At 64.5% G+C, this 56,190-nt stretch carries 53 protein-coding genes (1 of these 53 only partly in view); 25 read left to right on the forward strand and 28 right to left on the reverse strand.

Going from position 1 to position 56,190, the window contains the following annotated elements; all coding sequences use genetic code 11:
- Positions 1-150 carry the 5' end (the start) of a hypothetical protein gene (locus tag P9217_RS03730; protein ID WP_278086627.1) on the reverse strand. The gene continues 243 nt to the left of window position 1, outside the view, so the window shows 150 of its 393 coding nt (coding positions 1-150); the start codon lies at positions 148-150; its stop codon lies beyond the left edge, outside the window.
- Positions 151-394: 244 nt separating this feature from the next.
- Here P9217_RS03730 and P9217_RS03735 point away from each other — a divergent pair, with 244 nt between their 5' ends.
- From P9217_RS03735 to P9217_RS03750, 4 genes are all read left to right on the forward strand, one after another.
- Positions 395-2,002, forward strand: a complete 1,608-nt coding sequence (locus tag P9217_RS03735; RefSeq protein ID WP_278086626.1) for a carboxyl transferase domain-containing protein — start codon at positions 395-397, stop codon at positions 2,000-2,002.
- 2 nt (positions 2,003-2,004) lie between these two features.
- Entirely contained in the window at positions 2,005-2,532 is a 528-nt protein-coding gene (locus P9217_RS03740) for an O-acetyl-ADP-ribose deacetylase (protein WP_278086625.1), read from the forward strand.
- Positions 2,533-2,652: 120 nt separating this feature from the next.
- The gene (locus P9217_RS03745) at positions 2,653-3,027 is read left to right on the forward strand and encodes a hypothetical protein (protein ID WP_067321032.1); all 375 of its coding nucleotides are present in this window, start codon (positions 2,653-2,655) and stop codon (positions 3,025-3,027) included.
- Positions 3,028-3,076: 49 nt separating this feature from the next.
- Complete coding sequence (locus tag P9217_RS03750) at positions 3,077-5,038, forward strand: acetyl/propionyl/methylcrotonyl-CoA carboxylase subunit alpha (RefSeq protein WP_278086624.1); 1,962 nt, start codon at positions 3,077-3,079, stop codon at positions 5,036-5,038.
- Positions 5,039-5,200: 162 nt separating this feature from the next.
- Here the strand turns inward: P9217_RS03750 and P9217_RS03755 are convergent, their stop codons facing one another.
- Positions 5,201-6,322: an ABC transporter substrate-binding protein gene (locus P9217_RS03755; RefSeq protein WP_067321025.1), complete on the reverse strand. Its 1,122-nt coding sequence runs from the start codon at positions 6,320-6,322 to the stop codon at positions 5,201-5,203.
- A gap of 375 nt (positions 6,323-6,697) precedes the next feature.
- A complete protein-coding gene (locus P9217_RS03760; RefSeq protein ID WP_066997543.1) occupies positions 6,698-6,964 on the reverse strand; it encodes a sel1 repeat family protein in 267 nt (88 codons plus the stop codon).
- Positions 6,965-7,399: 435 nt separating this feature from the next.
- On the opposite strand from P9217_RS03760, the gene P9217_RS03765 reads away from it, so the two are divergent.
- The 5 genes from P9217_RS03765 (at position 7,400) to P9217_RS03785 (ending at position 11,065) form a co-directional block, all read left to right on the forward strand.
- Complete coding sequence (locus tag P9217_RS03765; RefSeq protein ID WP_066997546.1) at positions 7,400-7,741, forward strand: DUF2147 domain-containing protein; 342 nt, start codon at positions 7,400-7,402, stop codon at positions 7,739-7,741.
- A 207-nt stretch (positions 7,742-7,948) separates the two neighbouring features.
- On the forward strand, positions 7,949-8,101 hold the full coding sequence (locus P9217_RS03770) for a hypothetical protein (RefSeq protein WP_164747131.1): 153 nt from the start codon (positions 7,949-7,951) through the stop codon (positions 8,099-8,101).
- Between the two features lie 31 nt (positions 8,102-8,132).
- Positions 8,133-8,327: a hypothetical protein gene (locus tag P9217_RS03775; protein WP_067321018.1), complete on the forward strand. Its 195-nt coding sequence runs from the start codon at positions 8,133-8,135 to the stop codon at positions 8,325-8,327.
- Positions 8,328-8,454: 127 nt separating this feature from the next.
- Positions 8,455-9,915 (forward strand): AMP nucleosidase, encoded by a 1,461-nt coding sequence (locus P9217_RS03780; RefSeq protein WP_245299647.1) that lies wholly within the window; start codon positions 8,455-8,457, stop codon positions 9,913-9,915.
- Between the two features lie 112 nt (positions 9,916-10,027).
- The gene (locus P9217_RS03785) at positions 10,028-11,065 is read left to right on the forward strand and encodes an endonuclease/exonuclease/phosphatase family protein (RefSeq protein WP_278086623.1); all 1,038 of its coding nucleotides are present in this window, start codon (positions 10,028-10,030) and stop codon (positions 11,063-11,065) included.
- A gap of 44 nt (positions 11,066-11,109) precedes the next feature.
- On the opposite strand, the gene P9217_RS03790 is transcribed toward P9217_RS03785, so the two are convergent.
- Positions 11,110-11,703 carry a DUF922 domain-containing protein gene (locus tag P9217_RS03790; protein WP_066997555.1) on the reverse strand — a complete coding sequence of 198 codons (594 nt, stop codon included), beginning with the start codon at positions 11,701-11,703 and terminating at the stop codon, positions 11,110-11,112.
- Between the two features lie 168 nt (positions 11,704-11,871).
- Entirely contained in the window at positions 11,872-13,551 is a 1,680-nt protein-coding gene (locus P9217_RS03795) for an electron transfer flavoprotein-ubiquinone oxidoreductase (protein WP_095823701.1), read from the reverse strand.
- A 251-nt stretch (positions 13,552-13,802) separates the two neighbouring features.
- Between P9217_RS03795 and P9217_RS03800 the strand changes: the two genes are divergently transcribed.
- The 3 genes from P9217_RS03800 to P9217_RS03810 all read left to right on the forward strand — a co-directional run bounded on the left by P9217_RS03800 (position 13,803) and on the right by P9217_RS03810 (position 16,337).
- Entirely contained in the window at positions 13,803-14,441 is a 639-nt protein-coding gene (locus tag P9217_RS03800) for a hypothetical protein (RefSeq protein ID WP_067321008.1), read from the forward strand.
- Positions 14,442-14,509: 68 nt separating this feature from the next.
- Positions 14,510-15,433 (forward strand): uracil-DNA glycosylase, encoded by a 924-nt coding sequence (locus P9217_RS03805; protein ID WP_095823702.1) that lies wholly within the window; start codon positions 14,510-14,512, stop codon positions 15,431-15,433.
- A gap of 91 nt (positions 15,434-15,524) precedes the next feature.
- Positions 15,525-16,337, forward strand: a complete 813-nt coding sequence (locus P9217_RS03810; RefSeq protein WP_095800144.1) for a helix-turn-helix transcriptional regulator — start codon at positions 15,525-15,527, stop codon at positions 16,335-16,337.
- 2 nt (positions 16,338-16,339) lie between these two features.
- Here P9217_RS03810 and P9217_RS03815 read toward each other — a convergent pair whose 3' ends face one another.
- Positions 16,340-17,287, reverse strand: a complete 948-nt coding sequence (locus tag P9217_RS03815; RefSeq protein ID WP_278086622.1) for a DMT family transporter — start codon at positions 17,285-17,287, stop codon at positions 16,340-16,342.
- A 152-nt stretch (positions 17,288-17,439) separates the two neighbouring features.
- Between P9217_RS03815 and pepN the strand changes: the two genes are divergently transcribed.
- Complete coding sequence (gene pepN, locus P9217_RS03820) at positions 17,440-20,085, forward strand: aminopeptidase N (protein ID WP_278086621.1); 2,646 nt, start codon at positions 17,440-17,442, stop codon at positions 20,083-20,085.
- A gap of 173 nt (positions 20,086-20,258) precedes the next feature.
- Entirely contained in the window at positions 20,259-22,580 is a 2,322-nt protein-coding gene (locus P9217_RS03825) for a PAS domain-containing sensor histidine kinase (RefSeq protein ID WP_278086620.1), read from the forward strand.
- A gap of 48 nt (positions 22,581-22,628) precedes the next feature.
- Here the strand turns inward: P9217_RS03825 and P9217_RS03830 are convergent, their stop codons facing one another.
- From P9217_RS03830 to P9217_RS03890, 13 genes are all read right to left on the reverse strand, one after another.
- Complete coding sequence (locus tag P9217_RS03830) at positions 22,629-25,607, reverse strand: bifunctional [glutamine synthetase] adenylyltransferase/[glutamine synthetase]-adenylyl-L-tyrosine phosphorylase (RefSeq protein ID WP_189413603.1); 2,979 nt, start codon at positions 25,605-25,607, stop codon at positions 22,629-22,631.
- Positions 25,607-27,082: a HAMP domain-containing sensor histidine kinase gene (locus tag P9217_RS03835; protein ID WP_067320986.1), complete on the reverse strand. Its 1,476-nt coding sequence runs from the start codon at positions 27,080-27,082 to the stop codon at positions 25,607-25,609. Before P9217_RS03835 ends, P9217_RS03830 begins: the two co-directional genes overlap by 1 nt.
- 96 nt (positions 27,083-27,178) lie before the next feature.
- On the reverse strand, positions 27,179-27,853 hold the full coding sequence (locus tag P9217_RS03840; protein ID WP_066997584.1) for a response regulator transcription factor: 675 nt from the start codon (positions 27,851-27,853) through the stop codon (positions 27,179-27,181).
- Positions 27,854-28,209: 356 nt separating this feature from the next.
- Positions 28,210-29,754 (reverse strand): Do family serine endopeptidase, encoded by a 1,545-nt coding sequence (locus P9217_RS03845; RefSeq protein ID WP_095823709.1) that lies wholly within the window; start codon positions 29,752-29,754, stop codon positions 28,210-28,212.
- Positions 29,755-29,874: 120 nt separating this feature from the next.
- On the reverse strand, positions 29,875-30,336 hold the full coding sequence (locus tag P9217_RS03850) for a cytochrome c-type biogenesis protein (RefSeq protein WP_127216812.1): 462 nt from the start codon (positions 30,334-30,336) through the stop codon (positions 29,875-29,877).
- Positions 30,333-32,324 (reverse strand): heme lyase CcmF/NrfE family subunit, encoded by a 1,992-nt coding sequence (locus P9217_RS03855; RefSeq protein WP_278086619.1) that lies wholly within the window; start codon positions 32,322-32,324, stop codon positions 30,333-30,335. Before P9217_RS03855 ends, P9217_RS03850 begins: the two co-directional genes overlap by 4 nt.
- The gene (gene ccmE, locus P9217_RS03860) at positions 32,324-32,767 is read right to left on the reverse strand and encodes a cytochrome c maturation protein CcmE (protein ID WP_066997599.1); all 444 of its coding nucleotides are present in this window, start codon (positions 32,765-32,767) and stop codon (positions 32,324-32,326) included. Before ccmE ends, P9217_RS03855 begins: the two co-directional genes overlap by 1 nt.
- Before the next feature lie 3 nt (positions 32,768-32,770).
- Positions 32,771-33,907, reverse strand: coding sequence for a c-type cytochrome biogenesis protein CcmI (gene ccmI, locus P9217_RS03865; RefSeq protein WP_127241378.1), 1,137 nt, complete (start codon positions 33,905-33,907; stop codon positions 32,771-32,773).
- Positions 33,908-34,023: 116 nt separating this feature from the next.
- Positions 34,024-34,461 carry a hypothetical protein gene (locus P9217_RS03870; RefSeq protein ID WP_278086618.1) on the reverse strand — a complete coding sequence of 146 codons (438 nt, stop codon included), beginning with the start codon at positions 34,459-34,461 and terminating at the stop codon, positions 34,024-34,026.
- Positions 34,458-34,625 carry a hypothetical protein gene (locus tag P9217_RS03875; RefSeq protein WP_179293607.1) on the reverse strand — a complete coding sequence of 56 codons (168 nt, stop codon included), beginning with the start codon at positions 34,623-34,625 and terminating at the stop codon, positions 34,458-34,460. Before P9217_RS03875 ends, P9217_RS03870 begins: the two co-directional genes overlap by 4 nt.
- Positions 34,625-36,013 carry an ATP-binding protein gene (locus P9217_RS03880; RefSeq protein ID WP_067320967.1) on the reverse strand — a complete coding sequence of 463 codons (1,389 nt, stop codon included), beginning with the start codon at positions 36,011-36,013 and terminating at the stop codon, positions 34,625-34,627. Before P9217_RS03880 ends, P9217_RS03875 begins: the two co-directional genes overlap by 1 nt.
- Before the next feature lie 22 nt (positions 36,014-36,035).
- Positions 36,036-36,701 carry a response regulator transcription factor gene (locus P9217_RS03885; protein WP_067320964.1) on the reverse strand — a complete coding sequence of 222 codons (666 nt, stop codon included), beginning with the start codon at positions 36,699-36,701 and terminating at the stop codon, positions 36,036-36,038.
- Between the two features lie 81 nt (positions 36,702-36,782).
- Entirely contained in the window at positions 36,783-37,082 is a 300-nt protein-coding gene (locus tag P9217_RS03890; RefSeq protein WP_095800155.1) for a hypothetical protein, read from the reverse strand.
- 232 nt (positions 37,083-37,314) lie between these two features.
- Between P9217_RS03890 and P9217_RS03895 the strand changes: the two genes are divergently transcribed.
- Positions 37,315-37,701, forward strand: coding sequence for an ester cyclase (locus P9217_RS03895; RefSeq protein ID WP_067320956.1), 387 nt, complete (start codon positions 37,315-37,317; stop codon positions 37,699-37,701).
- Between the two features lie 115 nt (positions 37,702-37,816).
- On the opposite strand, the gene P9217_RS03900 is transcribed toward P9217_RS03895, so the two are convergent.
- A complete protein-coding gene (locus P9217_RS03900; protein WP_067320953.1) occupies positions 37,817-38,224 on the reverse strand; it encodes a DUF3168 domain-containing protein in 408 nt (135 codons plus the stop codon).
- 243 nt (positions 38,225-38,467) lie between these two features.
- Here P9217_RS03900 and P9217_RS03905 point away from each other — a divergent pair, with 243 nt between their 5' ends.
- A complete protein-coding gene (locus P9217_RS03905) occupies positions 38,468-39,310 on the forward strand; it encodes an NAD(P)H-binding protein (RefSeq protein ID WP_127241375.1) in 843 nt (280 codons plus the stop codon).
- A gap of 2 nt (positions 39,311-39,312) precedes the next feature.
- On the opposite strand, the gene P9217_RS03910 is transcribed toward P9217_RS03905, so the two are convergent.
- Both P9217_RS03910 and P9217_RS03915 read right to left on the reverse strand, forming a co-directional pair.
- Entirely contained in the window at positions 39,313-40,866 is a 1,554-nt protein-coding gene (locus P9217_RS03910; RefSeq protein ID WP_067320950.1) for a trimethylamine methyltransferase family protein, read from the reverse strand.
- 12 nt (positions 40,867-40,878) lie between these two features.
- A complete protein-coding gene (locus P9217_RS03915) occupies positions 40,879-43,290 on the reverse strand; it encodes an FAD-dependent oxidoreductase (protein WP_278086617.1) in 2,412 nt (803 codons plus the stop codon).
- 113 nt (positions 43,291-43,403) lie between these two features.
- On the opposite strand from P9217_RS03915, the gene P9217_RS03920 reads away from it, so the two are divergent.
- Positions 43,404-44,042, forward strand: a complete 639-nt coding sequence (locus P9217_RS03920) for a TetR/AcrR family transcriptional regulator (protein WP_067320941.1) — start codon at positions 43,404-43,406, stop codon at positions 44,040-44,042.
- Positions 44,043-44,210: 168 nt separating this feature from the next.
- Positions 44,211-46,367, forward strand: coding sequence for a penicillin-binding protein 1A (locus P9217_RS03925; protein ID WP_095800162.1), 2,157 nt, complete (start codon positions 44,211-44,213; stop codon positions 46,365-46,367).
- A gap of 57 nt (positions 46,368-46,424) precedes the next feature.
- Here P9217_RS03925 and P9217_RS03930 read toward each other — a convergent pair whose 3' ends face one another.
- Positions 46,425-47,618: a DUF930 domain-containing protein gene (locus tag P9217_RS03930; protein ID WP_278086956.1), complete on the reverse strand. Its 1,194-nt coding sequence runs from the start codon at positions 47,616-47,618 to the stop codon at positions 46,425-46,427.
- 272 nt (positions 47,619-47,890) lie between these two features.
- On the opposite strand from P9217_RS03930, the gene P9217_RS03935 reads away from it, so the two are divergent.
- Positions 47,891-48,475, forward strand: coding sequence for a DUF1214 domain-containing protein (locus P9217_RS03935; protein ID WP_278086616.1), 585 nt, complete (start codon positions 47,891-47,893; stop codon positions 48,473-48,475).
- Positions 48,468-49,016, forward strand: coding sequence for a DUF1254 domain-containing protein (locus P9217_RS03940; RefSeq protein ID WP_095827182.1), 549 nt, complete (start codon positions 48,468-48,470; stop codon positions 49,014-49,016). Before P9217_RS03935 ends, P9217_RS03940 begins: the two co-directional genes overlap by 8 nt.
- Positions 49,017-49,025: 9 nt before the next feature.
- On the opposite strand, the gene P9217_RS03945 is transcribed toward P9217_RS03940, so the two are convergent.
- Positions 49,026-49,214: a hypothetical protein gene (locus tag P9217_RS03945; protein ID WP_082953733.1), complete on the reverse strand. Its 189-nt coding sequence runs from the start codon at positions 49,212-49,214 to the stop codon at positions 49,026-49,028.
- 187 nt (positions 49,215-49,401) lie between these two features.
- Between P9217_RS03945 and P9217_RS03950 the strand changes: the two genes are divergently transcribed.
- The gene (locus P9217_RS03950) at positions 49,402-50,397 is read left to right on the forward strand and encodes a DUF2336 domain-containing protein (RefSeq protein WP_278086615.1); all 996 of its coding nucleotides are present in this window, start codon (positions 49,402-49,404) and stop codon (positions 50,395-50,397) included.
- A gap of 63 nt (positions 50,398-50,460) precedes the next feature.
- Here P9217_RS03950 and P9217_RS03955 read toward each other — a convergent pair whose 3' ends face one another.
- Complete coding sequence (locus P9217_RS03955) at positions 50,461-50,808, reverse strand: DUF1491 family protein (protein ID WP_067320924.1); 348 nt, start codon at positions 50,806-50,808, stop codon at positions 50,461-50,463.
- A 151-nt stretch (positions 50,809-50,959) separates the two neighbouring features.
- Here P9217_RS03955 and P9217_RS03960 point away from each other — a divergent pair, with 151 nt between their 5' ends.
- Together P9217_RS03960 and P9217_RS03965 are read left to right on the forward strand one after the other, a co-directional pair.
- On the forward strand, positions 50,960-51,220 hold the full coding sequence (locus P9217_RS03960) for a type II toxin-antitoxin system ParD family antitoxin (protein WP_176477604.1): 261 nt from the start codon (positions 50,960-50,962) through the stop codon (positions 51,218-51,220).
- On the forward strand, positions 51,213-51,503 hold the full coding sequence (locus tag P9217_RS03965; RefSeq protein WP_095800167.1) for a type II toxin-antitoxin system RelE/ParE family toxin: 291 nt from the start codon (positions 51,213-51,215) through the stop codon (positions 51,501-51,503). Before P9217_RS03960 ends, P9217_RS03965 begins: the two co-directional genes overlap by 8 nt.
- Positions 51,504-51,528: 25 nt before the next feature.
- Here P9217_RS03965 and P9217_RS03970 read toward each other — a convergent pair whose 3' ends face one another.
- Complete coding sequence (locus tag P9217_RS03970) at positions 51,529-52,311, reverse strand: peptidoglycan-binding protein (protein ID WP_278086614.1); 783 nt, start codon at positions 52,309-52,311, stop codon at positions 51,529-51,531.
- Positions 52,286-54,028, reverse strand: coding sequence for a PAS domain-containing sensor histidine kinase (locus tag P9217_RS03975; protein ID WP_278086613.1), 1,743 nt, complete (start codon positions 54,026-54,028; stop codon positions 52,286-52,288). Before P9217_RS03975 ends, P9217_RS03970 begins: the two co-directional genes overlap by 26 nt.
- 532 nt (positions 54,029-54,560) lie before the next feature.
- Between P9217_RS03975 and P9217_RS03980 the strand changes: the two genes are divergently transcribed.
- Together P9217_RS03980 and P9217_RS03985 are read left to right on the forward strand one after the other, a co-directional pair.
- Positions 54,561-54,953 (forward strand): DUF5330 domain-containing protein, encoded by a 393-nt coding sequence (locus tag P9217_RS03980; RefSeq protein WP_278086955.1) that lies wholly within the window; start codon positions 54,561-54,563, stop codon positions 54,951-54,953.
- A gap of 111 nt (positions 54,954-55,064) precedes the next feature.
- Positions 55,065-55,493: a SufE family protein gene (locus P9217_RS03985; protein ID WP_066997661.1), complete on the forward strand. Its 429-nt coding sequence runs from the start codon at positions 55,065-55,067 to the stop codon at positions 55,491-55,493.
- A gap of 131 nt (positions 55,494-55,624) precedes the next feature.
- Here the strand turns inward: P9217_RS03985 and P9217_RS03990 are convergent, their stop codons facing one another.
- The gene (locus P9217_RS03990; RefSeq protein WP_067320912.1) at positions 55,625-56,053 is read right to left on the reverse strand and encodes a MucR family transcriptional regulator; all 429 of its coding nucleotides are present in this window, start codon (positions 56,051-56,053) and stop codon (positions 55,625-55,627) included.
- Positions 56,054-56,190: the final 137 nt, after the last annotated feature.

Genomic DNA, 56,190 nt, shown 5'->3' on the forward strand with positions numbered 1-56,190 from the left:
ATGCCGATTGAACCAGGCGAACTGATCCTCCAGTTCGCCATGGATCCAGTCCGGGCAGCCATTCCGGTACAAGTACCAGGACGCATGGAAAAAGCCGCTCTCTACCCGGCTCTTCGGATGGATCAGCGGCGTTACAAACCGCACATACATAGTGACACCCACAGCGCTTGCAGGCGCCGTGTTCCTTTTGCTCAAATCCGGGACGTGGAAAGCCGCCCTTCGGCGGCGTCAGGCCATGGCCGAGGGGAGACATTTGGTGAAACGCATATCGATGCCTTTCATCGTCGCCTCCTGAGGTGTCATTCGTACAAAAGATGCCGCGCTGCGCACGCAGCATCCGGGTGCGGGCTGTTACACTGGTTGCGTTGCGGCATCAAGAGGTGTGAGGAATAACGTGGCCACACTCCAAACCCAAATCTCCCCCTCCTCGGAAAGCTTCCGCGCCAATGCCGAGCGCATGCGGGCGCTGGTCGACGATATCGCCGAGAAGGCGGCGGGCATCGAGCGCGGCGGCTCGGACGAGGCGCGCGAGCGCCACCAAAGCCGCGGCAAGCTGCTGCCGCGCGAAAGATTGGCGCAACTGCTCGACACCGGCTCGCCTTTTCTCGAGGTCGGCCAGTTCGCGGCATGGTCGATGTATGGCGAGGATATTCCGTCGGCCGGCATCATCACCGGCATCGGCCGTGTCGAAGGCCGGGAGGTGATGGTCGTCGTCAACGACGCGACGGTGAAAGGCGGCACCTATTATCCGGTGACGGTGAAGAAGCATCTGCGCGCGCAGGAGATCGCGCTGCAGAACAAGCTGCCTTGCGTCTACCTGGTCGACAGCGGCGGCGCCAACCTGCCCAACCAGGACGAGGTCTTCCCCGACCGTGAGCATTTCGGCCGCATCTTCTACAACCAGGCCAACATGTCGGCAGCCGGCATCCCGCAGATCGCTTGCGTCATGGGCTCCTGCACGGCGGGCGGGGCCTATGTGCCGGCGATGTCGGACGAAACGATCATGGTGCGCAACCAGGCGACCATTTTTCTTGGCGGCCCGCCGCTGGTGAAGGCTGCCACCGGCGAGGACGTCAGCGCCGAGGAGCTCGGCGGCGCCGAGGTCCACACCAGGCTTTCCGGCGTCGCCGACCACTATGCCATGGATGACGAGCACGCGCTGGCCATTTGCCGACGCATCGTCAAGAACCTGAATCGGAACAAGGCCGTAAGCCTGAACTTACAGAAACCAGTATCACCGCTTCACGATCCGCATGAACTCTACGGCATCGTGCCGACTGATTTGCGCCAGCCCTATGACGTTCGCGAGGTGATCGCGCGTCTGGTCGACAGTTCCGAGTTCGACGAGTTCAAGCAGAATTACGGCACCACCTTGGTCACCGGTTTTGCGCATCTGCACGGCATGCCGGTCGGCATCCTCGGCAACAATGGGGTGCTGTTCTCGGAAAGCGCGCTGAAGGGCGCGCATTTCATCGAGCTCTGCTGCCAGCGCGGCATTCCGCTGATCTTCCTGCAGAACATCACCGGCTTCATGGTCGGGCGAAAGTATGAGGCCGGCGGCATCGCCAAGGACGGCGCCAAGCTGGTCACGGCGGTCGCCACGGCACGCGTGCCGAAGCTTACGGTGATCATCGGCGGTTCGTTCGGCGCCGGCAATTACGGCATGTGCGGCCGCGCCTATTCGCCCCGCTTCCTGTGGATGTGGCCGAATGCGCGCATTTCGGTGATGGGCGGCGAGCAGGCGGCGACGGTGCTCGCCATGGTCAAGCGCGAGGGCATCGAGCGCAAGGGCGGTGAGTGGAGCGCCGAAGAGGAAGCGAAATTCAGGAAGCCGATCCTGATGAAATACGAGCATGAGGGTCACCCGCTCTATTCTTCGGCAAGGCTTTGGGACGACGGCATCATCGATCCGGCCAGGACGCGCGAGGTGCTGGCGCTCAGCCTCTCGGCGGCGCTCAATACCGGGGTCGAGGAAACGAAGTTCGGCGTGTTCAGGATGTGACGATGAGCGGCGTCAGCGATAGGATCCGCGTGCATACCGGCGACATCACCAGGCTTAAGGTCGATGCCATCGTCAATGCCGCCAATTCCTCGCTGCTCGGCGGCGGTGGTGTCGACGGCGCTATCCACCGCGCCGCCGGGCCGGAGCTGGTCGCCGAATGCCGCACGCTGAACGGCTGCAGGACCGGGGATGCCAAACTGACGAAAGGCTACCGGCTGCCGGCGCGCTATGTCATTCACACTGTCGGCCCGGTCTGGCACGGCGGGGGCGAGGCCGAGGCGGAGTTGCTCGCCTCCTGCTATCGGCGCTCGCTGGAGATTGCCACCGGTAAGGACTGTCGAACGATAGCATTTCCGGCGATCTCGACCGGCATCTACGGCTATCCGAAAGATCAGGCTACCGAAGTAGCCGTCGGCACGGTTGCTGTTTTTCTAGGCGAAAACACCCCCAAGACGGTCACTTTCTGCTGCTTCGACGATCTGACTGCCAGACTATACAGCTCAGCCGTTGCTGCAATTGGGGGAGCCTGAACTTTATGACAAAGACGTTCCACCCGTTCACGAGATCGAGATTCTTGAGTGACCATCTAGCGACGCCGGCAAATATTCGATATTGCTCATCCTGCATTGTCTCATGGGGATGGGGTAAAAATGATACGAGAATATCTGCGGAAAGCATCCGCGTCGATACTTGCAGGAATGCTTATATGCGCCTCGTGCGGCGCTGTCGTCGCCGGGTCGCTGGCTGGAAGCGAGGGGGACAAGCGCTTTCCACCCTACATCCCACGCAATCCCAAGGATCCGTGCAACAGGGCATACAAGGCCTATCTGGCGGCGAGCGGCCATTCAGCCTACGCGACCACGCCTTATGCCCGGATCATGTCGTCTTACATCATCTGTGGTGGACACCTGAATGCGCCGTCCCAAAAGGTTGCGGAAGAGCTGGCGATGAAATCCTGCCTGGCCACGCGCGCGCACTACAAGGTGACTACGGGCGGCGCCTGCGAGATCGCCGCATCGAAGTAGGCCCGCGCCTGCCGAATTGGCGCTGCCCGTCGCAAACTCGGGATGCTCCATGTTCGGCAAGATCCTGATCGCCAATCGCGGCGAGATCGCTTGCCGCGTCATCCGCACCGCGCGCAAGCTCGGCGTGCGAACAGTCGCCGTCTATTCGGATGCCGACGTGCGAGCGCTGCATGTCGAGATGGCCGACGAGGCGGTGCATATCGGCCCCTCGCCGGTCGGTGACAGCTATCTGCGCGGCGACAGGATCATTGCCGCGGCGCTTGCCACAGGCGCCGAGGCAATCCACCCCGGCTACGGCTTCCTGTCGGAGAACCCCGACTTCGTCGACCAGGTGACGGCGGCGGGCCTCATCTTCATCGGCCCGTCCGCCGCCTCGATCCGCGCCATGGGGCTGAAGGATGCCGCCAAGCGGTTGATGGAAAAGGCCGGCGTTCCGGTGGTGCCCGGCTATCACGGCGAAGCGCAGGAGATTGTGCTGCTTGCCACAAAAGCGCGCGAGATCGGCTACCCGGTGCTGATCAAGGCGCGCGCCGGCGGCGGCGGCAAGGGCATGCGGCGCGTCGACCATCCGGACGACTTCTCCGAGGCGCTGTCCGGAGCGCGGCGCGAGGCCAAGGCTGCCTTCGGCGACGACCGCGTTCTGGTCGAAAAATATGTCGACAAGCCGCGACACATCGAAGTCCAGGTGTTCGGCGACAATTTCGGCAATGTCGTGCATCTTTTCGAGCGCGACTGCTCGGCGCAGCGCCGCCACCAGAAGGTGATCGAGGAGGCGCCCGCCCCCGGCATGACGCCGGCGCTGCGCAAGGCGATGACGGAAGCGGCGGTGAAGGCCGCCAAGGCAATCAGCTATTCGGGCGCCGGCACGATCGAATTCATCGTCGATGCTTCCGAGGCCCTCAAAGCCGACCGCTTCTGGTTCATGGAGATGAACACACGGCTGCAGGTCGAGCATCCCGTCACCGAGATGGTCACCGGCGTCGATCTGGTCGAATGGCAGCTTCGTGTCGCCGCCGGCGAAAAACTGCCGAAGGCGCAGAACGAGATCGCCCTTGCCGGACATGCCTTCGAGGCGCGCATCTACGCCGAGGACGCGGCCAAGGGATTCCTGCCGGCGACGGGCACGCTTTATCATCTCAAATTCCCCGACACACCGCCGGAGGATGCCGCCATGCGCATCGAGACCGGCGTGCGGTCCGGCGATGCGATCTCGCCCTTCTACGATCCGATGATCGCCAAGCTGGTGGTGCAGGCTAGGGACAGAACCACCGCGCTTGGCGCGCTGCGCAAGGCGCTGGCCCGAACCGAAGTTGCCGGCTCGACGGTCAACACCGCCTTCCTTGCAGCACTCGCCGCCGACGCCGATTTCGCGGCGGGCGATATCGACACCGGCCTGATCGGCCGGCATCAGGATGCTCTCGTCGCTGTTCCCCCGCCAAGCGATGAAGCGATCGCCGCGGCGGCGCTGGCAGCGACCGACGCAAGCACGGCGGGTCCGGCCGCCGATCCGTGGTCCTCGCTCGCCGGCTATGCGCATTTCCGTACGCTGGCGCGCCGCACCCGGTTGCGTTACGGCGAGGAGAACATCCTGGCCCGGGTATCGGCGCGGCCTGACGGCCGCTTCCAGGTGGCGCTGGAGGCGCCGCATGACGCAATCAACGCGCACGACCTCAGGAGCATGCCGCGCAGCGCGCGCTGGCCGGGCCATGTCACGGTGTTCGTAGGAGCGGTCGGATATACATTCACGGTGCCGGATCCGCTGGCCAAGGCGGATGAGGCCGCGGCCGCGTCGGACAGCCTGCGCGCGCCGATGCCGGGATTGGTCAAGCTGGTGCGCGCGGCAGCGGGCGATACCGTTATCAAGGGCCAGCCGCTCCTAATCCTCGAAGCGATGAAGATGGAGCACACGATCGCCGCACCCCATGATGGGGTGATTGCCGAGATCGCGGCCGAAGGCGCGCAAGTGAGCGACGGCACGGTGCTGGTGCGGTTCGAGGACGCACGGGGCTGAGCTGCCGGTCGCCTTGGATCGGCAACGGGACAAACTGGCTGGGGCGGCAGGACTCCAGGGGGGCGCCGTAGAGCGCCGAACTGGCCTCCAAATCAGTGCCAAGGCACATACGAAAACGGCCGGGACAAATCCCGGCCATTTCCAATCGATCTGCAGAACGAATTACGGCTTGATCGGCGCGTATTTGCCGTCGTGCCACTGGTTGATGTCGTAGCTGGCGTTCTTCAGGTCGCCCTTCTCGTCGAAGATCACGTCGCCGACCACGGTGCTGATCGGCTTGCCGTCCTTCAGCGCCTCGGCGACCTTGGCCGGGTCGTCGGTGCCGGCGCGCTTGACGCCTTCGGCCACCGCCTGGATCACTGCATAGGAGAACAGCGTGAAACCTTCCGGTGTGAAGCCGCCTTGCTTGATCTTGGCCACGGCCTCCTTCGCTTCCGGCTTCGACTGCGGATCCGAGGGGAAGACGAACATTGTGCCTTCACCGGCCGGGCCGGCGATCTGCCAGAATTCCGGCGAGGCGATCGAGTCCGGCATGATCAGCTGGAACTTGACGTTCTGCTCCGCTGCCTGGCGCAGGATCAAGCCGGCCTCCGGATGGTAGCCGCCGAAATAGACGACGTCGGCCTTGAGCTCTTTCAGCTTGGTGACCAAAGCCGAATAGTCCTTCTCGCCGGCATTGATGCCTTCATAGTCGACCTCCTTGAGGCCGCCGGCATTCATGGTCGCCTTGACAGCATCGGCAACGCCCTGACCGTAGGCGCTCTTGTCGTGCAGGACGACGACGTTCTTGCCGGCATATTTCTTGGCGATCCATGGACCGATGAAAGCGCCCTGCGCATCGTCACGCGTGTAGAGTCGCATGATCGTCGGCCAGCCGGCCTTGGCCGCGGCGTCGGTCAGTTCCGGATTCGACGAGGCCGGGCTCATCATCAGGGTGCCGGCTTCGGCGTAGACGGCGGAAGCGGGAATGCTCGAGCCCGAGCAGGCATGGCCGTCGACGAACTTGACGCCGTTGGCAACGATACGGTTGGCGACCGACACGGCCTGCTTCGGATCGCATTGGTCGTCCTGGATGTCGATCTTGATCTTGTTGCCGTTGACACCTCCGGCGGCATTGATGGCATCCGCCGCGGCCTGCGCGCCCTGCTTGAACTGGTCGCCGATGTTGGCGAGCTGCCCGGTCATCGGGCCGACCACCGAAATCGTGATGTCGTCGGCGAAGGCAACCGATGCGCTCATCGTCAGGCCCAATGCGGCCGCGCTCAAAATACCCAATCTTTTCATGACAATAGAACTCCTCCACTTGCGCGCGGCCGTTCCGGCCACGCTTCTTCCAGAGAGCCGGGACAATTTCACCCTTCGCCGGAACTGTCGAGAGCACAATGTATCGGGATTTGGTTCATTCCGACGGGGAGTTCTTGGGCCAAGCCGCCGTTCCCATACAGCCGGAGACTGCGCAAATGCAAAAGCCGCGCCGGCCTTGTCCCGGCCGGTCGCGGCTTTTGCAGTCGAGCTTCCCGGCGCCCCGCGCACCTGAACCCGCTCGCTTCCCTGTATTGTCGCACGGCTTGAGTTCGTTGACCTGCCGCGTTCTTGGTCTGGTTAACCGGCCTTCTGCGGCCTTGTCCCTTAAGAGCTTCCGGCCCTTACCCCGCAAGATCAGTGCATCGTCATCCATTCGCGCGCTTCGCGCAGCGCCTTGGCGATCTCGGCCTTCGACATCGATGCCGACAATTCCGAGCGCAGCTCGGCGGCGCGGAGCGATCCCTTGATCGCGGCGATGTTGAACCATTTGTGGGCGGCAATGACGTCGGTCTCGCAATCGCGGCCGGTCGCATACATCATGCCCAGTTCGAAAAGAATGTCGGCCTGGGCAGTTGCCCCCATGGCGCCGAAGCCGGCTTCAAGCATTTCAAAGCGTGCCATTTCAATCCCCTGTCTGCTCCCGAGAGCTGCCTCCTTCTGTCCCTGGAATTCCCCTGGGCGGGCCGCTCTTTCGATGCTTTCGAGGATGACGGCTCGCCTTGAATCCGTCGTTAAATGGCTTGCTTAATTTGAAGAAAACAAAGCTAAAACAAGAGGTAAACGCGAAGAACCGTTAAGCATAGGAATCCAGCAATTCAGCCGATCTGCGCCAAATTCGTCGAAAATTTGAGGCGCGGGAATCAAGACTTCGCTAACCACGGAAACCGAAGCCTTTTTCGCCATCCGTTCATTTCCAGCGACCGACGCGGCCGAAATCCTTACAAGCTTCCGTCGCGGCACCGCTTTCGTTTTGGCGATGGCTGGATTAGCTTTACGTTTGCGTAAGGGACAGAGAGGCGGAACGAGGCCCGCCGGAACCCTAAAGGGAGGACAAGCATGTTTCGAAAAGTCAGCCTGGCCCTGGCGGCCACCTTGATGATGGCAGGCGCCGCGTCGGCCGACCCGATCGAGGGCAATTGGAAGACGCAGGCCGGATCGACGGCGGCGATCGCCGGCGGCGGGGCGTTTTCCATCACGCTCAAGTCCGGCAAATATGCCGGCAAGACGATCGGCTCCTTCAAGGCGGCCGGCGACAACAAGTACACCGGCACCATAACGGACCCCGAAACCGACAAGACCTATTCCGGCAAGGCGACGCTTTCCGGCACCTCGCTAAAGATGAGCGGCTGCGTTCTGGGCGGACTGATCTGCAAGACCCAGACCTGGCACAAGCTCTGACAGTCGAACGGATGACGATACAAAAACGGGGCCCGGCGCCCCGTTTTCTTTTTGAGCGCCGTTTCTGAGCGCAACGCTGGACAAGGCATTTCGCAGGCCTTGGCCGGGTCATGACCCCATCAGCCAATTTGAACCGCAGATGAATACCGGTCTCAGAACCGGTTCAGAGGCGTTCGGGCATTCTCCTCGCCATTGAAGGAGAGACCAATGCTTGTCCGCCGCTTCACCATCGTCTGCCTGCTGATGAGCCTGTTCGGCATGTTCTTCGCCATCCTCGTGGCCGAAGCCGGCCGTCCGGCGCGCTCACCGCGAATGGCCGATACCTGCCGGCTGGACTGCATGAACCATTTCGGCCGCTGAAACGACCAATACTCGAAACCGGAACGACACCATGAACCGCATCGCTGCCTCCACCCTCAAAGCTCTTCGGCTCCTGCCGCGGGCGATGCTCATCCTGATGGTGCTTGCCGCTCCTGTGCTGGCGGTGCCGATGATGCGCGCCGACGCCGGTTCGGTCATCGAGGCGCCAACGCCGAAGAAGGCAGGCATCGGCTTCGTGCTGCTGGTCAGCCTGCAGCGTGGCTGACACGGCCAGAGAAAAATACTCCGCAAGGCGGGCTTCGCGCCCGCCTCCCCCTCCCAAGCGCTCTTCCAAATCCCTATATTGGGCCATGGAAAAGCGAATCTACCCCCAAGCCATCGAATCGGTCGTCATGCCGGAGCCTTTCGGCAGGCAGAGTTTTGACGACGCCAAGAAGGCGGTCGCGGCGCTGGAGGCGCTCTACGACCGCAACACCAAATTCCTGCGCGATTCCTTCGCCAAGCTCGCCGCCGGCGGCGACGAGAGCAGGCGCTACCGGGCCTTCTATCCGCAGATCGGCGTCACCACCACCTCGTTCACGCAGATCGACTCGCGCCAGGCCTACGGCCATATGCCGACGCCCGGGCATTTTGCCACCACCATCACCCAGCCAAAGCTGTTCGAGAACTATCTCGTCGAGCAGCTTCGGCTCATCATGCGCAATCACGGCGTCCAGGTCACGGTGTCGGAATCGACGACGCCGATCCCGCTGCATTTCGCCTTCCTGGAGGGCACCTATGTCGATGGCACGGCTGCCGAGCGGATCAGGCGGCCGATCCGCGACCTGTTCGACGTGCCGGATCTCGACGGCACGGACGACCAGATCGCCAACGGCACTTTCGAGGTGGCGTTCGGCGAGCCGAGGCCGCTGGCGCCGTTCACGGCCCAGCGCATCGACTATTCGCTGCACCGCATGACGCACTACACGGCGACCAGCCCGCAGCATTTCCAGAATTTCGTGCTGTTCACCAATTACCAGTTTTACATCGACGAGTTCGTGGCGCGGGCCCGCGAGCTGATGGAGAGCGGCGGCGGCGGTTACAGCGAATTCGTCGAGCCGGGCAACCTCGTGACTAAGGCCGGGGCCGGCGCGGCGAGCGAAGGCACCCCGCCACAGCGCCTGCCGCAAATGCCGGCCTACCACCTGAAGAAGTCGGGCCATGGCGGCATCACCATGGTCAATATCGGCGTCGGCCCGTCCAACGCCAAGACCATCACCGACCATATCGCGGTGCTTCGGCCACATGCCTGGGTGATGCTCGGCCACTGCGCCGGCCTGCGCAATACGCAGGCACTGGGCGACTATGTGCTGGCCCATGCTTATGTGCGCGAGGATCATGTGCTCGACGACGACCTGCCGGTCTGGGTGCCGATCCCGCCGCTGGCCGAGATCCAGGTGGCGCTGCAGGAAGCGGTCGCCGAGGTAACGGGACTTTCCGGCTACGATCTCAAGCGCATTATGCGCACCGGCACCGTCGCCACCATCGACAACCGCAACTGGGAACTGCGTGACCAGCGCGGACCGGTGCAGCGCCTTTCGCAGTCGCGCGCCATTGCGCTCGACATGGAATCGGCGACGATCGCCGCCAACGGCTTCCGCTTCCGCGTGCCCTACGGCACGCTGCTGTGCGTCTCCGACAAGCCTTTGCATGGCGAACTGAAACTGCCCGGCATGGCGACGGAATTCTACAAGCGGCAGGTGGCGCAGCACCTCACCATCGGCATCAGGGCGATGGAGAAGCTGGCCGAAATGCCGATGGAGCGGCTGCATTCGCGCAAGTTGAGAAGCTTCTCCGAGACTGCTTTCCAGTAGCCGAGGCAACTCATCGTCTTGCCCGGGCCGCAATTTTGCCGATAAGCAGGCCTGAGCGAGAGTATGTCGCTGCAAAAAGATGCCGGCGACATTCGGCAGAACACGACTGACCATGACAACAGGCGGCGCGCGCTCAAACATGACGGCTGGGGTGGCATTCCTGGCGATGACGGCACTCACGGCCGCGCTGCTGGCCGGATTCCTCGGCGCGCTGCATCCGGCCCTCGATTCGTTCTCGCATTTTCGTATTCATCTGAGCGTGCTCACGGCGCTGCTGGCGGTGGCGCTGCTTGCCAGTTCCTACCGGCTGCAGGCGGCAGCAGCGCTGCTCTTCGCCCTCGCCTGCCTCGCCACGACGGCCAGCGCGCTGCCCAGGTTGTGGCCGCAGCAGGCGGTCGCCAAACCTGCCGACCGTATCGTCTACAGCCTGCTGCAGATCAATCTTCGCTTCGACAATCCGACGCCCAAGAAGGTGCTGTCGCTGATCGGCCGCACCAACCCTGATGTGATCACCCTCGACGAGGTGTCGGGAATGTGGACGAGAGAGCTCGGCTATATCACCGGCGCCTATCCGTACCGCATCCTCTGCCCCTACCCCAACGGCGTGTTCGGCGTCGCGCTGCTCTCGCGACGGCCTTTTGCCGCCGGCACGGCGCCGCATTGCGAGCCGCGCGGCGCGATGGCTACCGCCACGGTCGATTTCGGCGGCACCGGCGTCGATGTCGCGGCAATCCATTTGAGCTGGCCGTGGCCGCGCGAGCAGTACTGGCAGATCGGCGAGCTGGCGGGGCCGCTTGCCGCGCTCGGCGAAACCGCCATCATGGCCGGCGACTGCAACGCCGTGCCGTGGAGCGCTGCGGTGCGTCGTGTCGCCTCGCTCGGCGGACTGAGCGTTATGCCGTCGGCCGGGCCGACCTGGATCCATCGGAAGCTACCGGATTTCATCCGGCGCTTCGCCGGCCTGCCGATCGACCAGGTGTTCAGCAAGGGCGCCGTGACCATCCACTCGGCGACGCGGCTGGAAGACGCCGGTTCCGACCACTTGCCGGTGCTGATCGAGTTCTCGTTGCGGTCCGACGGCCGACAGCCCGAGGACGAGCATCAGTCGGCGCTGGCGGCAAACGCACAACTTGGCAACACGGGCGGTTAGCGTCGCATTGCTTCCCGCCGCATCGCCGGTTTCTGCTTGTGCCGCTAAGGCCTGATCAAAGCAGCGACGAGGTGCTCGACATGACCGCCTTCGCGGTGCTCGCGGGCATCGAAGGCATTTTGCCTGGCCTCGTATTCGGCATAGACGGCCTGGATGCGCCGGCGCGCCTCGCTGCGCGCCTTGTAGCAATAAGGGTCGTTAGCGACCCTAAGACCGGTGATCGAGCGATCGGTGACGCGCATCATTTCCCGGGCAATGCGGCCATGGGTTCCCTCGTGGGCGCGCACGCCGGCGAAGAACCGGTTCCAGCGCTTCTTCAATGCAGGCGTGGCTGGCGACGCCAAGCGGGGGAAAGTGTAAAAGAGACTGAGCGTTCCGTTTGCCTGCCGTATCCGGCACGAGCCCTTGTCCTGGATAACGCCAAGCTCCCAGTCGGCCGTATAGGCGGTCTGGGCGATGGCATGCGTCATGAAGCCGTGCTTGGGACCTTTGCTGCCCATCGCCTCGATGAGCGCCGCGCCCGAATTGCCGGCAATGTCATAGGTGCGCGTCTGGACCAGCACCCTGGTGCCGGCCGAAGCCTGCGGCGCGCAGAGCGCGCCGAGAGCGACAAGGCATGTCAGAACCGCCATGCGCATAACCGTCTCCTCCCTATCCTTAGGGAAAGGGAACACAAGCAGGCAGCGGATTCAACAGCCTTGAGGTTGCGCCGTCGCAACCGGTATTGCTCGTAGGTGCCGCCTGTTACCCGGCTCTCGCCAGCCGCAGGATGGCGGCTGGCGAGCCGGTGCGGCCAGACGTGGGGCTCACATGCCTTGGTAGACCGGCCCCTCTCCGCCTTGCGGGGGCACCCAATTGATGTTCCGGTTCGGGTCCTTGATGTCGCAAGTCTTGCAGTGGACGCAGTTCTGCGCGTTGATGACGAAGCGCACGTCCTTGGCGGACGGGTCGGCAGCGGCATTGCCGTCCTTGTCCACCCACTCATAGACGCCGGCCGGGCAGTAGCGGGTCGATGGCCCGGCGAACACGTCGTGCTCGGAACGCTGCTGCAGCGCCATGTCGCCGACGATGAGGTGCACGGGCTCATTTTCCTCATGGTTGGTGTTGGACAAAAACACCGAGGAGAGCCGGTCGAAGGTCAAGACGCCATCCGCCTTCGGATAAGCGATTTTCTGGTGCTTGGAGGCGGGCTCGAGCGTCGCATAGTCGGCCTTGCCGTGCTTCAGCGTGCCGAAGGGCGAGAAGCCGAACAGCGTGTTCAGCCACATGTCGAGACCACCGATGCCGACACCGACGATGGTGCCGAAGCGCGACCACAGCGGCTTGACGTTGCGCACCTTCTTCAGGTCCCTGCCGATGTCGCTGCCGCGCCAGGCGTCTTCATAGGAGGCGAGCTCGTCATTGGCCCGGCCGGCGGCAATGGCGTCCGCGACATGCTCGGCCGCCAGCATGCCCGACAGCACCGCATTGTGCGAGCCCTTGATGCGGGGCACGTTGACGAAGCCGGCCGCGCAGCCCATCAGCACGCCGCCCGGGAATGAAAGCTTCGGCACCGATTGCCAGCCCCCCTCGGTGATGGCGCGAGCGCCATAGCCGATCCGCTTGGCGCCCTCGAAGGTGCCTCTGATCGCCGGATGAGTCTTGAAGCGCTGGAATTCCTCGAAGGGCGAGAGCCAGGGGTTCTTATAGTTCAGATGGACGACGAAGCCGACCGCCACCTGGTTGTCTTCGAGATGGTAGAGGAAGGAGCCGCCGCCGGTTTTCATGTCGAGCGGCCAGCCGAAGGAGTGCTGCACCAGCCCCGGCTTGTGGTTCTCAGGCTTGACCTGCCAGAGTTCCTTGAGACCGATGCCGAACTTGGCGGGCTCGCGGCCGTCGGCAAGCTGGTATTTGTCGATCAGTTGCTTGGCCAAAGAGCCGCGCGCGCCCTCGCCGATCAGCACGTATTTGCCCATCAGCGCCATGCCCGGAGCGTAGGCCGGGCCATGCGTGCCGTCCTTCTCGACGCCCATGTCGCCAGTGATCACGCCGGTCACGGCGCCGGCTTCGTTGTAGACAAGGCTCGCCGCGGCAAAGCCCGGATAAATCTCGACGCCGAGCGCCTCGGCCTTGGTCGCCAGCCAGCGGCAGACATTGCCGAGCGAGACGATGTAGTTGCCGTGATTGTTCATCAGTGGCGGCATCAGGAAGTTGGGCAGGCGGAAGGACCCGGCGGGGCCGAGCACCAGGAAATGATCGTCGGTGACAGGCGTCTTGAAAGGGTGCCCTTCCTCCTCGCGCCAGCCCGGCAAAAGGCGGTCGATGCCGATCGGGTCGACGACGGCGCCGGATAGGATATGGGCGCCGACCTCGCCGCCCTTTTCCAGCACGACGACGGAAAGGTCGGGGTTGAGCTGCTTCAGACGGATCGCCGCGGCAAGGCCGGCCGGACCGGCGCCGACGATGACCACGTCGAATTCCATGCTCTCGCGTTCGATTTCGCTCATCTGCCCCTCGCTGGCTTGCCCTATTCTCGCATTTTGCTGGCTCACGCGCTGCATAGCGCATCAATTCGCGACGCGAAACCGGCGCTGACGTGACAAAGCCGATTTCGACAAAAAGTCGCGGTGTTCCATGCGAAACGGCCATCGGACAGGCGACGGCGAAGCATAGGCCAGGGCCATGCAGTTGGAAGGCCAGGCCTGTCCGGCACGTTTTTAATTGTTCGACGGCTTGCTTATCGGCAATACTTGGCCCCATGCGCACTCCCGAGCCAATCGGCTTTTCATTGAAGCGCTTACTCTTCACGCTCGGCGTGCTCTGCCGCGCGGTTCTTCCGCTCCTCTTTTCGCTCGGCGCCGCCCAGGCCGATCCGCAGAAAGTCTGGGCGGCCGGCGCCTACTCCTTTTCCGACGAGCTCGGCGGCTTCCGCATCACCGGCGCTTCCGGAATTGGCACCAAGGATGACCCGCTGGTCATCACCGAGGAGCTGAATTCGGCGACGCCAGTGACGCTGACCATCCGCGCGATCCGGCCGATCGAAGCCTTCGGCAGGGCCGGCAACGTGGCCAATGGGGTTATGTACATGCGCATCGACGTGCTCAACAACAGCTCCCTGCCCTGGGTCGAGTTCCAGTTCGAGCTGCAGGAAATCCTCGACCAGCCGAGCGTGTTCGGCGACGGTCTCTCCTTCGACCAGCGCAACAAGAATCCCGACAACATCGTCTCGAGCAACTTCGCCGATTTCGACCGCCAGTTCGAACCCTATGACCGGCTCTTGTTCAAGAACGGCAAGGTCGACCCGCTGAAGACGGCGACGTTCGAGTTCCTGATCACCGACTACACGCCGCGCTGGACATTCTTCCTGGTGCAGGATCCGCGCATACCGACGGGCTGACAGACATTGCGCTGAATGGCGAATTCCCGGCGGTTGCAAATCTTTGCCGCGCGGACGATGGTGGCGCCATGACTGCCGCCTCCCCCAACAACCCGATCGATATCGCAGAGCTGCTGGCCTTCTATGCCAGCGCCGGCGTTGACGAGGCGCTGGAAGACACGCCTGTCAACCGCTTCGCCGAGGCCAAGCCGAAGCAAGCCGAGCGCGCGCCGGCGCAGGCGGCGACCGCGCGTGAAAGCATGCCCCTGGAGCGGCCGGCATCGGAGCCCGGATTGGAGGCAGGCCGGGCGGCGGAACGGCCGGCGGCATCGACGGGACTTGACGCAAGCCAAGTGCCCGATGCGCCGCGGCGCCCGACGCTCACCACCGCCACGGTCCCCGACGAGGGGCAGATCAAGCTCGCGCGGCAGCTGGCGGCGAGCGCCTCGACGCTTGACGAACTGCGCCAGCAGATGGCGGCGTTCGACGGCTGCAATCTCAAATTCACCGCCAAGAACCTGGTCTTCGCCGACGGCAACCCGAATGCCGACCTGATGCTCGTCGGCGAGGCGCCGGGCCGCGACGAGGACCTCGAAGGGCTGCCCTTCGTCGGCCGCTCCGGACGGCTGCTCGACAGCATGCTGGCAGCGATCGGCCTCGACCGGACATCGGCCTATATTGCCAACGTCATCCCGTGGCGCCCGCCGGGCAACCGAACGCCGACGCCGCACGAGACCGAGATCTGCCGCCCGTTCATCGAAAGGCAGATCGAGCTGGTCAATCCGAAGGTGCTGGTCAATCTCGGCGGCCCTTCCGCCAAGACGCTGCTCAACACGACCGAGGGCATCCTGCGCCTGCGCGGCAATTGGCGCGTCCACACCACCCAGTCGGGCATTGCCATTCCAGCGATGCCGACGCTGCATCCGGCGTATCTGCTTCGCACGCCTGCACACAAGAAGCTGGCGTGGCGGGATTTTCTCGAGGTGAAGGCGAAACTGAGGGCGTTGGGGTGAAGCACCTTCCCTTCTCCCACAACAAGGGAGAAGGGGAGCGATAACCTCTCAGGTAATTGAATTACTCCCCTCGCCGGCCTACTCATCCCCCATGACAACACCCGACGTCTCCGCCGGCAGCCTCATTCGCGAGTGGCGCACGCGCCGGCGCATGAGCCAGCTCGACCTCGCCATGGAAGCCGATATCTCGCAGCGGCATCTCTCCTTCGTCGAAAGCGGCCGCGCCCAGCCTTCGCGCGAGATGGTGCTGCATCTGGCCGAGCAGCTTGCCATTCCTCTACGCCAGCGCAACCAGCTTTTGCTCGCGGCCGGCTTCGCGCCGAGCTTCAGCGAAAGGCCGCTGACCGATACGACGCTGGCGCCGGCGATGGCTGCGGTCGAGACGGTGCTCAAGGGCCACGAGCCCTTCCCGGCGCTGGCGGTCGACCGGCACTGGAACCTCGTTTGCGCCAACGCGGCGATCGGCCCGTTCCTGGCCGACGTCTCGGAGCCGTGGCTGCTCAAGCCGCCGGTCAATGTGCTGAGGCTCAGCCTGCATCCCGGTGGCGTCGCGCCGCGCATCGTCAACCTCGCGGAATGGCGCGCGCATCTGCTCGAGCGCCTCAAGCACCAGAACGACGCCACCGGCGACTCCATGCTGATCGAGTTGGAGAAGGAATTGCGCGGCTATCCGTCCGGGCTGAGGAGCAGCCGGCCGGCGCCGGTCGAGCCAAGCGGCATCGTCCATCCGCTCAGGCTCGCGCATGGCGATCAGGTGCTGTCCTTCATCAGCACGATCACCGTCTTCGGTACGCCGCTCGACGTGACGCTGTCGGAGCTGGCGATCGAATCCTTCTTCCCCGCCGACGACCAGACGCGGACCGTGCTGGTGCGGCTGGCGAAGGAGCGGACGGCCGCTTCGTAGGCTTACCCCTGCGGCGGCGTCGCCCTTCGGGTGCGCGTGCGCTCGAGGCCAAGTTGCCTTTCGCGCCAGATGATGAAGATGCCGGCGGCAACCACAATCACGCCGCCGATCAGCGTGTTGAGCGACGTCACATCGCCGAACACAAGATAGCCGATGACGACGCCGAGAATCATCGAGCAATATTCGAAAGGCGCCACGACCGAAGCCTCGGCGTGGCGGTAGGCGGCCGTCATCAGGATCTGGCCGAGCCCGCCGCAGAAGCCTGCCATGACAAGCAGCGCGGCTTGCATCGGCGTCAGCATCTGCCAGCCGAAAGGCAGGGTGAGCAGCGCCAGCACGCTCGCCGTCGAGGAAAACCACAGCACGATGGTCGCCGTCTTCTCGGTCTGCACGAGATTGCGCACCAGAAGCATGGCGACGGCCGAGATCGTCGCGGCGATCAGCGCCGCCATGACGCCAAGCACCTCCTGGTCGTGGAGCGCCTCGTCGGAATTCAACAGCGTCAGTTCCGGCCAGGAAACGACTAACACGCCGACGAGGCCGAAGGCGACCGCGCTCCAGCGATAGACGCGGATCGTCTCGCCCAGGAAGATCGAAGAGAACACCACGACCAGCAGCGGCTGGGCGTAATTCAGCGTGATCGCTTCGGGAAGTGGCAACCTGGTCAGCGCGAAGAAGCCGAGCCCCATGGCACCGACGCCGACGACGCCGCGCGCGATGTGGTTGAACGGCCGTTTCGTGGCGAATGCGGTGGCCAGCTGTCCCTTGAAGGCCAGGAAGGCGATGATCGGCAAGATGGCGAAGAAGGAGCGGAAGAAGACGATCTGTCCGGCGGGCACGGCGCCGGCCGCCTTGATACAGGTCTGCATGCCGACAAAGACCGCCACGGAGACGATCTTCAGCGCAATGCCGCGCAGCGTATTGTGGCCGACGGGATGATCGACGGTCATCTTGCCTCGTGACGATGGTCGGAAAACGAAGCCCAGAAATAGACCCTGGCGCAGTTTTGTCGAGTGATCGTTTGGTGTAAAGAGCGCGGACTTTAGAATTCCCTCACCAGCAAAGCCTGCTGCCCACCCGAATTGATAGGAAAAACGACGGAATGCGCACAGATACCGGCCATGTCTTCAAGCTCGAAGACTACCGCCCCAGCGACTATCTCATTCCGCGGACCAGCCTCGATTTCCGTCTGTCTCCGGATGCCACCCGCGTCACTGCCGTGCTCACCGTCGAGCGACGCCAGGGGGTCGCCGCTTCCGCGCCACTGATGCTCGACGGCGACGGGCTGAAGCTGCTCGGCGTTGCCATCGACGGGCAGCTACTCTCGGAAGTCGATTATCAGGCTACGCCCGACCAGCTGACCGTTCCGACGCCGCCGGCGGCACGGCGCTTCGAGCTTCGTCTCGAGACCGAGATCGCGCCGTCCAGCAACGAGTCGCTGATGGGCCTTTATCGCTCCAACAATGTCTATTGTACCCAATGCGAGGCGGAGGGGTTTCGCCGCATCACCTATTTCCTCGACCGTCCAGACGTCCTCTCGGTCTATACCGTGCGCATCGAGGCGCCGCACAACGAGGCGCCGCTGCTGCTGTCCAACGGCAACCCCGTAGAAAGCGGGGCGCTCGCGGATGGCCGGCACTATGCCGTCTGGCACGACCCCTACCCGAAACCTTCCTATCTCTTTGCGCTAGTGGCTGGCGCGCTCGGCAAGGTCGCGGGCAGCTTCACCACCCTATCCGGCCGCAAGGTCGAGCTCGGCATCTATGTCGAGCCCGGCAAGGAGCGGCTCGCCGGCTACGCGATGGATGCGCTGAAGCGCTCGATGAAATGGGACGAGGAGGTCTTCGGCCGCGAATACGACCTCGACGTCTTCAACATCGTCGCCGTGTCCGACTTCAACATGGGCGCCATGGAGAACAAGGGCCTCAACATCTTCAACGACAAATATGTGCTTGCCGACGAGGAGACGGCGACCGATGCCGATTTCGCCAACATCGAGGCGATCATCGCGCATGAATATTTCCATAATTGGACCGGCAACAGAATCACTTGCCGCGACTGGTTCCAGCTCTGCCTGAAGGAAGGGCTGACGGTTTACCGCGACCACGAATTCTCGGCCGACCAGCGCTCGCGCGCGGTAAAGCGCATCGCCGAGGTGCGCACGCTGCGCGCGCATCAGTTCCCCGAGGACCAGGGGCCATTGGCGCATCCGGTCAGGCCGCGCCGCTACCGCGAGATCAACAACTTCTACACGGCAACAGTCTACGAGAAGGGCTCGGAAGTGGTGCGCATGATCCGCACCATCCTCGGCGCGGAGACCTTCCGCGCCGGCATGGACCTCTATTTCGAGCGGCATGACGGCGAAGCGGCGACGATCGAGGACTTCCTCAGAGTGTTCGAGGACGTTTCTGGCCGAGACCTCACGCAGTTCGCGCTCTGGTACCATCAGGCCGGTACGCCGAACCTGACGGTGAGTTCCTCCTACAATGCGGCGGCCAAGGCATTCACGCTGGAGATCGAACAGTCGGTGCCGCCGACGCCGTCGGAAAGCCGCAAGCGGCTGATGCATATTCCCCTGGCCTTCGGCCTGGTCGGCGCCGGCGGCAAGCCTGTCGCCTGGGCAGCCGTCGATGGCGCCACCGTCGAGGACGGCATCATCCATGTCCGAAAGCGGCGGCACACGGTGCGCTTCTCGGGGGTTTCGGAGCGACCTTCGGTGTCGCTCAACCGCGGCTTCTCGACGCCGATCACGCTCTCGGTGCAGCAGAAGGCCGACGACCAGTTCTTCCTGGCCAGCCATGACAGCGATCCTTTCTCGCGCTGGCAGGCCTTCAACACGCTGCTCACCGACGCGCTCATAGCGGCGTTCCGCCAGCTGCTGGGCGGCAAAGAGTCGGCCTTCGACGCAAAGCTCGCCGAGCTTGCCGGAAGCATTGCCCGCGACGAGACGCTGGAGCCGGCCTACCGGGCGCTGGCTCTGTCGCTGCCCGGCGAGGCCGATATTGCGCGCGACATCGGCCAGGGCATCGATCCCGACGCCATTTTCGTCGCCCGCGAGGCGCTGGCGCGGACGATTGCCATGGCGAATCGCGAGATCTTCTCGGCCCTTTACGCCAGCCTGGCCGACAACGGTCCGTTCACGCCCGACTCGGCAAGCGCTGGGCGCCGCGCGCTGCGCAACATCCTGCTCGATTACCTGTCGCTCCTGCCCGAAGGCGCGGCGCTTGCCGCGCGGCATTTCAACGCCGCCACCAACATGACCGACCGCGCCGCGGCGCTGACCGTGCTGGCGCACCGCCATGCCGGCTCCGCGCAAGCCGAGGAGGCGCTGTCGGCCTTCGAAACGAGATACAGCGGCGATGCGCTGGTGCTCGACAAATGGTTCCAGATCCAGGCCGGAGTGCCGGGGCCGCTGACCGTCGAAAACGTGCGCGGGCTGATGCAGCACCCTGCCTTCTCGATCGCGAATCCGAACCGGGTGCGCTCGCTGATCGGCACCTTCTCCAGCGCCAACCAGACCGGCTTCCATCTCGCCGACGGCCAGGGCTACCGCTTCTTCGCCGAGACCGTGCTGGAGGTCGAGAAGCGCAACCCGCAAGTGGCAGCACGGCTGGCGACGGCGCTCAGGTCCTGGCGCTCGCTGGAACCGGTCCGACAGAACAAGGCAAGGCAGGCACTGCTGCAGATCGCGAACGCCGACAACCTGTCGGCCGACCTGCGCGACATCGTGGAGCGGACGCTGGTGTGATTAGCAATCTCCCTCGTGGGGGAGATCAGCAGTTTCGACGAATTTCAATCAACTTTTAATCTTTTTTGGCCGCGCCTCTGGACAAGGCGAATCACCTTTGATTCCTTATTGACGATTCGGACGTGCGGCGTAGCCGGATCGTCAAGTATGCGGCAAATCGGGGAGTGCCATTTATGGCCAAGACGGACGCGTGGGGCGCGCCCGGAGGGAGAGCTTTTGCGCGTCGCGAGGCAAGGAGCGGCGGGCCTGCCGGCAATGCGCGTCTGATCGCCGAACCCGCCTACCAGCGGCTGCTGGCGGCGGAACCGCTGCTGCGCCGCTCCATCCCCGCACTGATCATCATCTTCCTGATCGTCATCGCCGCACTGCGCTTCCTGTCGCTGGTGAACGACCGCGACGCGGTCGAACGCGACGCCAAGTCGGTGCTGGCGTTAGCCGCCGGCCAGATGGCACAGGCGATTACGGCCGACCCGAACGCAGCCGCCGTGAATGCGACGGACCTTCTGGAGAAGACCAGCCGCCAGGGCGCCATGGGTCGCAGCCACGTGCTGGCCATCACCGACGGCGCTTTCAAGATCGTCGCGGTATCGCCATTGTCGACCGGCTGGCAGGGACGCTCGCTGGACAGCCTCGTGCTCGGCGGCCAGCCGCTGTTCATGTTCGGCGACCGCGCCGGCGTTATGGATGTCAGCATCGGCGGCAAGGACTGGTTCGCCGCCGTCAGCCTCACCGGCGACCGCAACAACGCCGCGGCGGTGCTGGTGCCCAAGGAGGCGCTGTTCGACAGCTGGCGCAAGACGGTGTCGCTCAACGTCACGTTGTTCGTGCTGACGGCCGGCGTGCTGATCGTCATCCTTTACGCCTATTTCGGCCAGGCGGCGCGCGCCCAGGCGGCCGACCGCATCTATCTCGAAGCGCATCAGCGCATCGACATGGCGCTGGTGCGCGGCCGCTGCGGGTTGTGGGACTGGGACATGGTGCGCGGCAAGATGTACTGGTCGCGCTCGATGTACGACATGCTAGGCTACGAGCCTTGCGACACAATGCTGTCCTTCGGCGAGGTCGACGAGATCATCCATCCCGAGGACGGCGACCTCTTCGAGCTCGCCAACTGCATCGTCGAGCGCGAGATCGACCATATCGACCAGGTGTTCCGCATGCGCCACGCCGACGGCCAATGGGTGTGGATGCGCGCCCGCGCCCAGGTGATCGACCCGGAAGCGCCCGAGATCCAGCTGATCGGCATCGCCGTCGACGTCACCGAGCAGCGGCATCTCGCGCTGCGCTCGGAAGCGGCGGACATGCGGCTGCGCACGGCGATCGAGAACATCAACGAATCCTTCGTGCTATGGGATGCCGCCGAACGGCTGATCATGTGCAACTCCAAATTCCAGCAGGACAACGGGCTCTCGGACCGCGACGTGATGCCGGGCGCAACCCGCGACATGCTGGAGGAGCGCATGCTCGCCTTCGCCTCGGAGCGCAGGCTGGCCAACGCCAACGGGCCGCATGGCGGTGTGACGCTGGAGCGCCAGCTCGCCGACGGACGCTGGCTGCAGGTCAACGAGCTCAGGACCAGAGACGGCGGCATCGTCTCGGTCGGCTCCGACATCACCCAGATCAAGCTGCATCAGGAAAAGCTGGTCGACAGCGAGCGCCGCCTGATGGCGACCATCCACGATCTTAGCCTCGCCCGCCGGGCCGAGGAGGAACGCGCCAAGGAGCTTGTCGAGCTCAATCGCAAATACATGAAGGAAACCGAGCGCGCCGAGGCCGCCAACCGGGCGAAGTCCGAATTCCTCGCCAATATGTCGCATGAACTGCGCACACCGCTCAACGCCATAATCGGCTTCTCCGAGCTGATGCAGCAAGGCCTGTTCGGACCGCTGGGTTCGGAGCGCTACGAGGAATATGCCAGCGACATCAACGGCAGCGGCAAATACCTGCTCGGCGTCATCAACGACATTCTCGACATGTCGAAGATCGAGGCCGGCCAGTTCTCGCTTGACCGCGAGGAAATCGACCTCTGCCCGCTGATCAGGGAAACGGTTCGCGTCATCTCGCTGCAGGCGGCGGAGAAGTCGATCACGGTAGAGACGCGCATCGCCGATGCGATGCGGCTCTACGCCGACCGCCGCGCGATCAAGCAGATCGCAATCAATCTGCTCTCCAACGCGGTGAAGTTCACCGGACAGGGCGGCAAGATCACGGTCAGGGCGCGCAGCGCCTCAGGCGCGCTGGTGCTCACCATCGAGGACAATGGCTGCGGTATCCCGAAGCAGGCGCTGAGCAAGCTCGGGCGGCCGTTCGAGCAGGTGCAAAACCAGTTCTCCAAGAACCACACCGGTTCCGGCCTGGGCCTCGCCATCTCGCGTTCGCTCGCCGAACTGCAGGGGGGCGCGCTGAAGATTCGCTCCACCGAAGGCGTCGGCACCATCGTTTCGGTGCGCATCCCGCTGAAGAAGGCGCCGCCCATGGTCAAGGTGGCGGCTTAGCTGGCGCGCTGAAATTCGAAACGCCGGCGTCAAGGAATGACGCGTGGATTACCCTCGCGAGATCGACGCTCCCGCGCGAAGCAGAAGGTCGAAATCCTTCCGAATCTTTCGCGACGTCTCCTTGAGATGTGCTTCGAGCACACCGAAATCCGGCAGGTCGGTGGCCGCCAGAAGCAGATCAGAAAGCCCAGGCGGAACATCGTCGCGCTGGAACTCGCCGGTAAGGCAGAGCCTGATCATCTGGGTCAGCGCGAGATAGAGCCTCCAGGCCTCGCAAAGCTCCTGCCGAACATCAGGCGCCGCGTAACCGGGGGCCAGCCGCGCCAGCACTTCCGCCGTCGCGGTTGCCCGCCTACCAGCCTCGACCGCGCCGGTGATGACCGCGACCTGGGCGATGAATTCAAGGTCGATCAGGCCGCCGGGGATCAGCTTGATGTCCCAGAGATCGCGCGGCGGCTTTTCCGTGTCGATCAGCGCCCGCATCTCGGAGGCATCCGCCTTCACCTTGGCGCCGTCGCGCGGCTGGGCAAGAACCGCCGCAACCTCGTCTTCGACCTCGGCGCAAAGCGCTGCGTCACCGCCGATGGCGCGTGCTCGTGCCAGCGCCATATGCTCCCAGGTCCAGGCATCCTGCCGCTGATATTTCTTATAGGCGTCGACATGGGTGGCGACGGGCCCCTTGTTGCCGGAGGGGCGCAAGCGAAGGTCGAGCTCATACAGGACGCCTTCGGCCGTCGGCGCCGAGACGGCGGCGATCAGCCGCTGCGTCATGCGGGTGTAGTAGTGTGAGGGCGCCAGCGGCTTCTCGCCATCGGAGTCTTCCGCATCCGCATCGTGGTCATAAAGCAGGATCAGATCGACATCCGAGCCGGCAGTGAGCTCGCGGCTGCCCAGCTTGCCCATGCCGAGGAGCGCGACCCTGCCCCCGGCAATCCTGCCATGGCGCAACGCGAACTCGGCGATGACTGCGTTGAGCGCCGCTTCGATCGTGAGGTCGGCCAGGTCGGAGAAGGCGCGACCGGCGCGCCCGGGATCGATGGAGCCCGCAAGCAGCCGCACGCCGATCAGGAATTTCTGCTCGGAGGCGAAGATACGCAGCCGGTCAAGCACATCCTCATAGGCGCGGTCGCCCTCGATGAAGGCCGCAAGCCGCGCCGAGAGGTAGGCGCGGTCGGGCAGTTCCGCGAGCAACGCCGGATCGAGCAGACCGTCGAACACATGCGGGCGGCGCGTGATGATGGCGGCGAGCCGCGGAGCGGCGCCCATGATCGTCGCCATCAGCTTGAGCAGTGCCGGATTGGACTGCAAAAGCGAGAAGAGCTGGATGCCAGCCGGCAGGCCGGCGAGGAACTCGTCGAAGCGGATCAGCGCCTCGTCGGCGCGGCGCGTCTGGCCGAAGGCTTTCAGCAGCGCCGGCGTCAGTTCCGTCAGCCGCTCGCGCGCCTCCGCCGACTGGGTGACGCGGTATCGGCCGAAATGCCAGCCGCGAATGACACGGCAGATGTCGCTCGGCCGCTGAAAGCCGAGGCGATGCAAGGTCTGCAGCGTGTCGGGATCGTCGACATCACCGGTGAAGACCAGATTGCCGACGCCGGCCGACAGTTCGGGTGCCGTCTCGAACAGCGCCGCATAATGGCGCTCGACCTGCTGCAGCGAGGCGCGGAAAGCTTCCGCGAATTCCGCCTCGCCGGTGAAGCCGAGCATCAGCGCGATACGCTCCAGTTCCTCGTCCTCTTCTGGCAGGACATGTGTCTGCTCGTCGGCCACCATCTGGACGGCATGCTCGACACGGCGCAGGAACCAGTATTGTCGGGTGAGCGCATCGCGCGCATCGGCGGTGATCCAGCCGCGTGCGGCGAGCGCGTCCAGCATCGGCACCGTTTCGCGGCCCCGCAGTTCCGGGAAGCGGCCGCCGGCAATCAGCTGCTGCGTCTGGACGAAGAACTCGATCTCGCGGATGCCGCCGCGGCCGAGCTTGACGTTATGGCCTTTCACCGCGATCTCGCCGTGGCCCTTGTGGGCATGGATCTGGCGCTTGATCGAATGGACGTCGGCGATCGCGGCGTAATCCATGTATTTCCGCCAGACATAGGGCTGCAATTCCTTGAGGAAGGCCGAGCCCGAGGCAAGGTCTCCGGCCACCGGCCGCGCCTTGATCATGGCGGCGCGCTCCCAGTTCTGGCCGCGGGCCTCATAATAACGAAGCGCCGCCTCGACCGGGATCGCCAGCGGGGTCGAGCCGGGATCGGGGCGCAATCTCAGATCGGTGCGGAAGACATAGCCATGCTCGGTGCGGTCCTGCAGGATGCGCACGAGACGGCGGGTGAGGCGCGAGAACAGCTCCGTCGCATCGAGCGGATCGACCACCGCCGGCGCCTCCGGATCGAAGAAGACGACGAGGTCTATGTCGGAGGAAAAATTCAGCTCATGCGCGCCGAGCTTGCCCATGCCGAGCACAATCCAGCTCGAGCCGCGAGCCGGGTCTTCCGGATGGGGCAGCTTGAGCTTGCCCTGCCCGTGCGCGTCGAGCAGCAGGAAATCGACGGCGGCGCGTGTGCAAGCATCCGCCAGGTCGCTCAGACGGCGCACCGTCAGCGCGGTTTCGGCCTCGCCGGACAGATCGGCCAGCGCGATCAGGAAATGCGCTTCGGCCTTGAACTGCCTGAGTTCCATCATCAGGCTCGATTCCGAAACATTGTCGGCCCGTGCAGCGCGATCGACCGCCTCGCCGATCTCGTTGAGACGCGCTTCGATCGTCTGGTCGAACAGCTTGTCGAGAATGGCCGGACGGCGGCGGGCCGTATCACGCAGGAACGGCGACAGGTCGAAGATGGCGGCGAGCAATTCCTGCAGTGCTCCCTGGCCGGCGAGGAACGCGGCCAGACGCGGAAGGCCGTCTTGCTCGGCCGCGTCAGCGATCTCGGACAATTCCCTCCGGGCATGGTCGCCGCCGAGCGGGCGAAGCGCCAGCGTCGGTCGGAGTTGCCATTCCGTATCGATCTTCTTTTTTGCCATCCTTGCCGCCATCAATGCGTCTCCCGGGCCGGGAAACTCATGACTACGGACAATCCGGGATTGGCGGGCAGAAGATCAAGCCTGCCGTTGTGGAAAGTCATGATCGCCTTGGCGAGGCTAAGGCCCAGGCCCGAGCCCGGCTGCGAACGGCTCTTCTCCAGCCGCACGAAACGCTCGGTGACCCTGGCGCGGTCGGCATCGTCGGGAATGCCAAGGCCATTGTCGGAAACGGCGAGCTTGACCTCGCCGCCGATGCGCTCCAGCGTGACGCGCACCTTCGGGCTCTCGGCGGCGCCGGTCGAGTATTTGATGGCGTTGTCGACGATGTTCGACAGCGCCTGGCCGATCAGTTCGCGATTGCCGTTGATGGTAACCGCTTCCGGCACCGCGGTTTCCAGCACGACGCCCGCCTCTTCCGCCACCGGCTCGTAGAGCTCGACGACATCGCTCACCGTAGCGGCGAGGTCGACCGGGCCGGTTGTCTCGGAGGAATAGCCGGCCTCCAGCCGCGAGATCATCAGGATGGCGTTGAAGGTCTTGATGAGCTGGTCGGACTCGGCGATCGTTCCCTCCAGCGCCTGACGGTAGTCCGTCGTCTTGCGCTTGCCGGCAAGGGTGGCTTCGGCGCGGTTGCGCAGCCTGGTCAGTGGCGTCTTCAGATCGTGAGCGATGTTGTCGGAGACCTGCTTCAGCCCCTCGTTCAGCATGGCGATACGGGCAAGCATCGTGTTGAGGTTTTCGGACAGGCGGTCGAATTCGTCACCGGCGCCGGTCACCGGCAGCCGTCCGCTAAGGTCGCCGCCCATGATGCGGCGACTTGCGTCGGAGACGCTGTCGATGCGTTTCAGCGCGGCGCGCCCGACGAAGAACCAGATCAAGAGGCCGCCGAGCCCCATCATGCCCAGCGCCAGCATCAGCGCGCGGCGGATGACGGCCCGGAAGCGCTCGGGCTCGCCAAGATCGCGGCCGACCAGCAAGATCATCTGATTGGGCAGTCGCAGCACCAGCGCGATAGCGTTGTGGCCTTCTTCGCCTTCCGACCGAGCGCTGCTGTCGCCCGGGGACGGCGCGCTCTGATCGGTGCCACCACCACGCAACCGGTCGAGTTCGCCCTCACCGAAGCGATGGTACGAAAAGGGCTCCGTCGTCCAGCCCTCGGTTTCGATGATTCCCGGCTCCAGGCTCTGCACATTGCCGGTCAGGATCTGGCCGTTGGCGTCGGCGATCAGATAGAGGTTGGCGCCAGGCTGGCGCGAGCGGGCTTCAACCACGCGCACCAGCAACGGCAGGCCGCCATTTTTGTATGCGCGAGCCAAGCCGAGGATCTCGTCATTGATCGTGTCCTGGGTCTGCGCCGTCAGCATGCGCGCCGAGAGCGACGTCATGTAAAAGACGAGCAGCACGGCGCAGAGAGCGAAAAGCAGAAGGTAAAGCGCCGAGAGCCGGGCCGCCGTCGTCTTCATGATGGCCGGCAGGGAAAGAGCCATGTTCGCCTAGATCAGGATGACGATTGGCTGCACGGTAACCCCTTGTTGCAGCATCTTTTCCGAAACGTTCCCTGACTTTCGGTTTGGGATCATGCTCTAGCCGCCTTTCAGCATGTAGCCCGCGCCGCGGATGGTGTGCAGGATCGGTTTGTCGAAACCCTTTTCGATCTTGCCGCGCAGGCGCGAGACATGAACGTCGATGACGTTGGTCTGCGGATCGAAATGATAGTCCCAGACATTTTCCAGCAGCATGGTGCGCGTCACCACCTGGCCGGCGTGGCGCATCAGATATTCCAGCAGGCGGAACTCGCGCGGCTGCAGCGTGATCTCGCGGCCGGCGCGCTTGACCGAATGCGACAGACGGTCGAGCTCGAGATCGCCGACGCGGTAGACGGTCTCGGTTTCCCGGGCGCCGGCGCGACGGTTCAACACCTCGACGCGGGCAAGCAATTCGGAAAAAGCGTAGGGTTTGGTGAGATAATCGTCGCCGCCGGCGCGCAGCCCGGTGACGCGGTCGTCGACCTCGCCCAGCGCCGACAGGATCAGCACCGGCGTGGTGTTGCCGCGCGAGCGGAGCGCTGCGATCACCGACAGCCCGTCGCGGCGCGGCATCATGCGGTCGACCACCATCACGTCATAGTCGCCGGCGTCGGCAAGCGCGAAGCCGGTCTCGCCGTCCCCGGCGACATGGGCGGTGTGGCCCGCCTCGGCGAAGGCTTTCTGCAGGTAGTCCGCAGCCTCGCGGTCGTCTTCCATGACGAGAATCTTCATGGAGCCGTTATACGCGATTTCACTGGAAGGTTGAGGGGCAGCCATGACTCAGCGCCTTTGCGTTCGCCAGCCGCATGTCGTGATCCCAGACCGGTACCCACTTGCGGGCACCGTGCTTGGCAAGCGGCAGCGGGTGATGGGAAACCCGCTGCCGCAGGAGCGAAACACGGTGACTGACTGACGTGCTCGGCCCCATGTTTTCCCGGCGGCGGCTCGGGGGTGTTGAAACCGCCGCAAGGAAAAGTCGCTGAGCAATTCCAGGAAAGGCGTGAAGCGGGTTTCCGTCCGGAATTGCGTCAAACAGAGAGTTAGAGCGGTTCTGCGTTCTCGAGGAGCGATTGAACCGCTCTCTCAGATCAGCCCTTTCCGACCGGCAGCGCGACGAAGCGGTTGCTATCGTCGCGGGTGATCTGCATCAGCACGGCCTTGCGGCCCGACTTGGAGGCATCGGTCATGGCCTTGGAAACGTCGTCGGTAGTGTTCACCTCGTTCGAATTGATCGAGGTGATGACGTCGCCGGGCTGGATGCCGCGGTCGGCCGCATCGCTGTCCGGATCGACATCGGTGACCACCAGGCCCTTGCCGTTTTCCGACTTGGTGACGGTGAGGCCGAGATCGGCAAGCGTATCGGCCTTGGCGGGAGCCGCCTGCTTGTTGCCGTCTTCGTTCGAGGCCTGCTTGTCGCTCGAAGGCAACGTGCCGAGGTCCACCTTGACCGTCTCGTTCTTGCCGTTGCGCCAGACAGTGACATCAACCGACTTGCCCGGCGCATAAGCGCCGATCATGCGGGCGAGTTCCTTCGGCGAGGCGACGTCCTTGCCGTCGACCTGGGTGATGACATCGCCGGCGACGATGCCTGCCTTCTTGCCGGGACCAGCGTCCTGCGCGCTCGAAACCAGCGCGCCCTTGTCCGACTTCAGGCCGAGCGACTCGGCGATGTCGGAGGTGACCGGCTGGATCTCGACGCCGAGCCAGCCGCGCTGGACGGAGCCGTTCTTCATCAGGTCTTCGACCACCTGCTTGGCGGTCGAGGCCGGAATGTCGAAGGCGATGCCGACACTGCCGCCCGACGGCGAGAAGATGGCGGTGTTGATGCCGATCACCTGGCCGTTGAGGTTGAAGGTCGGACCGCCCGAATTGCCGCGGTTGACCGAGGCGTCGATCTGGATGAAGTCGTCATAGGGGCCGGCGCCGATGTCGCGGCCGCGGGCCGAAACGATGCCTGCGGTGACGGTGCCGCCGAGGCCGAACGGGTTGCCGACCGCCACGACCCAGTCGCCGATGCGGATCTTGGAGTCGTCGGCGAAGTCGACATAGGTGAACTTGCCACCGCCATCGACCTTCAGCACGGCGAGGTCGGTGCGCGGATCGGTGCCGATCAGCTTGGCGTCGAGCTCCTTGCCGTCATTGGTGACGACGGTGAAGTCGGAGCCTTCCGAAACCACGTGATTGTTGGTGACGAGGTAGCCGTCCTCGGAAATGAAAAAGCCCGAACCTTGAGCCACGGGGCGCGGCTCGCCATTGCCGTGGTTGCGGTGATTGAAGCGGGGCATGCCGAACTGGCCGCCCTGATCGCCGAAGCCGCGGAACTCCTTGAAGAAGCGGCGCAGCTGCGGATTGTCGGGCAGGTTGTCGAAGCCGTTCTGATCGTCGGAGCCGTCATCGGCCGTCGGCTGGATCTTGGCCTTCACCTTGACGCTGACCACCGCCGGCGAGACGCGCTCGACGACGTCGGCGAAGCTCGGAACCTGCGGAGCCTCGACACGCACAGCATCGGCCAGCACGGGCGCAGTGCCGGTGGCAAGCGCGCCTGCGCCGACCGCACCAATGACGGCCAGGGACGCGACAGCCGCCATCAGGCGCTTGCGGGTGCTTGAATATGAATCGGGGGCAATATTCATGGGTCTCGTTTCCTCTTTCGAAGTGGATGCGCTCAGGAGAGCATCCTCGGAAAAGAGACTTAGTGAGGCGCACATTACGGCGCCATTTCCGATATATGAAAATTTTGTAATGTTGGCGCTTTAATCGCGCAGCAGCTTGTCCAGCGCCGCCTGTTCCTCGGCGCTGAGCGTGCTGCCCGGCGCGCGGCGTGAACGGGTGCTGAGCACGATGAAGATGCCGCCGGCCAGAAGCAAAAGCGCCGGGGTGCCCCACAAAAGCGCGTTGCGCAGGCTGAAGCGCGGCTTCAAGAGAACGAACTCGCCGTAGCGCGACACGATGTAATCCATCACCTGCTGGTCGGTATCGCCGGCGACGAGGCGCTGGCGCACGAGGACGCGCAGGTCGCGGGCCAGATCGGCGTCGGATTCGTCGATCGACTGGTTCTGGCAGACCATGCAGCGCAAGCCTTCGGAAAGCGCGCGTGCGCGAGCCTCCAGCGCCGGATCGGGCAGCACCTCATCGGGCTTCACCGCCTGTGCCGCGCCGGCGAAGACCAACGCCAGCAGGAGGATCAGCGAGGCGAGCGAAAACTTCGCTTTCATGTCGGGCTCGCGGGTAAGGCAGCGGCAGCCGGCTTGCGGCGCCTCGCGGGGGCGCCAACGCGCAGGCGGCGGTCGAGCAGCGACACGGCGGCGCCCGCCATCATCACCAGTCCGCCGCCCCAGATCAGCGTCACCAACGGCTTCCACCACAGGCGCACGACGACCGAGCCGTCCTTGCCCTCATCGCCGAGCGACAGATAGAGCTGGCTCACACCCAGCGTCCTGATGCCGGACTCGGTCGTTACCGTCTGCCGCACCGGATAGAAGCGTTTTGCAGAGGTGATCTCGCCATCGGCATTGCCATCGGCGCCAATCAGCAGGAAGCGGCCGCGCTCCTCGGTGAAGTTTGGGCCTTTCTGAGGAAACAGTCCTTCGAAGCGCAGCGTGTGGCCGGAAAGTTCCACCGTCTCGCCGAGGCGCATGGTGAGAATCTTCTCCGTGCCAAACGAAAGCGTGCCGACGATGCCGAGCAAGGTGAGCCCGAGGCCGAGATGGGCAAGCGCGGTGCCGAAGACCGAGCGCGGCAGGCCGGCAAAGCGTCTCAGCACGTCGGCCGGCGCCACCGAGCCGATGCCCGACTTGACGGCAAGGTCGGTCAGCGCGCCGGCGACAAGCCAGACGGCGAGGCCGACGCCAAGCGCAGCGAAGACCGAGGCGCCATCGATAAACAGGCCGGTGACCAGCATCGCGGCGATCGCCAGCCCGAAGGCCGCCATCAGGCGCTGCGAGGCGGCAAGGACGTCGCCGCGCTTCCAGGCAAGCAGCGGACCAAACGGCACGATGGCGAGCAGCGGCAGCATCAGCGGGCCGAACGTCAGGTCGAAGAAGGGCGCGCCGACCGAGATCTTGGCGCCGGTGATGGCCTCAAGCGCCAGCGGGTAGAGCGTGCCGACGAGCACCGTCGCGGTCGCCGTGGTCAGGAACAGATTGTTGAGCACGAGCGCGCCTTCACGCGAGATCGGCTGGAACAGGCCACCTGCGGTCAGGGTGGAAGCGCGCAGCGCAAACAGCGCCAGCGAGCCGCCGATGAACAGCGTCAGGATGCAGAGGATAAAGACGCCGCGCGCCGGATCGGTGGCGAAGGCATGCACGGAAGTCAGCACGCCAGAGCGGACAAGAAAGGTGCCGAGCAGCGACAGCGAGAAGGTGAGGATGGCAAGCAGCAGCGTCCAGATCTTCAGCGCCGAGCGCTTTTCCATGACGATTGCCGAATGGAGGAGCGCCGTGCCGGCGAGCCAGGGCATGAAGGAAGCGTTCTCGACCGGGTCCCAGAACCAGAAGCCGCCCCAGCCAAGCTCGTAATAGGCCCAATAGGAGCCCATGGCGATGCCGCCGGTCAAAAACATCCAGGCGACCAGCGTCCAGGGCCGCACCCAGCGCGCCCAAGAGGCATCGATGCGGCCTTCGATCAGGGCTGCGACCGAGAAGGAGAAGCAGATCGAGAAACCGACATAGCCGAGATAGAGCAGCGGCGGATGGATGGCGAGGCCGAGGTCCTGCAGGATCGGGTTGAGATCGCGGCCCTCGATCGGCGCCGGGTTCAGCCGGATGAAGGGATTGGACGTCGCCAGGATAAACAGGAAGAAGGCGGCGCCGATCATGCCCTGCACGGCCAGAACATTGGCTTTGAGCGTTGCTGGCAAGTTGGAACCGAAGACAGCGACGAGCGCGCCGAAGAAGGTCAGGATCAGCACCCAGAGCAGCATCGAGCCTTCGTGGTTTCCCCACGTGCCGGTGATCTTGTAGATCATCGGCTGCAGCGAATGGGAGTTTTCCCAGACGCTCGCCACCGAGAAATCGGAGCCGGCATAGGCGGTGGCAAGAGCGGTGAAAGACAGCGCGGTGAGCGCAAAGCCGGTGACCGCGACCGGGCCGCCGACCGCCATCAGCCGCTGGTTGCCGGCGCGGGCGCCGACCAATGGCACCAGCATCTGCACCAGCGACAGCGCGAAGGCGAGGACGAGCGCGAAATGTCCGGTCTCAACCATTATTGGCTCTTGCTCTCCTGCCAGACGCCCTTGGCTTTCAAGCCGTCGGCGACTTCCTTGGGCATATAGCGCTCGTCGTGCTTGGCTAAAACGCTATCGGCAACGAAGACGCCGTCCGGGCCGAAAGCGCCTTCGGTGATGACGCCCTGCTCCTCGCGGAAGAGGTCGGGCAAGATGCCGGTATAGGTGACCTTGACCGATTTCTGCTCATCGGTGACCGAGAACGCGACGGTCGCGCCCTGACCGCGAACGATGGTGCCTTTTTCGACGAGCCCGCCAAGGCGAATGCGCTGTCCGGGCTGGACGGTTGCGGCGGCGAGGTCGGCGGGCATGTAGAAATACGAAGCCTTTTGGCCGAGCGCGTAGAAGGTAAGACCGGCAGCAGCGCCGAGGAAGGCCAGCCCTGCGAGGATCACCGACAATCGCTTCTGCTTGCGCGTCATGGCCTACTCCGTCGCCGTCACGCCGAGGGAGGCGGCAAAGGCGGTGAATTTCTTGGCCTGCTCGCTGTCGGCGCCGAAGACGGCAACCGCGCGGCCGAGCGCGTCGCGCGCCCGGTCGGCCTTGCCGAGCACAACATAGGAACGAATGAGCCGCATCCACCCCTCCTCGTCGCGCGGATTTTGTTTCAGCCGGTCGTCGAGGCTTGCGACCATGGTCTCGATCATTGCCTGCCGGTCCTGCGGCGCCATCTGCCGCGCCGCCTCGACCTGCCCGGCATCCGGGCCGGTCGCCGGCTTGCCTGCCGCCGCCGGCGGCTCGGCCGTTTCGGCGAGCGCCTGCTGGACGGCGCTGCGCCAGGGCGAATCGGGCGCAAGCTGACCGAGCATCTTTTGCCAAGCGGCGGCGGCTTCCGCCTTCCTGCCTTCCTGGGCCAGGCCCATCGCCAGATAGAAATTGGCCTTGGCGTTGGCGGGATCGAGCTTCAAGGCCGCGTCGAAGGCGCCCTGAGCCTCGGCCGTGACGATCCCGCCGGCAGCGTTGGCGATCGCCTCGCCAAGGCCGGCCTGGCGCACGGCGCTGTCGCCGTCGAGGCGGATGGCGTTGCGATAGGCGGTCACCGCGTCGGCGTAGCGCTGCAGGCGCAGATAAACCGGCGCCAGCACGTCCCAGCCCTTGCCGTCCGAGGGATTGGCGGCGAGATGCGCCTCGGCGCGGGCAACCAGCTCGTCGACCGAGGACTCGGCAGGGTTCTTGGCCAGCCGTTCGGCCAGCGGCTGCGAGGGCAGATCCGGCGAGCCGAGTGAGCCGTAAAGTCCCCAGCTAACCAGCGGCACCGCCAGCACGGCGGCGGTGGCGACCAGCTTCGCGGCGCGCGCAGGGCGCGGCGCTCGCGCGCTTGCCTGGCTGTGCGAGCCGAGACGCAGAATGCGGCGGCCGATCTCGGCGCGCGCTTCCTCCGCCTCGCCCGGCTGGATGAGACCGCGCGCCATGTCGCGGTCGAGTTCCGAAAGCTGGTCGCGATAGACTTCGAGATCGTGATCGCCGGCGGTCGATGCGGCTTTCGTGCCGCCGGCCAGCGGCAAAAGCACCGCCAGGCTGGCGCCCAGCGTAAGGATTGCAGCTATGACCCAGAACAGCATGGCTATTCCAATAAAGGCAGAGCCCTGCCCTGCCAACACGGACGCCCTGCGACGCTTTGGCGGCAGACGCGCCGGCCGTCCTTGATCAATGTCAAATTGCGCCGATCGTTGCTAATTCAGGTCAGCGGCGTCCAGCTGCCGTCGGCATTGCGGCAGGCGGTGCCGCGCGCCGTGACGCCCGAACCGCTCGTGTAAACGGTGTGGGTGTATTGGCGGCAGTCCTGCGAGCCGACCCGGTAGGGCTGGGCGGCAACGACCTCGCCATAATGGGTCGAGCTGTCGCCCTTCCACGCCACCTTCTGGCCGCTGGCGTTGTATTCCAGCGCCTTGTACTCGGCCTCGAGGCCTTTGCGCTTTTCAGCATCGCTCAGACCCGAACCGATCGAGCCGCCGATGAGCCCGCCATTCATGGCCGCGACGATGCCGGCTCCCACCTTACCGGCGGCCGGCGGCGTGGCGACGGGCGTGACCGGAGAGGTCGGGCCGGTCCTGCCCAGCGTGGTGCAGCCCGACACGGCCATCAGGGCGGAAACAAGCGCAACGCGAATCTTCATACCAGCAACCGGTTCTCTTGAGCGGGATGGGCTTCTTGGGCGAAAAGCACTTCTGGAGCGAGATGGATCGGGAACCGCGCCAGCGGGAAGGATAGCGAGCCCATAGTATTGATATTTGTCGGAAATTTGGCCGCGAGCGGCCGCACGGAAATCGATAAAAACATTATTGAAGGCTCCGCAATCTTACCACTGCCCTCAAGCCGCCCATGCTGGACCGTTCCAGCGCCAGGGCGCCTCCATACTCGTTGACGAGGTCGGCGACAATGGCCAATCCAAGCCCCGTTCCCGGCTTCGTCTCGTCGAGTCTCTTGCCGCGTTTCAACACTTCCCGCGCGCTGTCCTCGGGAATGCCGGGGCCGTCGTCCTCTATAACGATTTCAAAAAGGTTGGGGCTTCCCGCAACGGTGGCGACCGAGACGGCAACGGCGCTTTTCGCCCATTTCATGGCATTGTCGAGGAGATTGCCGAGCAATTCCTCAAGATCCTCGCGCTCGCCGGCAAAGACGATCCCGGCGGCAGGCTGCGACAGCGAAAGCTGTGTCTGCGGGTTGAGCTTGCGCAGCACGCGCACCATGCGCTCGACCAGCGGCGCCACCGGCGTGCGGAAGACGACGCTGTCGCGCTGGGCGGCGACGCGGGCGCGCTGCAGATAATGGTCGACCTGCTTTTGCATCGAGGCAGCCTGCTCGGCGATGAGCTCGCCCTTGGCGCCGCCGAGCGCGCGGCCCTCGTTGATCAGCACGGCAAGCGGCGTCTTCAGGGAATGGGCGAGGTTGCCGACCTGGGTGCGCGAACGCTCGACGATGCGCCTGTTGTTCTCGATCAGCGCATTGGTCTCGCTGGCCAGAGGCTCGATCTCGGCCGGGAAGCGCCCGTCGAGCCGCTGCGCCGTGCCCTCGCGCACCATCGCCAAAGCATTGCGCACGCGGCGCAAAGGCTGCAAGCCGAAAAGGATGGCGATGGCGTTGATGGCGATCATGCCGACGCCGAACAGCGACAGATAGGTGAGCAGCCGGCGCTGGAAGCTCGCGATCTCCTGCTCGAGCTCGCTGTGATTGCCCATGACGCGGAAGCGCGCGGCGCGGTTCTTGGCATCGAGCACGAACTCGCTCTCGAAAACCTCTAACTCCTCGCCCTTGATGCCCTCGGTCGAATAGCTGCGCTGGAAGTTCGCGTTGAACGGCACCTCGGCGACGCTCGGCGACAGGATCGAGGAGGTCATCGAGGAGGAATGGAGTTCGCCGTGAACGTCTTCGGAGGCCGGCTCGACCGACCAGTACCAGCCGGAATTCGGCTCCGAGAAGCGCAGATCGCCAAGGTCGGGCGAGCCGATGAGCGCGCCATTGTCGGAAATGCCGACGGAGCCGATCAGGTTGAACAGATGCGCCGAAAGCAGACTGTCGAAGCCGCGCTCGCTGGCCTGGCGGTAGAGCGTGGTTATGAGCGTGAAGATGACGACGAGCGTCAGGATCGCCCAAATCGTGGAAAAGGCGATGACGCGGAAGGTCAGCGAGCGCGGCCAGAGCCGCAGCTTTGAAAGCCACGTTCTCATCGTCGGCTTCAGCGGTTCCGCGTCACGCCTCCGGCTCTCGCATGCGATAGCCCATGCCTCGCACGGTTTCGATCATGTCGATGCCCATCTTCTTGCGAAGCCGTCCGACGAACACCTCGATGGTGTTGGAGTCGCGGTCGAAGTCCTGGTCGTAGAGATGTTCGACCAATTCGGTGCGCGATACCACCTCGCCCATATGATGCATCAGATAGGCAAGCAGCCGAAACTCGTGGGAAGTGAGCTTCAGCGGCACGCCGTTGACGTCGGCCTTGGAGGCCTTGGTGTCGAGCCTCAGCGGCCCGCAGGTGAGCTCGGACGAGGCATGGCCGGCGGCGCGGCGGATCAGCGCCCTCACTCTGGCCAGCACCTCCTCGATGTGAAAAGGCTTGGTGACGTAGTCGTCGGCGCCCGCGTCGATGCCGGCAACCTTGTCGCTCCAGCGGTCGCGGGCGGTCAGGATCAGCACAGGCATCTTGCGCCCGCCGCGGCGCCAGCGCTCGACGACGCTGATGCCGTCCATCTGCGGCAGGCCGATGTCGAGGACGACGGCGTCGTAAGGCTCGGTGTCGCCGAGGAAATGCCCCTCTTCGCCGTCATAGGCGCGGTCGACGACATAGCCGGCATCGACCAGCGCATCCGTAAGCTGCCGGTTGAGATCCTTGTCATCCTCGACGACGAGCACGCGCATGGTTCGGAGCCTGTTGAAGGGTGGAGGTATAGGCCGATTCCGCCGGCCAGGAAACTCAAGCCTGTTAAAGGGAATTGGGCGTCAGTCCAGCGGCACCACGATCTCAGTACGGCGCGGCCGCTGGCCCTCCTTGCCCGGGACCAGTACCACGATCACGCAGACCTGCTGTCCGCCGCGCGTCGCCTGCGAGGCCTTGGCGAGCGTGCCGCCGTTCTGCGCGGCGATCTGCTGGCCGATTGCATAGCAGTCGTTGGCAGCAAGCACGAGCGGCTGATCGACCGATGGCTCGACGAGCGGCATCGCCGTCGCCTGCGACGCAAAAATCCCGGCTGCGGCAAGCGCCAGCGTCGCGGCGCGAGTAAGGGAGCGGAACGTTTTCATGATCACGGTACTAACGCATTTGTGCTGAACATGAAATGAACGGTGAACGGCCGAAAATCCATGCCCGCCATACCCCCTGACCGCGAGACGAACAAATGCGAGTCCAACTGCCTGGGCCCATCAGGACCAGCCATGGATTGATAGCCGGAAAATCACGGGCGCGGCTACGGTTTTCGCGGCTTGCATATGCTCTAATTTGCGCCGTGAAGCAGTTGAGGACGGGGAGAATGCCATGAGCCATGACGACCTTGCCAGTCTTTACAAGGGCTACATTGCCTGCCTCAACGAACAGGATTGGGACAATCTCGGCCAGTTTGTCGGCGAGGAGGTGCAGTATAATGGCGAGACGGTGGGGCTTTCGGGCTATCGCCGCATGCTGGAAGGCGATTTTCAGGCCATTCCCGATCTGCGTTTCAACATCGAGCTTCTGGTTTCAGAGCCACCACGCGTGGCGGCCCGTCTGCATTTCGACTGCAGGCCCAAGGGCATGCTGTTCGGCCTGGCGGTGAACGGCAGGCGAGTCACCTTCGCGGAGAACGTCTTTTATGAAATCCAGGACGGGCGGATACGCGAGGTCTGGTCCGTCATCGACAAGGCCGCCATCCAGGCCCAGCTCTAGAGACGTTCATCGCTTCAAGGAAACGCGGAATTGCTCTAACTCTTTGTTTTTTCGCACTTCCGGACGGAAAATAGGTGCGCACTTTCCTGGAATTGCACAAGGAAAAGCTGGTCTCTCAGGCACTTTCTTGCGTCAGCGCGCGGAAGCGCAGCAGCCCGTGGTGCACCGCGAGGTCGTCGTCATAGCGCGCCTCGGCGAATTCCAGCGACAGCCGCGTCTGGCCACGCGGGCCGATCGAGAGGGCCGCGCCGTCGAGGCGCGCCTTGATGCTGTCCATGATGAGCCGCGTCTCGGCCTCGCCCTGCGCCTTCGACCAGATGTGGAGCGTGATGAGTTGGTCGTCGTTGTCGTCGGCGCCGGTGTCCAGGTCGAAGGCGCTAGTGCGGCCGTAGGTGACGTGCGGAAATGCGGCTTTGGCGTCGGCGCGCTCGAGCAGGCCGGCGCCGCCCAGCAGCGCCGACAGCGACGCATCGGTCTTCAATCGCAGGAACAAGGCCTGCATCAAATCGCCAGGCGCCGTCATATGTGGTTCCTCTCGCCTGCCTTGTCCTCATCGCAGCGTAGCCGCCTTACACCCGTTTCGCCAGATCGTCGGACGGCGTCTGGAGGCAATGCCATCAAGCCTTGCCGCTGATCACCGTTGCCTGATCCCTGATCACCACAGTTACGAAACGGATGACGGCGCACAGGCGCCTCATCACCGATCTCGCGGCGATAGACAAGCAAAACCGGGCGGCTGCCGAGAGTTTCGGGGGCGAGCCGCACCATGCGCGGTTCCGGTTCGGCGGGCATGCAGGGCATCACGCGTGTCACGATGTGGGGCGACACGGTTTTTGAGGGAGGCGCCGCGCAGGGTCTGGTGGAGCAATGCGACTACGTCTACACAAGGCTGCTGCCCGGCTGGGGCGCCGGTCGCTTTCGCCGCAGGGCGCAAGCCTGGCTGACGAGCGGGGCAGACTGGCCAGGGAGGCCGGAGATGAAACTTCTGATCTTTGGCGCCTCGGGCGCGACCGGCCGCGCCCTCGTCTCGGCGGCGCTGGCGGAAGGCCATCTGGTCACCGCCTTCGTCCGCACCCCGCGCAAGCTCGCCATCAGCCACGACCGTCTGAGCGTGATCGTCGGAGACGTCGCCGACTGCAAGGCGGTGGAGGGCGCGATTGCCGGTCACGACGCGGTGTTGAGCTGCCTCGGTGTCGGCGTGCCACTGAAGCACGACGCGGCGGTGATTGCCGGTATCGGCTTCATCGTCGAGGCGATGCAACGGAGCGGGCCAACCCGGCTCATTTATCAGTCCTTCCTCGGCGTCCGCGACAGCCGGCGGCAATTGGGGCCACTGCTCGGCGGCATCGTCGTGCCGCTCGTGCTGCGCCATGAAGCGGCGGATCACGAAGCGAAGGAAAGGCTCATCGCGCAGTCCGGCCTCGACTGGACGATCGTGCGACCGCCAAAGCTCGGCAACGGTCCAGCCATCGGCCGGTTCCGCCACGGCCACGGCATCCGGGCCAGATCCTTGTTGCCGACGCTGGCGCGCGCCGACGTGGCGGCCTTCATGCTCGATCAAGTCAGCGACAAGACCTATTCGCGTACAGCGGTTGCCCTGCTGCCTTGACCTCACGACACCGGTGCCGCGCCGCCCTCTTCGGTGCGGCGTGCGATGAAATCGTCGAGCACGCCGGCGGTGGCGGCAGCGGATGCGGGCGGCTGGAAATCGGAAAGAATCCGCTTCCAGATGCCGGTGGCGCGCTCCGTCGCGGTCTTGCCGCCGGATTGCGTCCAGTTGCCGAAATTCGACCAGTCGGCCACCAGCGGTTCGTAAAAGGCGGTGCGGTAGCGGACCATGGTGTGGGCGGCCGAGAAGAAATGGCCGCCGGGCTGCACCTCGGCAATGGCGTCGAAACCAATGGCGTCGGCATCACCCGGTGTCGTGGCGCAAAGCTCGGCGACCGTCTGCAGCGCCTCGATGTCGGTAATCAGCTTTTCGAACGAGACGCTCAAGCCGCCCTCCAGCCAGCCTGCCGCATGGATGCAGACGGTGGCGCCGGCAAGCACCGAGCCCCATAGCGCGAACTGCGTCTCATGCGCCGCCTGCGCGTCGGAGACATTGGCGGCGCTGCCGCCGCCGGAACGCCAAGGCAAGCCGGTGAAGCGCGCGAGCTGGCCGGCGCCCAAGGTCGCCTTGATGTGCTCCGGCGTGCCGAAGGCCGGCGCGCCCGACTTCATGTCGACATTGGAGGAAAACGAGCCATAGACCACCGGAGCGCCGGGGCGCACGATCTGGGCGAGCGTCAGCCCCGCCAGCGCCTCCGCATGCTGCAGGGTCAGCGCGCCGGCGACCGTGATCGGCGCCATGGCGCCCGCCAGGCAGAAGGGCGTGATGATCGACACCTGGCCGAACCTGGCGAAGTCGATGATGCCTTGCGCCATCGGGATATCGAGCTGGCGCGGCGAATTGGTGTTGATGACGGTGTAGCAGAAGGCGCCGTTGCGAAATTCGTCCTCCGAGAGGCCGCGCGCCAGCCGGACCATCTCAAAACTGTCCTCGACCTGCGGCGTGCCGCGCGCGAAGACGAAGGGAAACTTGTCGGACAAGGTGAGCTGCGCGCGGCCGGTGGCAAAGTGGCGAAAGCGCGTGTCGACGTCCTGCGGCTCGATGCAAGGGCCGAGCATATGCAGCACGTCGAAATGCTGCAGGAGCTTCATGAATTCCTCGAAGGCGGCGAGCGTGCCCGGCCGCCTTCCGCGCTCGAGATCGGTGACGTTGGGCGCGCCGGAGCCGGCGAGGAATGTCATGGACCCAAGCTCGAGGATAAGGTCACGGGAGCGGGCGCCGCCATAGGCGGGGATCGAGCGCGGCGCGGACGCCAAGGCTGCCTCGACCATGTCGCGGCCGATCCGCACCATCTGGCTGTCCTCGTCGACCAGGGCGCCGGCCTTGGCAAGAATGGCGCGCGCCTCCGGCAGCAGCACCTTGATGCCGAGTTCTTCCAGCACGCGCAGCGCCGTGTCGTGGATTGCGGCGACCTGATCGTCGGAAAAGACCGGCTGCGGCAGGAAGGGGTTCTTCAGCGAACGATAGTTCGGGCGGCGGCTGGACTCGCTACCGGCCTCGCCGGTGCGTCCGCGCCGGCGTTCGCGCCTCTGATCGCGTGCGGCCTCATCAATCATGCCCAATCCTCCCTATTGCCGCATTGCCTCGCCCTTGGGGTCATAGGGCGAGGCCGCGATGACGCGCGCCGGCCGTTCGACGCCGACAATGTGTACGGAAAGTTGCGTCCCCTCCCCGGCGAAATCGTCATCGAGCAACGCCAGGGCGACGCTCTTGCCAACCGTGTAGCCGTAGCCGCCGGAAGTGACGAAGCCGACGCGCCGGCCCTTGTGCCAGACAGGCTCGAAACCGCTGGCGTCGGCGTCGACGGCATCGACTTCCAGGGTCACGATCCGCCGGGCGACGCCCGCCTTGCGCTCCTTGAGAGCTGCTTCGCGGCCGACAAAATCGCCCTTTTCGAAGGCGACGAACCGATCGAGCCCGGTCTGACCGGGCGTGTAGCCTTGGGTAAACTCGCGCGACCAGATGCCGAAACTCTTCTCCAGCCGCAGCGCGTTGAGCGCGTAGTAGCCGATCTCGGCGAGACCAAGATCTTCGCCGGCGGCGAGCAGCGTCTCGCGCAGCGTCCCGTGCAGGGTGGCCGGGCAATTGATTTCGAAGCCGAGCTCGCCGGCGATCGACAGCCGGGCGACCCGGGCGCGAACCATGCCGATGTCGAACTCGGCGCAGGCCATGAACGGCAGGGTTTTGGCGGAGACGTCCTGGTGCGTGGTGCGTTCGACGACCTTCCTTGCATTCGGCCCGGTCACCAGGAAGCCGGACATCGCGTCCGAGATGTCGTTAACCGAGACGCCGTCCGCCATGTGCGCCTCGAACCAGCGCATGTGGAATTCGCGCAGGTAATAGGAGCCCATGATCCAGTAGTCGCCGCCGCCCCAGTTGAGCACGGTAAGGTCGCCCTTCAGCCTGCCGTCATGGCCGAGCATCGGGGCAAGCTTCGCGCGCCCAGGCTTCGGCAGTTTGCAGGCGAGCAGCCGGTCGAGCCAGGCCTCGGCGCCGGGACCGGACACGGCGTAGCGCGAGAAGGCCGTGGTGTCGACGAGGCCGGCGGCGCGGCGCACCTGCAGCACCTCATCGCCGACGATGTCGAAGGCGTTGGAGCGCTTCAGCGTCGTCTCCTCGCGAAAACCCATCGGCGCGAAATAGGCCGGGATTTCCAGCCCCCATGAGGCCGTCCACTCGGCGCCGGCCGCGCTCATGCCGTCATAGGCGCCGGGCCGCTTCAGCGGCCGGCCCGCCGGCAGCCGCTCGTTGGGGAAGGTCATGACGAAGCGACGGGCGTAGAACTGGCGCGTGGTTTGCCTGAGATACTCGCGGTTGGCGGCGAAGGCGCCGTAGCGGGCGATGTCCATGCCGAAGATGTCGGCCTGCGGCTCGCCGTAGATCATCCATTCGGCCAGCGACTTGCCGACGCCGCCACCCTGGCTGAAGCCGGCCATGACGCCGCAGGCGACCCAGTAGTTCTTCAAGCCACGCACCGGGCCAACCAGCGGATTGCCGTCGGGGGTGAAGGTGAAGGCGCCATTGACCCATTTGCGGATGCCCGCCTTGGCCAGGCAGGGGAAGCGCTGATACGCCTTCGAAAGCTCCGGGCTGATGCGGTCGATGTCCTCGGGGATCAGCTCGATGCCGTAGTCCCAGGGCGCACCGTCCATGTTCCAATGTTTTGGATTCTGCTCGTAGACACCTAGCAGCACGCCTTTGCGCTCCTGCCGAAGATAGGAGAAGCCGTCGAGATCGACGGCAAGGCCGAGCTCGTTGTCCAGGGCAGCGACCTCCGGAATGTCCTCGGTGACGAAATAATGGTGCTCCATCGGCGTCACCGGCAGGTCGACGCCTGCCATGAGGCCGACCTGCTTGGCCCACAGGCCGCCGGCGTTGACGACATGCTCGGCGACAATCGCGCCCTTCTCCGTAACCACATCCCAGCCGCCGTCGGCGCGCTGGCTGAGCTCGATCACGCGGTTGCGCAGGATCACATCGGCGCCGCGCTTCTTTGCGGCGCCCGCATAGGCGTGCGTCGTGCCGTAAGGGTCGAGATGGCCTTCGTTGGAATCGTAAAGGCCACCCAGCACATCGCTGACGTCGACGATCGGGCAGATCTCCTTGATCTCCTCGGGCGTCACCAGGCGGGCCGTCTCGATGCCGACCGACTGGAACACCGCCCAGGCCGATTTCAGCCATTCCCAGCGCTGCGGATCGCTTGCCATGTTGACGCCACCGGTCATGTGCAACCCGGCATCCTGGCCGGACTCGGCCTCGATCTCGCGGTAGAGCTTGATCGTGTAGTCCTGCAGCGCCGCGACATTGGGATCGGCGTTCAGCGCATGGAAGCCGGCCGCCGCGTGCCAAGTCGAGCCGGCCGTCAGCTCGGCGCGCTCGATAAGCGCCACGTCGCTCCAGCCGAAGCGCGTCAGGTGATAGAGCACCGAGGCGCCGACCACGCCTCCCCCGATGACGACTGCCCGGTAATGCGATTTCACGAGCCTCTCCCTCTCGTTGGAGAGCCTTACGATACACGTCCTGTACAGGAGTGTCTAGACACAAGTGTACAGATCGCTTGCGCGCCGCTTCCCGCCATGCCTATTGTGCGGCCATGATCATGACCGCCCCGCAGGCCGAACCGGTTCTCGGCAACATCAAGGTCACGCGCTCAGACTGGATCAATCTGGCGCTTGAGACGCTGGTTTCAGACGGTATCGAGAGCGTGCGCGTGCTCACCCTCGGCCAGAAGCTCGGCGTGTCGCGCTCAAGCTTCTACTGGTATTTCGAAAGCCGGCAGGATCTGCTCGACCAGTTGCTCAAGCATTGGCACGACACCAACACCACTGCGATCGTCGAGCGCGCCCGGCGCCCCGCCGAAACCATCATCATGGGCGTGATGAACGTATTCGAATGCTGGGCCGACGAGCGCCTCTTCGACCCGAGGCTCGATTTCGCCGTGCGCGAATGGGCGAGGCGCTCGGCAGACGTGCGGCAGATGATCGACCAGGCCGACGACGAGCGCCTCAGCGCCATCCGCGACATGTACCGCCGGCACGGCTACGACGACGAGGACGCCTTCATCCGAGCGCGTGTGCTCTACTACATGCAGATCGGCTATTACGTGCTCGACCTCAAGGAACCGGTCGAGGCCCGCGTCAGCCATCTCGCCGCCTATCTGCGCTCCTTCACCGGCCAGGAGCCGACCGAAGCGGATGTGGCGCATTTCATGCGCTTCATCGCGGCGCGCTGATGACTACCCGCCGTTCACGGCCGATTGACCTCCATTCAACAAAGCTTGTGCTGTGGCTTCGCTGCCCTTGTGAGCAGTGATAAAATGGTCGAATAGTTTGGCAGGGTGCCACCTGAAACTGCCCGCATGCTGTTTTCGGGCGAAAGCGCATTGGGGCGGAAGTCTGGAATGCCAACTCCTTCGAAACCACGCAAGAGAAGAGGCCGGATCGCCTCGGCGGCTCTTGCCGTCGATGCGTGGCTCGATTCCTCGCTCTACGAGATCAGCTTCAAAGCGCGCGAATTCTGGGAGGCCGCAACCATCTTTTCCCGCCGCTTCCGCCTGCATGGCTGGCGGCGCGCCATCATCGAGGTGCTGAGTGAAGGGTTCACCATGGGAGCCGGCGGCTTCGTGGTGCTGTTGGCGCTGGCCATGCCGGCGTTTGAGATCACCGCCGGCGATTGGCGCAACCAGGGCGATTTCGCCGTCACCTTCCTCGACCGCTACGGCAACGAGATCGGCCAGCGCGGCATCATTCAGCGCGATTCCGTGCCGGTCGACGAGATGCCGGATATCGTCATCAAGGCGGTGCTGGCGACCGAGGACCGCCGCTTCTTCGATCACTACGGCATCGACGTTCTCGGCCTGTCGCGCGCGATCTTCGAGAATGTGCGCGCCAATTCGGTGGTCCAGGGCGGCTCCAGCATCACCCAGCAGCTGGCCAAGAACCTGTTCCTGTCCAACGAGCGCACCTTGGAGCGCAAGATCAAGGAAGCTTTCCTGTCGCTCTGGCTGGAGGCCAATCTCTCCAAGAAGGAGATCCTCCAGCTCTATCTCGACCGCGCCTATATGGGCGGCGGCACGTTCGGCATCGAGGCGGCGGCGGATTTCTATTTCGGCAAGAGCGTCAAGGACCTGAACCTCGCCGAGGCGGCAATGCTGGCCGGCCTGTTCAAGGCGCCCACCAAATACGCCCCGCACATCAACCTGCCGGCCGCCCGTGCGCGCGCCAATGTGGTGCTCTCCAACCTTGTCGACGCCGGCTTCATGACCGAGGGCCAGGTGCTGCAGGCGCGGCTGCATCCGGCAGATGTCGTCGACCGCGGCGAGCAGAAGAGCCCCGATTATTTCCTCGACTGGGCCTTCGACGAGGTCAAGAAGATCGCCAAGCCCGGCCAACACTCGCTGGTCGCCCATACGACCTTCGACGCCAATATCCAAAAAGCGGCCGAAGAGTCGGTCGAATTCCATCTCCGCCAGTTCGGCAAGGAATACAACGTTACCGAGGGCGCGGTGGTGGTGATCGAGACCAACGGCGCGGTGCGCGCCATTGTCGGCGGCCGCGACTATGGCGCCAGCCAGTTCAACCGCGCCACCAAGGCGCTGCGGCAGACCGGGTCGTCGTTCAAGCCTTATGTCTATGCCACCGCGATGGAGCACGGCTTCACGCCGGACTCGGTGGTTTCCGGCGGCGCCGTCAGTTGGGGCAGTTGGTCGCCACACAATTACAATGGCGGCTCGGCCGGCAACGTCACGCTGCTCACGGCTATCGCCAAGTCGATCAACACCGTGCCGGTGCGGCTCGCCAAGGACTATCTCGGTATCGGGCCGATCAAGGCGATGGCCGAATCCATGGGTGTCGAATCGCCGCTGGAATCGCACAAGACCATGGTGCTCGGCACGTCCCTCATGACGGTGATGGACCAGGCGACAGGCTACAGCGTCTTCGCGCAGAACGGCTTCGTCGGTTCCCGGCACGGCATCACGCAGCTCGTTACCCGCACCGGCGACGTCGTCTATGACTGGGCCAAGGACGCGCCGCCGCCGCACCGTGTGCTGTCGGAAAAAGCTCTGAAATACATGAACACCATGCTGGCCGCGGTGCCGGCGATCGGCACGGCGCGGCGCGCGCAGCTTCCCAACATCGTCGTCGCGGGCAAGACCGGCACCACGCAGTCCTACCGAGACGCCTGGTTCGTCGGTTTCACCGGCAACTACACGGCCGCGGTCTGGCTCGGCAATGACGATTTCACGCCGACCAACAACATGACCGGCGGGTCGCTGCCGGCGATGGTCTGGCAGCGGCTGATGGCCTATGCACACCAGAACATCGATCTGAAGCCGATCCCTGGCCTCGATCATCCCTGGGTCGACCCGGAGGTCGCGGCCAAGGCCGAGGAAGAGGCGAAGAAGGAGGCCGCCGATGCCGCGGCGCAGGCAGAGGCCGAGCGCCCGCCAGTGCTTTCCAGCCGCACCACGCAGACGCTGAGGGCAATGACCAAAGCCTTCCAGGCGGCACCCGCTCTCAACGCACCTACCCTGCCGGAGACGCTGTCCGCGCTTTGAACCTTCGTTCGACGCATGCGCTTGCCCCGAAACCGGTCCCACTTTCGAGTGAAATACTTAGCGGAGACTAGGCAATCTCAGCCCGGCCCATTCGCCGGGTGGGATCTCAGCCCCGACACGGAAGTTGAACGACAAGACCCTTGTCGCATCGGCGTCGACCTCGCACCGGAAGCTCAGGCGGTACCATGTGGTTGCCGTGCTGAAGGCGGCCACCGGAGGGTTAAGGACATTGCCCACCTTCAGCGGAATGGATGGCAGCCATTTGGGAGAATAGGAGGCGCCCTGCAATTCCTCGTTCAAAACGCTGCCGCAAAGATTGGCAACCCGCTGGTCGCGAGGCACCTCGCTCATAGAGCTTGTGGCCAGCGCGTCGCCGGTAGCGCCCTGCGAATAGAGCTTTCGAACACCCGGAAGGCCGGAATAGATCGGCGACGCAGCAACGGCGGCGTTGGTAGAACTTGGCGTCCCGGCGCTCTTGCTTCGGAACTTCGAGATCTTTGCAGGCCTGAACTTCAGCGCATTTGCTTGCTTGGGCTTTTGCTTTTCGGTCACGGCCGGAAGATCGACCTTATCGCCGCTCTTGGCATCCGTCGGCGTCGGCGCCGCGGCTGTTTGCTTTTCGGCGGTTGGCGCTCCTGCCTCTTGCTCGGCAGCCTGCTGTTTATCCGTGTCCTGGGCTGCCTTCTCCTCACTTTGCGTGGGCTCGGCGTCCGTCGCGGCGATTACCGGCTTCTCGTCAGCCGTGCTTTGATCCGCCGGCTGATCGGCATCTGCCGGCGCGGCAGATTGCTTCTGTGCAGGCTTCGCCACGGCGGGCGGCTTGCTATCGCTATCCTTGGCCGGCGACGGCGTGTTGTCCCGGTTGCCGGCTCCATCCAGGGATTTCCTGGGGCCGGTGTCCTTGTTGCCATACTGGAAAACGGGCTTTAGCACCGCGATCGGCGGTGGCTTCGGCGGCTGCTTTTCCGGCACTGGAGGCTTTTCCACTTTTTGCTCGGGCGGTTTTTCGGCTTTCGGTTCCGGGGGCTTCTCGGCCTTGAGTTGCTTCGGCTGCGGTGCGGGCGGAGGCTTCGGCTTAGGTTGCTCGGGCGGAGGCACAAGCGCGACATTGACCGGCTGTTCCTGATCCGGCTGTTGGGCGGGCTTGGGCAAGGTATAGACCAGAAACGCTGCGATCAGCGCATGCAGCATCAGCGATGCGGGCAAAGCCCACGCCAAATTCCGACGCCGCTCTCCGGTCTCGCCCTTCATCCCGACCGATGTGGAACGAAATGGCGGCGGCTTCAAGCACAGGCATCGGATCGGCGCCTGACAAGTCAGTGATTGGATGGCTACGTGCAGCGCCGCCGAGAATCAGAAGGGGCGCGGTGCGGACTTGTCCATGACAGGCCGGTCGCCGACATGGGAACGTCATACTACTGCAGGCCGCAACCACCTGAATATCGCCATGCCCAAGGCAAGCCGGCTTGCCACGAGGCCCCGCGCCGCGATATCCCGGGCAACCTCCTCAGTTCCGGCCTTCCATGCTCAAGACCGTCTCCCTCACGCTGCTTTCGCTTGCCATGGCCATCGGCCTTGGCGGCGGCAGCGTCTGGTACGCGCTCAACGCGCCGGACGGCGTCGGCGCGATCCGCATCGGCCAATGGACAGCTTTTCCTGAAATCGGCACGGAAGGCTCCGACCCCTACTCCAAGGCGCGCGTGGCGCGTGAGGGCGTGCTGGCGCTCGGCCGGGCGGAGGGGTTGTCCTTCGTCGCCGAGCGCGACGCAGCCGGCCAGCCGCTGAAGCGGGAATGCGCCTATTCGATCGAAGGCGGCTACCCGACGGCCCGGTTCTGGACGCTTTATGCCGCCGACCAGTCGCTCGGCGTCATCGACACCGGCAAGGCGAGACAGGCGGCCCTGCAATCCTACGAAGTGCTGCGCCGGCCCGACAATTCGGTCGTCATCTCCGTCGGCGACCGCCCTGCCCCGGGCAACTGGCTGCTGACGGCCGGCTTCGGCAAGATGTATTTCGTGCTGACCTTCTACGACACGCCGATCGCGAGCAGCACCGGGCTTTCCGACGTGACGCTGCCGCGCATTTTGAAGGCGGGCTGCCATGCGTAGCCTGCTGCACGCCCTGGTCCTCGGTCTGCTCGGCGCCGGCATCGTGCATATCGCGGTGCTGTTTCTGGTGCCGGAATTTTCCGAGCGCGATGCCTGGTCGCGGCTGGCAATGGCCTCCGACCTCTACAAGATGACGCGCCTGGACGCGGAGGCCGGCGGTGCACCTGTGGTGAAGTCGGTCGACCCCATGTTCTACGCGGCCGCCTGCCGCTTCAATCTCGCCGACGGGCTGGTGCGGATCCGGGCGCCCGGCAACGTGCCGTTCTGGTCGGCTTCGGTCTATGACCGCAGCGGCCATAACATCTATTCCTTCAACGACCACAATGCGAACAGCGAAAAGCTCGATGCCGTGGTGCTGACACCGGCGCAGATGATCGACGTGCGGCGCGATCTTCCCGAGGACTTGCAGGGCGCGATCTTTGTCGAGGCGCCGATCGAGGAGGGAATCTTTGTCGTCCGCGCCTTCGTGCCGGACGATAGCTGGAAGCCGATCGTGTCGCGCTTTCTCGAACAGAGTGCCTGCGAGCTGCAGGAATACTGAAGAGTCAGCTCAGTGATGCGGCACTAGTGGCCGTGGCGACCCAGGCTTGTCCGGGCCGTCCGGACGCGCCGCGCCGACCTGCGGCTGTGGCTCATAGCGGACGCCGGGGAAGATGATGACAGCCGCTGCCGTGTCGGTGTCGTGGGTTACTCGATTGACGGGTGCCGCTCGCGGCACGAAAGACAAGACCATGCCCATGGTTCGCGTATTCCTCTCGGTTTGACCGGAGCACAACGCAACGCCTCCAAAGTCGATTAAGGCGGGCAGAGGGTTAACGGAGCGCTAACGGATCGCGGCTAATTTGATGTTTGTTCCCTGGAGACGCGAAACCGGCCCGGCCGGAGGCGCGGGGCCGGGTCTGTGTCGAGTATCGGGCGTATCCTCCGTGTCTTCTTCGGATTTCAGGCACATCGCTATCCGGACCGAAGCGGGAAAAGCCGAAAGGCTGTTCCGCGCCGCCGTGTCGGCCTTCTGCTCGCTGACGCGCCCGTCGCGGCGCGAAATCGCCCAACTCGAGGATCTGACGCTGCCGCTGTTCGACGAAGTGTCGGTCGAATCGCGCCGCTATGTCGCCGCCGCCCTTTCCGAATGCGAATATGCGCCGGCCGCGTTGGTGCGGCGGCTGGCCGAGGAGCCGGTCGAGATCGCGGCGCCGCTGCTTACCCGCTCGAACGCGCTGAGCGACATCGACCTCATCGCGCTGATCGGCCGCCATGGCCTGCCGCACGCGCGCGCAATCGCTCGCCGCAAGGAACTCAACGCAACCATCGCCCACCTGATCCGCGCGCTGGAGAAGCCGACGCTGGTCAACACGCGGCCGCCGGAGACGGTCACGAAGATCGCGCCGGTGAAACCGGCCGCTTCCGCAACAGAAGACAACCGCCCGGATCCCGGCGTGTCTGAGGAAAGCGCGCGGCGACGCCTGCGCTCGATGATGCGGCCCGCCGGCGAAAGTGCCGCTGTCAACCCGTTCCTCGGACAGCCGACTTATCTAAAGCTGCGCGAGACGGCGCTGACGGGCAACCTTGCTTTCTTCCAGACGGCGCTTGCCGATGCGCTCGACATCGATTTTGCCGCGGCCCGCTCAATTACCGAGCAATCGGGCTACGCAGCGCTGCTTGCGGCACTCAAGGCGCTCGACCTCAGCGAAGACAGGGCCTTCCTGATCGCGGTCGCGATCTATCCCGGCGAATTCCCGCATCCCCAGGCAATCCGTCTGTTCCTCGACCGCTATCGGCTGCTGCATCGCGAGGCAGCGCTCGACAAGGTGCGGGCCTGGAAAGCCGAAACGCTGTCTCGGGCGATCCGCGGCAACGCCATCGAGACAGGGCGCCACGCATCGAACAGCGATGACAAGGCCGCCGGCCGCAAAGCGTCCTGAACCAATTCCAGGGAAGGTGCTCAGCGGTTTTCCGTGGCTGGACGCGACGCTGGGCCGCCGCCTCTATTCCGCCTTCACGGAAACAAGCTCCTCGACCGGAACGGAGCCGGCCTCGATCTCGACCACCCAGATGTCGGGATCGAATCTCTTTTCCTTTTCCAGCCTTGCATCGAATGCCGAGCTATCGTCGCCAGAATCGAGCAAGGTGAAGAAGCGCTCGTCGGGCTTGGCCGAATCGTAGCTCGTTTGCGGCGCCGGTCCGTACAGAGCCACTTCGCCGAGCCGGTCGCGCGACAACACGAAGACGGCGCCGGCCTCGGTCGCGCCGCGCTTGACCACGGCAGCAAAACCGCCGGCGGTGAAGACACGGCGCAGAAGGGCCGATACCCACAGATCGGTAGTCACGCGCATGGCAGGGTTCCGGATGGCATGCCGACCTTTTTAGCGAGATTCCCGCGTGTTCGCGAGCGGCCAGGATGTCAAGAACGGAACATCCGCTTCTAACAAATCTTGTTAAAATTTATTAGAGGCGTTAAAAACAATAACCATGAAAACTCAAGCCATGCGTACTCTCACCATATCCCTCACACCGAAGCAGGCCGCGCGTCTGCAGGACGCGGTGGACAGCGGCAGCTATGCTTCGAATAGCGAAATCGTCAGGGAAGCCCTCAGGCTGTGGGAACACCGCGAGGAACTTCGCGCCCTGGAACTGGCACAGCTAAAGCAAGCTTATGAAGAAGGCATGGCGAGCGGTAAGGGCCAAGAGGTTGACCGCGCCGCCTTTCTGCGTGCTCTGAAGGCCGAGCGCGCCGGACGTGGCTAACTATCGACTTACTCCTCGCGCGCAACGGGATCTAAGCGAGATTTGGGAACATATCGCGGCTGACAGCGAAAGAGCTGCTGACAGGCTCGTGGGACGCATTTTCGACAAGCTGGAACTCGCTTGCAGCCATGCCAGTATAGGTGTCGCTCGGCCCGAGTTGAGCGACACAGCCCGTGTTCTGGTGGAAGGCCGATATATCGTTATTTACGAACCGACGAGCTACGGCATTCTAGTTGTGGCAATAGTCCACGGGATGCGAAACCCCGAACATTGGCTCGAATGAACCGACGCCCGATGCCGCCGCTCCCTCAGTTTGTCAGGCCGATCTCGCGCATCTTGGCATAGACCACTTCGTCCGGCTCACCGGTTTCGGGCAGGCCGAACAGCGCCTGGAACTCCTTGATCGCAGACTTGGTCCGGGCGCCTACGACGCCGTCGAGCTGCATATCGTCATTGCCGAAGGCCTTCAGGCCAGCCTGGATCTTGACGATGCGGGCGTCGGGGGCCTGCGCTGCGCCGTTGGCCGGAGAGGAGACCGGAATGGCCGCCGGTCCGGCGGCCTGGGCCGCAGCCCTGTCGGCCGGTCTCGGGGCCGGATGCGGAATGGCCGCAGTCGTTTGCCTGGCGCCAAGCTGATCGAGCAGCGCGCCGTCGACATCGCCGGAGGCGGGCAGCCCGACCTTGAGCTGATAGGCCTGGATGGCCTTGCGCGTGGCTGGGCCCGTGAGGCCGTCGACGGTGCCGTCGTAGAAATTGAGGTCCTTCAATATGCCCTGCACCTGCTGGACGACCGGATCGGGCTTGGGAGCGGGCTGCGCCTGCCGCACGATGTTGATGGTGGTCTCCGGCTCATCCGAGACGGCATGCGGGAAATTCTCGATGCTCCTGGTGGCGAAGAAGGCGCCCGTGTGCGGAAAAGGCTGGTACCAGAGCGCGTTGGCCGAAACGTAGAAGAGCGTCACCAGGAAGGCGGTCGAGCCGCCGACCAGAACCGGATTGCGCGAGATCATCTGGCCGACCGCCGCAGCGCTCTCGGCAAGCAAGCCGCGCTCGAGTTCGACCACTTTAGGCCGTCTTGCGGAGCGAGCCATTGCTGTCCCCATTTGCATCCCCCTTCGGCTTTGCAATCGGCACCGGCAGCACGTCGGCCGGCGCGCCCGAGCGCCGCTTCGGTCCATTCACCGGCAGGCTGATCGTCACCGTCGTGCCTTCGCCCGGGGCGCTCTCGATCGACATCGTGCCCTCATGCAGCGCCACCAGCCCCTTGACCAGCGACAGGCCGAGCCCGGTTCCCTCGAAGCGGCGCGTATAGTCGTTCTGGATCTGCATGAACGGCTTGCCGAGGTTGGCCATATCCTCGTCGGCGATGCCGATGCCGGTGTCACTCACCCAGAAATGCAGCCGCGAGCCGACCCGCTTGGCGCCGATCACCACGCTGCCGCCATCAGGCGTGAACTTCACGGCGTTCGAAACGAGATTGATCAGGATCTGCTGCACGGCGCGGCGATCGGCATTGATCTCGCCGGCGTCAGGCGCGATCTGCGCGCCAAGCGCGATGCTCTTGGCCTCCGCCAGGGGCCGCATCATCGAGCGGCACATGTCGGCGGCATCGGCGAAGCGGAACGGCTCGAGCTCGGTGGCATAGGCGCCTGCCTCTACGCGCGAGACATCGAGGATCGAGGTGACGACGGACAAAAGATGCTGGCCGGACTCCCTGACCAGGGCGACATATTCCTTCTGGCGCGGATCGCGGAAGGCGCCGAACATCTCGTGCAGCAGCATGTCGGAGAAGCCGATGATGGCATTGAGCGGCGTGCGCAGCTCGTGGCTGACCACCGCCAGGAAACGCCCCTTGGCCACTTCGGCGGCAGCCGCAGCCTCCCTCGCCGTGGCAAGCTCTTCGCGGAGCGCGGCGATCTCGTCATTCTCACGAAGGACGAAGGTGAAGATGTCCTGCTCCCGCGCGCCGCGCAGCAATTCAAGGCGGAACGGGCGGAAATTGTCGGCCGAGCCGCCACCGTCGCGCGGCAAGCGGATGCGCAGGTCGAGCCGGCGCTTCGGCGCGCCCTCGCGCATGTCCGCGAGCGCGGTGAGATAGGCGACGCGATCGGAAAGATGGACGCGCTCGAACAAGCCCGCGCCGAGCAGGAGCTCCGGCGCCAACTTCAGAATGGAACGCGCCTTGGCCGAAGCGTCGAGCACCTCGCCCTGGCGGCCGACGCGCAGCACGACGGCATCGATCGTCTCTTCGAGACGGTCCACCGCAGGCTCAGCCTGACGCGCGTCGGCGGGATTGGCGAAGGCCGCCGCGCGCGGCAGGAGCGTAAGCGCCCAGGCAAGCGGCAGCAGCCAGTGCCAACCGGCGATCGCAGCCTCGCCGAGCGGCAGGAACTGGTTTGCGAAAGGCTGCAGCAGGATGGCGCCGAATGCCGCCAGCGCGCCCGAAACTGCTGCGCGGCTCGACCCGGCGATCCAGCAAGACTCGACCGGCAAAGCCACTGCAAGCAGCGCGACCGGCGACGCCAGACCACCCGCCGCGGCAATTGCGCCGGCAAGCGCGAGGCCACCCGTCGCCACCGAGGCACGGCCGGCGAGCGTCATGCGGCCGGTGGCGGCAACCAGAAGCGCTGCGAACCAGCACAGACCGAAAGCGCCGAAGATCGCAGCCACTGTAACGGCGGCACCCAGGCTTGAGGTGACCAGCGTCACCGCCGCACCCGCGGCGAGGAAGGGAGCGGCGAGCATGACGCCGATGAAGCGGCGCTGGCGCTGGCGCTCAGCCTCGTCCGTGACGGTCGGATGAACCATGCGTTCGCAGCCGGCGGCAACCGCGCCAGGCAGAGGAACGTATCTGGCCGTAATCGAACTCAACGCACTCGGACCCGGTCGTGAATTGCCCTGCTTCTGCAGGTGACTCTTGATTGGACTGAAAGTCGCATCCAGCGTTTAAGGAATGGATAAGGCAGGGAAGGCGAGCGCCCCGCCCGCGGCAAATATCGGGACGCCGGCACCCCAAAGCCCGTCGATCTGCCGCCATGGTAAATGGAGCGTTAGCCACAGCGCGGCTCGCCTGGCCTCCCGAAAACCCAGTGCCGATGCTCGCCCCTTCCAAAATTTTTCTTTTGAAACAGCCACATAGATGGTTGTTCTGAAGTTAATTACAGTCGATGAGATTTGAGTTAAATCGGTTGCGAAAATCAATCCTTTCGAATTCATCTAAAATTTGAAGAAAATTCGCGGCTTCGGCGCAAGCCACGCTTCGCGCCTTCGTGCCATTGTCATGTCCATAAAAAGAGATCATGCCGATGGATGCATGATCCGATCACGACGAGGCATCGAGATGGGCTTTCTGATCAGGATGGCTTTCTGGTTTTCGCTGGTGCTCTTGGCGCTGCCGCTCAGCGTCGGCCCCGACGAGGATGGCCGCGAGGCGGTCGGGCCGATCCAGGCGTTGTTTGCGGCGCGCGAGGCGGTCGGCGACATCGCCGGCATCTGCGAGCGCAAGCCGGATGTTTGCGAGACCGGCAAATCGGCCATGCACACCATCACCGTGCGCGCCAAGGAGACAGCCAAGATCGCCGCCGCCATGCTTGATGACCAGCAGTCGGAAAAGACGGCCGCGCCCGCTGCGAAGGTAGCGGAGACGTCTGGCGAGACCACCGGCAGCGTCGCCGAGGACATCGTGCTGCCCGCCAAGGTCAACATTCCGGCGATGCTGACGGCGAAGAACTGAGATTGCTTTTTCTGGAAATGCTCTAACGCCGCGGGCCCGCCCGACCTCTCGACGCCCGCGGCGTCTTTCTTTTTCCGTGACGTGGCGGCGCCGGGTCACTATATGCGGGCAATGACGACCTCGATCGAAACGATCCGCGACGATTTCTCCCTGCTCGACGAGTGGGAGGACCGCTACCGCTATGTGATCGAGCTGGGCGAGGCGCTGCCTCCGTTTCCCGAGGCGGAACGCACACCGGCCAACAAGGTGCCGGGCTGCGTCAGCCAGGTGTGGCTGACCACCGAGCAAGGAGAAGGCGTGGATCCGGTGGTCAGCTTCCGCGGCGATTCGGACGCCCACATCGTGCGCGGCCTTGTCGCCATCATGCTGGCGCTGTTCTCGGGCCGGCCGGCCAGTGAAATCCAGAACACCGATGCGGAAGTGACGCTGAAAGAGCTCGGCCTCGACGAGCATCTGTCGCCGCAGCGCGCCAACGGCCTTCGCTCGATGGTCAAGCGCATCAAGCGCGACGCCGAAGCCGCCTTGAAGCAAACCGCCTGACTCTGCCCCAAGCCCGGCCACAAGCCGCACTGCGGCGGGTTCACCCGTTCGCAGCAAGACATCCCTGAAATACCTCAAAAGCAAAACGGCGCCCCGCGGGCGCCGTCGCTTTTGCCGACTTGCGGAAGCTGCTACCGGCGACCCTTGGGCTTGCGGCCGAGGCCCATCTTCTTGGCCAACTGCGAACGGGCGGCTGCGTAGTTGGGAGCAACCATCGGATAGTTGGCGTCCAGGCCCCACTTCTCGCGGTATTCTTCCGGGGTGAGATTGTAATGTGTCATAAGGTGGCGCTTCAGCGACTTGAACTTCTTGCCGTCTTCGAGACAGACGATGTAGTCGTCATGCACGGAGCGCTTCGGGTTGACGGCCGGCTTCTGCTTCTCGGCCGAAGGCTGCTCCGTCGTGCCGCCGACGCGGCCGAGCGCGGCATGGACGTCGGCAATCAGGTTCGGCAGTTCGCCGACCGGCACCGGGTTGTTGCTGACATAGGCCGCGACGACATCGGCAGTCAGCTCGATTAGCGCGTCCCCATTCCTTGAAGGTGTTTCGACGATATCCATTGTGCTCAGCCCCAACGAGAGTTTGTTTTCTAGACTGCGCCCTTTTTCTGGATCGGGCATCGCGCGAAATTCATGCAGGCAAGCCCTGCGATTCGCGTCGCGTCATCTTAATGACCCTGTGCTGCAAGTAAGTCAAT

The organism is Mesorhizobium sp. WSM4989 (genome assembly GCF_029625795.1).
Taxonomy (GTDB): domain Bacteria; phylum Pseudomonadota; class Alphaproteobacteria; order Rhizobiales; family Rhizobiaceae; genus Mesorhizobium.

Coding starts and splice junctions, on each gene's coding strand:
- P9217_RS03760 (WP_066997543.1), bottom strand. CDS start 6,964: ATGGCACGCTTTGAAATGCTTGAAGCCGGCTTCGGCGCCATGGGGGCA.
- P9217_RS03755 (WP_067321025.1), bottom strand. CDS start 6,322: ATGAAAAGATTGGGTATTTTGAGCGCGGCCGCATTGGGCCTGACGATG.
- P9217_RS03800 (WP_067321008.1), top strand. CDS start 13,803: ATGCGCACTCCCGAGCCAATCGGCTTTTCATTGAAGCGCTTACTCTTC.
- P9217_RS03920 (WP_067320941.1), top strand. CDS start 43,404: ATGATCATGACCGCCCCGCAGGCCGAACCGGTTCTCGGCAACATCAAG.
- P9217_RS03840 (WP_066997584.1), bottom strand. CDS start 27,853: ATGAAGATTCTCGTCATGGAAGACGACCGCGAGGCTGCGGACTACCTG.
- P9217_RS03810 (WP_095800144.1), top strand. CDS start 15,525: ATGACAACACCCGACGTCTCCGCCGGCAGCCTCATTCGCGAGTGGCGC.
- P9217_RS03875 (WP_179293607.1), bottom strand. CDS start 34,625: ATGTTTTTATCGATTTCCGTGCGGCCGCTCGCGGCCAAATTTCCGACA.
- P9217_RS03900 (WP_067320953.1), bottom strand. CDS start 38,224: ATGACGGCGCCTGGCGATTTGATGCAGGCCTTGTTCCTGCGATTGAAG.
- P9217_RS03945 (WP_082953733.1), bottom strand. CDS start 49,214: ATGGGCATGGTCTTGTCTTTCGTGCCGCGAGCGGCACCCGTCAATCGA.
- P9217_RS03930 (WP_278086956.1), bottom strand. CDS start 47,618: ATGAAGGGCGAGACCGGAGAGCGGCGTCGGAATTTGGCGTGGGCTTTG.
- P9217_RS03785 (WP_278086623.1), top strand. CDS start 10,028: ATGACAACAGGCGGCGCGCGCTCAAACATGACGGCTGGGGTGGCATTC.
- P9217_RS03895 (WP_067320956.1), top strand. CDS start 37,315: ATGAGCCATGACGACCTTGCCAGTCTTTACAAGGGCTACATTGCCTGC.
- P9217_RS03905 (WP_127241375.1), top strand. CDS start 38,468: ATGCGCGGTTCCGGTTCGGCGGGCATGCAGGGCATCACGCGTGTCACG.
- P9217_RS03870 (WP_278086618.1), bottom strand. CDS start 34,461: ATGAAGATTCGCGTTGCGCTTGTTTCCGCCCTGATGGCCGTGTCGGGC.
- P9217_RS03770 (WP_164747131.1), top strand. CDS start 7,949: ATGCTTGTCCGCCGCTTCACCATCGTCTGCCTGCTGATGAGCCTGTTC.
- P9217_RS03935 (WP_278086616.1), top strand. CDS start 47,891: ATGCTCAAGACCGTCTCCCTCACGCTGCTTTCGCTTGCCATGGCCATC.
- pepN (WP_278086621.1), top strand. CDS start 17,440: ATGCGCACAGATACCGGCCATGTCTTCAAGCTCGAAGACTACCGCCCC.
- P9217_RS03955 (WP_067320924.1), bottom strand. CDS start 50,808: ATGCGCGTGACTACCGATCTGTGGGTATCGGCCCTTCTGCGCCGTGTC.
- P9217_RS03795 (WP_095823701.1), bottom strand. CDS start 13,551: ATGAGCGAAATCGAACGCGAGAGCATGGAATTCGACGTGGTCATCGTC.
- P9217_RS03815 (WP_278086622.1), bottom strand. CDS start 17,287: ATGACCGTCGATCATCCCGTCGGCCACAATACGCTGCGCGGCATTGCG.
- P9217_RS03970 (WP_278086614.1), bottom strand. CDS start 52,311: ATGGCTCGCTCCGCAAGACGGCCTAAAGTGGTCGAACTCGAGCGCGGC.
- P9217_RS03990 (WP_067320912.1), bottom strand. CDS start 56,053: ATGGATATCGTCGAAACACCTTCAAGGAATGGGGACGCGCTAATCGAG.
- P9217_RS03830 (WP_189413603.1), bottom strand. CDS start 25,607: ATGGCGGCAAGGATGGCAAAAAAGAAGATCGATACGGAATGGCAACTC.
- P9217_RS03845 (WP_095823709.1), bottom strand. CDS start 29,754: ATGAATATTGCCCCCGATTCATATTCAAGCACCCGCAAGCGCCTGATG.
- P9217_RS03985 (WP_066997661.1), top strand. CDS start 55,065: ATGACGACCTCGATCGAAACGATCCGCGACGATTTCTCCCTGCTCGAC.
- P9217_RS03910 (WP_067320950.1), bottom strand. CDS start 40,866: ATGATTGATGAGGCCGCACGCGATCAGAGGCGCGAACGCCGGCGCGGA.
- P9217_RS03805 (WP_095823702.1), top strand. CDS start 14,510: ATGACTGCCGCCTCCCCCAACAACCCGATCGATATCGCAGAGCTGCTG.
- P9217_RS03745 (WP_067321032.1), top strand. CDS start 2,653: ATGATACGAGAATATCTGCGGAAAGCATCCGCGTCGATACTTGCAGGA.
- P9217_RS03925 (WP_095800162.1), top strand. CDS start 44,211: ATGCCAACTCCTTCGAAACCACGCAAGAGAAGAGGCCGGATCGCCTCG.
- P9217_RS03850 (WP_127216812.1), bottom strand. CDS start 30,336: ATGAAAGCGAAGTTTTCGCTCGCCTCGCTGATCCTCCTGCTGGCGTTG.
- P9217_RS03960 (WP_176477604.1), top strand. CDS start 50,960: ATGCGTACTCTCACCATATCCCTCACACCGAAGCAGGCCGCGCGTCTG.
- P9217_RS03975 (WP_278086613.1), bottom strand. CDS start 54,028: ATGGTTCATCCGACCGTCACGGACGAGGCTGAGCGCCAGCGCCAGCGC.
- ccmE (WP_066997599.1), bottom strand. CDS start 32,767: ATGACGCGCAAGCAGAAGCGATTGTCGGTGATCCTCGCAGGGCTGGCC.
- P9217_RS03980 (WP_278086955.1), top strand. CDS start 54,561: ATGGGCTTTCTGATCAGGATGGCTTTCTGGTTTTCGCTGGTGCTCTTG.
- P9217_RS03835 (WP_067320986.1), bottom strand. CDS start 27,082: ATGGCTCTTTCCCTGCCGGCCATCATGAAGACGACGGCGGCCCGGCTC.
- P9217_RS03885 (WP_067320964.1), bottom strand. CDS start 36,701: ATGCGCGTGCTCGTCGTCGAGGATGACAAGGATCTCAACCGGCAGCTT.
- ccmI (WP_127241378.1), bottom strand. CDS start 33,907: ATGCTGTTCTGGGTCATAGCTGCAATCCTTACGCTGGGCGCCAGCCTG.
- P9217_RS03825 (WP_278086620.1), top strand. CDS start 20,259: ATGGCCAAGACGGACGCGTGGGGCGCGCCCGGAGGGAGAGCTTTTGCG.
- P9217_RS03880 (WP_067320967.1), bottom strand. CDS start 36,013: ATGAGAACGTGGCTTTCAAAGCTGCGGCTCTGGCCGCGCTCGCTGACC.
- P9217_RS03940 (WP_095827182.1), top strand. CDS start 48,468: ATGCGTAGCCTGCTGCACGCCCTGGTCCTCGGTCTGCTCGGCGCCGGC.
- P9217_RS03765 (WP_066997546.1), top strand. CDS start 7,400: ATGTTTCGAAAAGTCAGCCTGGCCCTGGCGGCCACCTTGATGATGGCA.
- P9217_RS03855 (WP_278086619.1), bottom strand. CDS start 32,324: ATGGTTGAGACCGGACATTTCGCGCTCGTCCTCGCCTTCGCGCTGTCG.
- P9217_RS03740 (WP_278086625.1), top strand. CDS start 2,005: ATGAGCGGCGTCAGCGATAGGATCCGCGTGCATACCGGCGACATCACC.
- P9217_RS03790 (WP_066997555.1), bottom strand. CDS start 11,703: ATGCGCATGGCGGTTCTGACATGCCTTGTCGCTCTCGGCGCGCTCTGC.
- P9217_RS03775 (WP_067321018.1), top strand. CDS start 8,133: ATGAACCGCATCGCTGCCTCCACCCTCAAAGCTCTTCGGCTCCTGCCG.
- P9217_RS03780 (WP_245299647.1), top strand. CDS start 8,455: ATGCCGGAGCCTTTCGGCAGGCAGAGTTTTGACGACGCCAAGAAGGCG.
- P9217_RS03890 (WP_095800155.1), bottom strand. CDS start 37,082: ATGAAAACGTTCCGCTCCCTTACTCGCGCCGCGACGCTGGCGCTTGCC.
- P9217_RS03750 (WP_278086624.1), top strand. CDS start 3,077: ATGTTCGGCAAGATCCTGATCGCCAATCGCGGCGAGATCGCTTGCCGC.